The sequence below is a fragment of the Neptuniibacter pectenicola genome, assembly GCF_001597735.1.
In the GTDB taxonomy this organism is placed as follows: Bacteria; Pseudomonadota; Gammaproteobacteria; order Pseudomonadales; family Balneatricaceae; genus Neptuniibacter; species Neptuniibacter pectenicola.
Map to the genome: position 1 here is coordinate 1 of NZ_LUTS01000006.1, position 57,671 is coordinate 57,671.

The window sequence follows — 57,671 nt, forward strand, 5'->3', positions numbered from 1 at the left end:
GTCCTTTGGTTTAACTGGTGTGTGGTAACAACAGTTTACCAGTGGATCTCAGGCTTTTTCATTTACCATCCAAAACTGTGGGACAGCAGTGGCCCTAGGCGCCTTTTTTATTGCGGCTCCCGCAGTCATGTATAGGGTATAGGTATTAGCGTGTTTTTTGTTTGAGCCTAGGTTTTGGCCAGCGGAGTTGGGGAATTAAGCTGATAAAAGGCTGCTTTCCGCGAAAAATATGTAAGCGTCCATCATGTAGTTGACCAACACATTGCTCTAGAGGGTTCAGTAGTATGAGTTTAATCTCACTGAGGGTCGGTTCTGAACCGGCTTCTGCCGTTTGATCGAGCTCACTTCTCAGGTCTGAAAACTGTTGGTTACTGATCAATTGGTTAAGTGGCATAGCATCCCATATATCAGGTATGGCCATTAAGGGATCTAAGAGCCCTAAGCGGGTGGGGGTTGTGATGCAGCGTTCTCGGCTAAAATATTTTCTAACGCTGAGGTCTGTATGTGCTTTCAGTAATGAGTTATCGCGAACATTACTGCTAAAATCCATCTCTTCTAGGCCTAAAATAATCGCATTAAGATTCCACTTGCAGCCTTTTATCAGTTGCCATACGGGCTCTATACTCGTGCGTGAGCCTATGCTGTATTTCACTGCATCTTGCGACAAGGTATTTTTGGGCAGAAGCGTGATGATTAAAAAAGTGGATTGAAAATCGACCAAGCATTCAGGCGTGCCAACAAAACAGTAAGGCGTTTCACGGCGGCAGAAGGCCATCCATTCATCACGTGTGTTAAGTTGTTGAAGTACAGGGATAATCACTATTTACAGCCTAAACAAGGGTTGTTTGAGATACGGGTCAAGAGTAGTAGGCTAAAAATCCACATCAACTCGGTGTAAACTCCGTCTCATTGCCCCTAGAGGGAAATCAATGAGCTGTTATGATGGGTATAAAACCACAATCGTTTGTTACCTGCGAGTATAGCGAAAGCCAAGGATAAGAACCATGAAGTTGCTGAATCGCTCAGCGTTTGTTGTGCTCCCGAAAGAGCCATTTGCAAATTGGACAAACAGCCTCGATGTCGATGCGGATGGTTTGCATCAATGTTTATCTTTAGAAGAACAGAGGCGCGAAGGTACGGTATATTTGATCGAAGAGGTCAATTCCGAAGCGGATTTTAGTCAAGTGCTCCTGCAACAGTGGCTACACATCTTTCAGAATGAGCTGTCAGCATGGGATGAATTGGGGGATTATTGGCCCCATGAGTTAACTTATGAACTATTTAAGCAATGGTTTGATGTTTACCCTCAAATTATGACAATCGATTTAAGTGCACAACCGCTAATGATGGCAAATTTAGACGAACTTTAGGTAGTCGATCGTTTACGCTTTTTGGAGTATTAAGTAGATGGAAAAACCATTGAATCCTTATGGGTTGAACATGCACCCTATGCGAGAGTCGCTCTATAACGAGCTGCATTCTCGCCCTTTCCAGGTGATTCCAAGTCCCGCTCGCATTACCCATTTAGCGGTTATGTGTGATGCTGAAGAAAGCCAGCAACAGTTTGAGCACCTTAAAGAGTTATATCATCACTTTGGTGTCACCCCGCCCGTTGAGGATGAGCTTTGTTATCACTCTGATTTTGATAAATTACGTATGCGTCGTGAAAAACATATGGAGTTTACGACCTATACGTTTATCAATACCGATATTGAGCAAGGGGGAAACCCCTTTGAGGTTACGGGGTTAACACCGTTGCCCAAAGGTTGGCTGGAAAGTTTGCCGGGTACAGTGATGTCAGCTTTCCATCTATCGGTTGATGACGCTCGTCAAACCAATGAGCTAAACCTGCCCTTAGTAAAACGTTTTTTTGAAGGCATGCGCTTAGTCGGCAGTAGCCCACAAGATGGGGATGCGAGGGTGTGGACAACGTTTCAGACCCACGGGGATGGGTTTGGTCGTTTTCTTATCTACAATAAACAGATGAGTGATAGCCAGCTAGGGCGATTAGCACAACGCATTTTAGAAATCGAAGTGTATCGCTTAATGTGTTTGCTTTCGTTGCCTACCGCAAGGGAGATTAACCCTACACTTGGCGCGATGGATCAAAAACTGGCTGATGTGACCTACCATTTAGCCCATAGCAAAGATATTGATGAACAGGAGCTGTTATCCCGTTTAACTGATATGGCGGCGTGGGTTGAGGATTGTCGCGCGCGAGCAACCTTTAGGTTTAGTGCTACATATGCCTATCATGACCTTGTTATTAAGCGTTTAGAGGAACTGCGTGAAGATGAGGTCTCTGGCCATTTAACAATCACCGAATTTATGACACGACGGTTAACCCCAGCGGTTAAGACCTGTCGTGCAACAAGTAATCGTCTGGAAGATCTATCTCGTCGTATTGACCGCGTAGCCGAGATGATGAGAACGCGTGTTGAGCTTTCGATACAGTCGCAAAATCAAGAGCTGTTAGCCTCAATGGATCAGCGTTCAAAAGTGCAACTAATGATGCAGCATACGGTGGAAGGTTTATCGGTTGCGGCGATCAGCTACTACACTATAGGCCTGCTGAAATATTTATTAGAGGCACTTTATAATTCAGGTATCGAGCTAAATAAAGATCTCATTATGGGGATCTCTGTGCCCGTGGTTATTGGTTTGGTTGCATTTACCACGCGAAAAATACATAAACGTTTCTTGAAAATGGCGATAGACCAAGTCGCCAAAGCCGAGAGCGAAAAGAAGGTTCAAAAATGAGTACGGAAGCAATTATTAAAACTAAGTTAGAAGCGGGCCTGTCAATCGAGCACCTAACGATTGAAAACGAAAGTCATATGCACTCAGGCCCCGCCACCGATTCCCATTTTAAGGTCACGGTTGTATCGGAGGATTTTTCGGGTAAGCGCTTAGTTCAGCGTCATCAATTAATTTATGGCTTGCTCGCCGATGAGATGAAACATCCTATACACGCGTTATCGATGCACCTTTTTATTCAGCAAGAGTGGCAGGCCAAAGGGGAAACCGTTATGCCATCACCTAAGTGTTTAGGTGGCTCTAAAGGGGAGAACTGAGCTTTAAAATCGCTTTACTGGGTATGTAGTGGTTGGTTTAAATGCTTTGGTAGAGAGTCTTGATGCCTGTCAATGTTTTCACCTAGGTTGAGGAGGAAACTGAAAGCATAAAGTAACAGCCAAGGGGAATATAAATGCCTATTGAACACCATGCTTTAATTAATGATTTTCCAGAATACCGTGAACGTATTCATGACCTAAAGATGAAAGATGATCGCTTTGCTCGTCTTATGGATGAATACCATGAACTAACAAAGCATGTGGAGCATATGGAGTCAGAGATTGAAGCGGTAAGCACTCAAGTGGAAGAGGGTGCCAAAATTAAGCGCCTTAAGTTGAAAGATGAGCTCTATGCTATGTTGCAAGCTTAAGTCTTAGATCGGTAACGACGTGATAAAACTCGCCATTGTGCGAGTTTTTTTTGTTTATAGGAAATAGGTACAGCTCCGTTATACTGGCTAGATAAGATATAGGTGGATGATTGTGAATAAGTTGTATGACTGGCAGTACATTTTTAATGTGGCAATGGAGCATCGACGTGAACTGATTAAAGCCAATGTTATTGCTTTGTTTGCTGCGATGGCGTCGGTTCCCTTACCCTTATTTTTGCCGCTTTTAGTGGATGAGGTTTTATTAGATAAGCCGGGTTTTATCGTTAACATTCTCACGCCTCTTTTTCCTGAATCGTGGTTGGGGCCGGTACTATTTATTAGTGTTATTTTGCTGCTTACCCTGCTGCTGCGTTTTATTGCCCTACTGTTTAATGTTTGGCAAGCACGTCAGTTTACAATTATCTCCAAGGATGTAACGTACCGTATTCGAGTGGGGCTTTTAGAGCGGTTAAAACGTATCTCTATGGCTGAGTATGAGACCTTAGGGAGCGGTTCTGTCGCCTCTCACTTTATTACAGACTTGGACACTATCGATCGTTTTTTAGGGAGCTCGCTAAGCCGATTGCTGATCGCGATTTTATCTATCATCGGCACCGCTGCTATTTTATTGTGGATGCACTGGCAGTTGGCGCTGTTTATTCTGTTCTTGAACCCGGTGGTGATCTATTTCACGACCTCCATAGCGAAAAAAGTTAAGCACCTTAAAGGGCGTGAAAATAGGGCTTATGAGTTATTTCAGGCCGCACTCACAGATACATTAGATAATATTCAACAGATAAGGGCGGGTAATCGAGAGCAGCATTATTTATCTAGACTCATGAGTGATGCGAAAGTCGTGCGTGACCGCTCCAGTGCTTTTGAGTGGAAAAGTGATGCGGCCAACCGCTTAGGGTTTGCTATTTTTATGGTCGGGGTTGATCTGTTTAGAGCCCTATCGATGTTAATGGTCGTGTTTTCTGATCTATCGATCGGTGAAATGATGGCTGTGTTTGGTTACCTATGGTTCATGATGTCGCCGGTACAGGAGATATTAGGGATTCAATACAGCTTTTATAGTGCTCAGGCGGCGTTACAGCGGATTAATAATCTATTGGGGCTGGCACAGGAGCCTGACTATCCGTTGGTGACGAACCCTTTTGAGAACAAGCGAACGGTGTCTGTGAGTTTGCAAAACATCCATTTTAGCTATATGGCTGATCAGCCCGTGTTGAAAGGGGTGTCGCTTCATATTGAGGCGGGGCAGAAAATCGCTTTAGTGGGTGCCAGTGGCGGGGGTAAATCCACATTAGTTCAAGTACTGTTAGGTTTGTACCCTGCGGATCGTGGAGAGATCTATTTTGATGGGGTCTCGGTTAAGGAGGTCGGCTTAGCGTGTGTGCGAGATCATGTAGCCACGGTATTACAGCAGCCCGCCCTCTTTAATGGCACCATTCGCAGTAACTTGATGATGGGGCGCGATTTTAGTGAAGCGGAGTTATGGGATGCATTAGACGTGTCCCAGTTAAAAGGGTTTGTTCAATCGTTGACCCAAGGGTTAGATGAAAAAGTGGGGCGTCAAGGAATACGGCTCTCAGGAGGGCAGCGACAACGGCTTGCGGTTGCGCGTATGGTATTGAGTGATCCTCGTGTTGTTATTTTAGATGAAGCGACCTCTGCGTTAGATTCGGAAACAGAAACATCGTTACATCATGCGTTAGAAACATTCTTGCAAGGTAGAACAACTATCATTATTGCTCACAGGTTAAGTGCTGTGAAACAGGCGGACCATGTTTATGTATTTGAAGATGGAAAAATATGTGAACAAGGCCGGCATGATGAGTTAATAAACAATAATGGTTTATATGCACGGCTTTATGGAGAGTATCAATGAAGCTGTCTTAAGGTTGAGTCATGCGTAATCAGTTTGATTGGCGAGAAGGTAATAAAGTTGAATTATTAGTCGATGGGGAAAACTTTTTCCCGGTTATGTTGGCTGAGATTGAGAAAGCTCGCTATAGCGTGTTGTTAGAGTTTTATTTTGTTTCGTCGGGTGTGATTGCGAGTCAGTTTGTGCAATGCCTTAGCCGAGTGGCTCAGCGCGGGGTGATGGTTAAACTGATCATTGATGATTTTGGTTCATACCATTTCACAAGTGCAGATAGAGAGGCTTTGAAAGCAGAGGGGGTTGAGATCGTTGTTTACAACCCACTGCATCTAAGTAAGTTTACCCGTAACTTTGCCCGCGACCACCGCAAGCTCTTGATTGTTGATCAGCAGGTTGCATTCATCGGCGGTACAGGGTTAAGCGATGTATACTGGTTATCAGAGGACGAGGGCTGTCCTTGGCATGAGTTAATGGTACGCATTGAAGGCCCCGTTGTGATGGACTTAGTCACGGTGTTTAATGGCTTATGGCAGCGGTGTACCACCCATCTACTTTCGCCAGGTGGTAGCGTGGAACAAAAAGGTGGGGCTAAGGTCAGAGTATGTACAGTTCAAGGGTTATATCAACAGGATATAAAAGCGAGTTTTTTAGCCCGGGTGAACAGTTCTAATACGCGGGTGTGGTTAATGACCGCCTATTTTTTACCTTCGTTTTCTATGCGTTATGCCTTGCGACGGGCGGCTAAACGAGGCATTGATGTTAGGTTGATTATTGCGGGCCCTTATACTGATCAGCCTTGGGTCTTTCATGCCTCTAAAAAATATTACAGCCGCTTATTGAAGGCGGGTGTACGTATTTTTGAATATCAACCGAGATTTCTCCATGCGAAAATGTCGGTTGTGGATGAGTGGGCAAGCATAGGTTCATGTAATTTAGACCACTGGAATTTACGTTGGAATCTTGAGGCAAATGTTGAGCTGGAAGATGACCAATGTGTAGATCAGATGGCTCAGCTGTTTGATCAAGATTTGTCTCACTGCCAGGAAGTAACTTATGACATATGGTCAAAAAGACCCTGGTATCGTCGATTTAAAGAGACCTTATGGGCATGGATAAGCCATTTGGTGCTTAAAATAAGATAAAGAAGGAAGTGTAATTATGAATAAATTAACAATCGCAGCGGCTTTAGCGTGTTCACTCGCCCTAACGGGGTGTGTGAATAGTTTAAGTGGAAATACCTATTCTCGTAGTGAAGCGCGTCAGGTGCAGCAAGTACAGTATGGTATTGTGCAATCAGCAACCCCAGTGGTGATTGAAGGAACAAACACTATCGTAGGTGCGGGTACAGGTGCTGTTGTTGGTGGTGTTGTCGGCTCTAATGTCGGTGGCGGTAAAGGTAAAACATTAGCCACTGTCCTCGGTGCGGTTGCCGGTGGTTTAGCGGGTAAATCGGCTGAAGAAGCGTTAACGCAAACTCAAGGTCAAGAAGTAACTGTACGTTTAGATAGCGGTAATACAATCTCTGTTGTACAGGAAGTGGCCGACGGTCCGGTGTTTAGAGCGGGCGATCGAGTACGCGTATTAAACGGCAGTGGCGGTGCACGCGTTACCTATTAGTGGGCACGCTTATCGATACAACGCGTGAGCGCTGCACGATTGCGTTGTATCGATGCCTATCTGAACGATTAAATGGGCCTGTTTATTTGCCTATGACCTGTATTGCTATAAAATCCCATGCTTATTTTTTTATTAGGCTTCTTTCATCTATGCCCACTACACGTCAAGCGCATATAGGATTAACGGATCCTAAAAGTCCGGAAAATGTTGGCGCAATTATGCGGGCTGCCGGTTGCTATAATGCGGCATCCGTTAGCTATACGGGTAATCGATTTAATAAATCGCAGGAGCAGGGGAGACGTTTGCAAACCGACACGCGTAAGGCGGTAGAGCGGATTCCGTTGCAGCATGTTGAGTCACTTATGCAGGCAATGCCAGAGGGCGCGAGACCCGTTGCTATTGAATTGGTAGAGGGGGCGACCTCATTAATTGATTATCAACACCCCGAAAATGCGTTTTATATTTTTGGGCCTGAAGATCGCTCTATAGATAAAGAGGTCGTCGCTTGGTGTGAGGATGTGATCTATATACCCACTGTCGGGTGTCTGAATTTAGCCGCTACCGTGAATGTGGTGCTGTATGATCGGATTGCTAAGCTGGGGCCAAAGGCTGATGGCGATGCATTAATTCGTCGTTCGCGAGATCGAAACAACCAATTAAAGGTGTGATAAGGTTTACTGAATAAGGTGGTGAGCGGAATGTCACCACCTTGCGTGTTTATGTCGTTTACTTCTCAGGTGCGTGGAAGTGGAGGTAAAGGTCCACAAGTAGCTCAGGAATTTGCGAACACATTTCGGCACATAGGTTTTCATCATCACGGATCTTATTGATATCGTCTTCATCAAAAAGCTCAGATGCCACCATCATTGGTAGTAGCATTTGCGCGACATCATCATCCGCTTTATTAGCAAACCAATTATCCTCTTGTGTGAAAACACCTTCCATAAAGGCTTGCGACCACCAAGCTAAAGGTGCGATATCTTCATCGTCTTCAGGATCGAGTGAAAGCTCACAAGGTAGCTCAATCTCTCCATCGCTGTAGAAGTTTGCGCCGATGCTGGCATAAAAACGTTTGAGCAGAGACATAATCTCTTTTTGCTGTGCGTCTGATGCCCACTTCGGGGTTTCATCAAATACTAATTCAAGCCAGGTCTCTTCAGCCAGTGGTGTTGAGCTTATGTTTAACGCACAAAAGAGGCCATGAACACCAATGAGGTCAAGACAGTCCTCGGATACATGATCGGAGTATAGGAAATCATCCAATTGATCCAACTCAGCGTCGGACAAAGTATTAGCAGTGTTGAGAGACATGAAACTATTCCATAAAAGATAATGGACTTAATTTTAGCCTGCTAAGTAATAATTAGCAGCCTTTTTGTTTGCATGCGATCACCTAATTGAAGTGACAAGCTGTCTAGCTTTCTGGATAATCCGTGCATGATTTCTAGCGCCCTTCAGATCTTAAAAGACGTATTTGGTTACGAACAGTTCCGCGAGCCTCAAGCTGAGATAGTTGAGACCTTGGTTAATGGCAGCGATGCGCTGGTTATTATGCCTACCGGCGGCGGCAAATCCCTTTGTTATCAGCTTCCGGCACTTATTCGTCCCGGAACTGCGGTTGTTGTCTCGCCGTTAATTGCGTTGATGCAAGATCAAGTTACCGCACTTTCCCAGTGGGGGATTAGGGCTGGATGTTTAAACTCTAGCTTAGACTTTTCATTAATTAATGAAACGGAACATCAGTTAAGGGCTGGCGGTTTTGATCTTCTTTATATTGCGCCTGAACGTCTGTTACAACCGCGAACGTTGGCTTTATTGCAAGAGTGTCCTATTGCTCTGTTTGCGATTGATGAGGCGCACTGCGTCTCCCAATGGGGACATGACTTTAGACCTGAATATTTGCAACTCAGCCGCTTAGCTGAATTATTTGCTGGCGTGCCGCGTATCGCATTGACGGCAACGGCTGATGAACGAACGCAGCAAGAGATTGTTCACCGTTTGGCGCTACATGAACCTGCTGAGTTTATTCAAGGCTTTGACCGGCCCAATATCCGTTACCGGATCGGCCAAAAAGATAAAGCGAAGCAGCAACTACTTAAGTTTTTAAAAAATGAGCACCCTAAAGACTCAGGGATTGTGTACTGCCTGTCCCGTAAGCGGGTAGAAGAAACCGCCGCTTGGTTAAGTGAGCAAGGGTTTAACGCGCTGCCTTACCATGCAGGGTTGAGGGCCGATCTACGTAGCCATAATCAGCATCGGTTTTTGACCGAAGAAAATATTATTATGGTGGCGACGATTGCCTTTGGTATGGGCATTGATAAACCGAATGTTCGCTTTGTTGCTCACCTTGACCTACCAAAAAGTATCGAAGCTTATTATCAAGAAACCGGCCGCGCGGGGCGAGATGGCCTGCCCGCCGATGCTTGGATGGTATACGGCTTACAGGACGTCATGTTTCTGCGTCAAATGTTAGAGGGCTCGCAAGCCCCCGATGAACAGAAAACTGTAGAGCGGCAAAAACTGGAAGCGATGTTGGGATTGTGTGAAATAACCTCATGTCGTCGACAAGTCTTATTAAGTTATTTTGGTGAGAATGATCACGCCCCTTGTGGTAATTGTGACACCTGTTTAGAGCCGGTTCCTGTGTGGGATGGTACCGAGGCTGCTCGAAAAGCTATATCAGCCGTGTATCGATCCGGTCAGAGTTTTGGTGTTAATCATGTGGTTGATACACTGCTGGGCAAACCCAATGATAAAACTGAACGATTTCAACATCAGAGATTGTCGACCTGGGGTATTGGTAAAGATTTAGATAGAAACCAATGGCGTTCGGTTTTTCGCCAACTGGTGGCGCGTGGCTTTTTAGGTGTGAATGTCGATCAACATGGGGTTTTGCACTTAACGGATCGCTGTCGTCCTTTATTAAAAGGCGATGAACGCATACAACTACGTAAAGATCAGCGCCAACATACGCCTTACCGTAAAAACCAAGTGCCTCAGAGCAAGCTGGAAGCGGCGGACTATGCATTATGGAATGAGCTTAAAGCTACACGTAAACGTCTCTCTGATGAACAGGATGTTCCCCCTTACGTGATTTTCCATGACGCCACCTTAATGGAAATGGTGATGTATCGCCCACAAACCTCAGACCAGTTTAAGCGTTTAAACGGTGTGGGTGAGCGCAAGTTGGATCTATATGGTGCTGACTTTATAAGCGTGATAGAACAGCATGAAGGCCATGATAAGGATGAGGTTGCAACTCAGGCCCAAGAATCGGTATTACTGTATAAAAGCGGTATGACCATTGATCAAGTTGCGCGTCAGCAGCACTTATCGTCAAATGCTATTTATGCTCACTTAGCCCAGTCTATTCTTAAAGGTGAGTTGGCTGTACGTGAGGTGGTTGAACTACCTGACAATGAGTTTAAAAATATTGAACAGGTGATGCTGGAATGCCAGCAGACCTATGGCCAAGCATTAAAGCCAGTTCATGAGGCATTAGCCGGTGCTTATGAGATGGGCGTATTACGCTGTATCAAAGCGAGTATGGAGGCGTTGTGAGTGATGAGTTGAGCTTAACCGCCCTGTTTATAAGTGGTTTTATCTCAGCTACGTTACTGCCCGGTGGCTCCGAAGCGCTATTAGTGTGGCAACTGAATGAAAATATACACAGCGCAACCAGTTTGTGGATAGCGGTTACAGCGGGTAATGTATTAGGGGGTATTGTTACCTTTTTGATGGGGTGGGGGATTGCTTGTTATTACCCCTTACGGGTTTTTAATAAGCCCCGTCAGCAACAGGCTCAACGTTGGATACAAAAGTATGGTGCGCTTTCACTGCTTTTATCCTGGTTGCCCATTATTGGCGACCCCCTCTGTTTTATGGCTGGGTGGCTAAAAACACGTTTTATGTTAAGTGTACTTATGCTGACTTTAGGTAAAGGGATACGTTACTTGATTATTGTTGGGTTGATGTAAGCTTTACGTTAAATGACGGGGTCTTAAGCGATGTCGCAACGAACGCTCTGGGGGAAGTTGAGGTTAGCTGCGTTAATCACCGTACTGTTGGTGGTTGCATTAAATACTTGGTTATCTCAGGTTCGTTCTACCGATTGGGATACCCCTTTGTGGGTGATCATCTATCCGATTAATTCAGATCAACGTGCCGATACTCAGCGTTACCTCAACGGGTTAAAACCCCAACATTTTAGTGATATAGAGGCGTTTATTAACCGTGAAGCAAAACGCTACGGCGTCACTTTAGAGCGCCCGATCGAAGTCTATTTAGCGCCCCCCTTACTTTCAGACCCACCTAAACCGCCGGAAAAGGCGAGCATTCTGGATAGTGTTATCTGGAGCCTACGTCTGCGGTTCTGGGCTTGGCGCCATAATAGCTGGGAGGGCCCTGCTGCTGATATTCAAATCTATCTGCGTCTATTCTCGCCTGAAAACCGACAGGTGTTAGAACACTCTTTGGGTTTGCAAAAAGGGATGGTTGGGGTTGTGAACGGTTTTGCCAGTGAAACCTATCAAGGCCAAAATGATTTCGTTATTGTTCATGAGCTATTACATACCCTCGGGGCTACCGATAAATATGATCTGCATAACAATCAACCGATTTGGCCAGAAGGTTATGCAGACCCTGCCCAGTCGCCTTTACTACCTCAGCTTAGCGCCGAGGTAATGGGGGGGCGGATTCCTATTGAGAAGCACTTCTCTGTGATACCTCATAGTTTAAAAGAGGTGATTGTTGGCAGGGAAACTGCACGAGAGATAAATTGGATTCAGACCGCTTCTGCTCCTTGATGTGAGGGTTAATCTTCCATCCGCGCTTGTTCAAGTGCGTTAACAATATCGCCTTCAAGTTTAATCAGTAGAGGCTGAGCTGGGCTATCCGGTTTGATCTGACTAGGTCGTATAAACAGCAGTTCTGTTTTATTGTTTTTATGGAGTAGGGTGACAGAGAGTGGGCAGAGAGCCGCCATCTCTGGGTCTTTATTGATAATCTGATTGACATACCATGGGTTACAAAACACTAAGCTTTGAATCTCTTCATACCCATTTTGGTTATATTCATCGCCCCAGCGCTCTTTGAAGTAGGTGAGTGAATTACCAATATTAGGCTCAAAAATAACAAAGAAGCGATTGGCTTCGAGGGACTGACTCACCTTATCGTAGTTCTCTTCAAATGGACCTTCCATCACGATTTTTATGACAGGACTCGCCACGGTGATAGCGCTAAAGGCAATAAAAGTGAAGGAGACGCAGATAAATATGAGCTTTCTTGCCAAGGTGTTCATAATTTTTATGCCTTTTTAATACAAAGTCAGCGTTTAGGTATCTTTATTTATAGCAAGTATCTTCTAAAGTGTATCACTTAAAAGGTTGATGTATAATTCGCGACCATTAAATCATTTGATGCGCTTTCCAATCGAATTTAACTGAACTGAATAAGTTCCATGGCCGTGTTTGCAATGAATCTAAATAGCACCCCTGAAACAAATAATATCCCTTTTGATGAATCGGATGCGGGCGAGCAAAAAAAGCTAAAAATTCGTCAAAATAAGCTCCAAAAACGTCTTCGCCGTGAGATGGGTAAGGCGATTGAAGGTTTCAATATGATAGAGGACGGGGATAAAGTGATGGTTTGCCTCTCAGGAGGTAAAGACTCATATGCGATGCTTGATATATTGATGAACTTGCAGCGTAGTGCGCCTATTCATTTTGAGCTGGTGGCGGTTAATCTTGATCAGAAGCAGCCCGGTTTTCCAGAAGATATTCTGCCGGCTTATTTAGAAACGATCGGTGTGCCGTTTCACATTTTAGAGCGTGATACTTACTCTATTGTGAAAGAAGTGGTTCCTGAAGGAAAAACCACCTGTGCACTCTGTTCGCGCTTACGCCGTGGTTCGCTGTATGGGTTTGCTGAAGAGATTGGCGCGACTAAAATTGCTTTAGGGCACCACCGTGATGATATTTTAGAAACGCTCTTTCTTAATATGTTCTATGGTGGAAAACTGAAATCTATGCCACCTAAGCTTGTTTCTGACGATGGTAAAAATACAGTGATTCGGCCGTTAGCCTATGCCCGTGAGAAGGATATCGAAGCCTATGCGGAACTTAAAGGCTTTCCGATTATTCCTTGTAACCTGTGTGGCTCGCAGGAAAATCTCCAACGTCAGGTTATTAAAGAGATGCTACAAACGTGGGACAAAAACTTTCCCGGCCGCATCGAAACGATGTTTCGTTCTTTACAACATGTAGTGCCTTCGCATTTAGCGGATACTGAACTGTTTGACTTTAAAGGGCTACAGCAAGGTTACCCACACGGTATCGCACCGGGTGCTGAGAGCTCCACTTTCAAACCCGAGGCCACCGTAGCGCCTAATGACGCGGTACAAAGCTATAACCCGCAAAAGATTGACCTACTCTCCCTCTAATTCCCCAGCTGTGCGCCGTTTATGCGGCGCACGCGGTTTTTCAGATCGTTTGTCATGCATGTCCTAAATTGACGGATATTGGTCGTTGAGGACATTTCTTCATTAAGAGATACTGCTTACCTAGTGTTGGAGGTATCCCATGAAGATTGTTGCTGCGTTAGGTTACAACGATTGCCAAATTCTTGATTTAACAGGGCCATTGCAAGTTTTTGCGTCGGCTAATCAGGCGCTTGGTTATCAAGCATATCAATTGAAAATTATTGGTTTAGATACACAGCCTATCCAGACGAATTCAGGGATGCGTATCCTGCCGGATCTAGCGTTTTCAGACCTTAGAGAGGTGGATACGCTTTTATTATCCGGTGGACGCGGGGTGAAAGCACTGCTTCATAATAAGGCACTTATTGATTGGGTAAAACAGCGAGCAGAGAGTGTTGAGCGAATCGCATCGGTATGCAGTGGTGCGTTTTTACTAGCTGAGGCTGGATTACTCAAAGGTAAAAAAGCGGTCACCCATTGGAAATCTTGCGCGTTACTGGATAAAAACTATGAGGATATCGAGGTTGATAGTGATGCTATCTGGCTTAAGCAAGGACACCTTTATACCTCCGCAGGTGTCACATCAGGTATCGATTTAGCGCTAGCGCTTGTGGAAGAGGATTTTGGCCATGCGATCACAATGGATGTTGCGCGTGAACTGGTGGTTTTTGTTAAACGACCCGGGGGCCAAGCGCAGTTTAGTACGCAACTAAATGCTCAAAATGAGGCAACAGGTGTGGTTGCTAAAGCGCAGGCGTATATACAGAAAAATTTGGATAAGCCCTTAGGTTTAACGCCGTTGGCTGAGTTTTGTTGTGTGAGCGAACGTCATCTATTTCGGCTGTTTAGGCGCTGTTGTGACAGCTCGCCTGCAGCCTATATAGAAAACAGTCGCTTGAGCTTAGCACAGCAGTTAGTGTGTGAAGGGACACTTAATTTTCAGCAGGTTGCGGAACGTTGTGGTTTTGTCTCAGCTGATAATTTAAGGCGGGTTTTTTTAAGGCGTTTGGGGGTTAATCCCCGTGAGTATAAAGCTCGTTTTGGCAAATTATCATTGGGTCATAGCGTAGGGATAGGCGAATGAACAAGAATGTTTTTTTACTCTCAATGTGTCAGGCATTACTGACAACCGGTAATGTTTTACTGGTGTCTGTCGTTGCCTTAATTGGACAAAGCCTTACAGCCCATCCAAATTTAGCGACATTCCCTGTGGCGAGTCAGTTTTTAGGGTTAATGGCGGCAACGATTCCCGCCTCATTAATCATGAAGCGTGTGGGCCGGAAAAATGGTTTCTATCTGGGCAATTGTGTCGGGATTACTGGGGCGGCTGTGTGTATCTATGCCTTAAGTTCACACCTGTTCTATCTGTTTTCATTGGGCACTTTTTTATTAGGTATTGGGATCGGGTTTGGTACGTTGTATCGTTTTGCCGCGGTCGAAGTGTGTGCGGAAGGGCAAAAAAGTAAAGCTATTTCGTTTGTGATGGCTGGAGGGGTGTTAGCCGCCATTATGGGCCCGCAGCTGGCCGTCTATAGCCAAAAATACTTTGGAGAGCTTGAATTTGGTGGGGCCTTTGTTGGTTTATTAATATTGTATAGTTTAGCGTTAAGCATGCTTGCTGCGACGGATATACCCCGTGAGCCGGAGCAAACGGTGCATGCGGATCAGCGTCCATTAAAAGAGATTGCCCGACAGCCGGTATTTATTGTTGCGGTGATCGTCGCCATGGTGAGTTATGTGGTGATGAATCTATTGATGACCGCAACACCTTTAGCCATGGTGCGCTGCGGTTTTACCTTTCCCCAAGCGGCGCATGTGATTCAATGGCATGTGTTAGGTATGTTCGCCCCTTCATTTTTTACAGGGAGTTTACTTAACCGCTTTGGTATCTATCCTATAATGCATGTGGGCGCTGCCTTTATGTTGGCCTGCATAGCCATTAATCTCACGGGGGTCAGTGAGTGGCACTTTTGGACCGCGTTAGTTTGTCTTGGTATTGGTTGGAATTTTATGTTTATTAGCGCTACTCAGTTGTTTACTACGGTTTATAAGCCCGCTGAAAAGGCAAAATCCCAAGCGAGTAATGAGTTTATTGTGTTTGGTATGGTTGCCGTGACTGCACTCTCCGCTGGTTGGTTAGAAGCGTCCTTAGGCTGGCAGGCGATGAATTGGATTGTTTTACCTGTAGTGTTGTGGGCCATTGGGGTGATTTTTTATATTGGTCAACAGCGTGAAGTTATAGACGATGGAGGTTGAAATGGATGCTTCTCCACTTTTATTTACCCTATTAAGCTCATCCCCTGTCAATGTTCAGCTTCACGGGCCGCTGGCGTATGAAGGATTAGGGGTGGCTTCCCTACTGGATATGAACCCTTGTCGGTTGACGGCTGTCGGGCGTGAGGAGGTTGAGCAGTTGGAGACTATCGTCCAGAGGGACGCTGGTTTAGGGGTGAATAATGGGGCTCTCTGGTCTGCTACGCTTTATCCTAGTAAACCTGTTGAGGCGGTTGATGTTCAGCCGTTTGTGCGCCCGTTACGGGGTAATACCCATCTGTTTTCGATGGTGGGTGAGTTACCAGATATAGGTAATGCTGAGCGTTTTCCTGTGGGAGACCACTGGCCAATAAGCTGTACAGATCAGGAACGCGCATTCTGTTTGTTGCAGGAGCGTATGAGAAAGCTCTGGCAGAGAACCCGCCCTGATCATGAGATGCGTTTGGCGCTGGTGGCTGATTATGCGGGACGCTTAGAAACCTTAGGTGCGCATAACTTTATCTATTGGGATGGTGAGTTGATGTTTGCTTATACCTCATTAGAAGGGGGAATAGAGCCGCTTGCTTATCAAGTATTCTCAGGGGGTGAGGTTCACTTAGAGGGCGCGCTTCCTGTACGGATCAGCGCGGAAGAGGGTAGCGATATGGTTGTGATTGCGAGCCGTTCATTGTTGCCTGCGTCTACGCCGATTTCTGCTGGGTCAGTGGTGTGTTTTTCTGGTGGTCGCTATGTGGACTGCTGCGATCCTGTTATTTTGTGGAATACTTAAATACGCGACAGCGTCATGGCTAAGAATAAAGATTTTGTTGCGCCTGCGTAATAGGTCTAAGAGATAGGTTTTTGATCAATTGTTATAATATTTGATTGAGGTTAATGATTAACCTTGTCTTAATGGCGATAATGGATTTCAACTTATTGATGTTTTCTCGCGTTGTTGTAAAGGTTGTTAGCTTTTTTAATACCTTATTACGCTTGTATTAACGTTTACCTAAAATGTTTTGGTACAGGTGCTTTTCATTATTATGGATGCCAATGTTCGATCGATCGCTTGTTCTGCGGAATTAGTGACGGATGAAGAATCGTCGATAAAAACCTCTCTATTTGTAGAAGGAGGGGTGGATCCTTCGTTACTTGTTCAGGTGTTTGATCGCATCGCTTCACCTACCTTCGTTTTAGATAAAGACCATGTGGTGCTTCATTGGAATTCTGCTCTAGAGAAACTGAGTGGGCTGAGCCGTGAGGAGATGATTGGCACGTGTAATCATTGGAAGCCTTTCTACTCCTCCCCGCGCCCCTGTTTAGCTGACCTTATTTTGGATGGGGGATCTTATGAAGATGTTAAGCATTACTACCCCAATAAATCTAAGCGCTCAGAATTGATAGATGATGCGTATGAAGCTGAGGATTTTTTTCCTGAGTGCGGCAGCGATGGTGAATGGTTATATTTTACTGCTGCCGGGATCATGGACCCTGAGGGCAATTTAATTGGGGCGATTGAAAATTTAGAGAATGTTACCGCGCGGAAAATTGCCGAATTTGAACTACTTGAACGGGAACGTGTATATAAAGAGTTGAGTGTGACTGATAGTTTGACCGGGTTGCATAATACCCGTCATTTTTACGCGAGGCTTGAGGCCACACTGGAGGAAGCGCGGCGATACCACCATGAATTTACCTTGTGCTTTTTTGATCTTGATAATTTTAAAGCCTTAAATGATACCCATGGCCATTTGATGGGTGATAAAGTGTTGGAAACCTTCGGCGCATTGGTTAAATCATCGTTGCGTGCTTTAGATCGCGGCTACCGTTATGGTGGCGAGGAGTTTGCGATCTTATTGCCGTCTACAGATATTGAAGGCGCGATAAAAGTGGCTGATCGTATTCGAGAAAATTTATATAACTATCAATTTATCTTGCCTAATGAGGGTAAGTTAAATGTCAGTGTTAGCACGGGATTAACCGCGTATCTGATCGGGGACAGTGTTCAAAGTATCATGTCACGTGTTGATAGTGGATTGTATAAAGCTAAAAGCAAAGGTAAAAACTGCATTATAACGGTTTAACCTTTGCGATCTCTGTGTAATGATTCTCCCACTTATATGGAGGTGAAATGAAAAGTTATCTTTTTTCTACAGACAATGAACGTGGTGGCGTTATCTTGTGTGACATTGATACGTTACCCGATGCGGTAGACTATCTAAAACAGCGCTTTAAAGGGGTTGTTAGGGTCGAGCAAGGACGTGATTTCTGGTCGGAAAAAGAGGGCTTTGGTAGTTTGCCTGTACTTGAAACAGAAAATCCAACAGGGCCTCCAGCCTCGTCTTGACTGTTACCCCCTCCTAACCGTTGTTAGCGTTTCCTATTTGGTGTGCTATGAGGTGCTTTTTCTTTGCTGGCATTGTGCTGTACCTTATCGATTACCTCTAGCGGAGTGTTGAAGAGAGGGGTGTCCTCCTTGTGAGTAAAGTGTATGACGTCGATACACTGAATCTGACTATTTTTTATTTTATCCATGAAACACTCCAGTCAGCATAAACTATGCTTGGATTATATTGCTCAATACAGCTTAGCAGAGATTTTTCCTGACAAAGAAATGGGAGTTGAGTAAAGTACGGATTATTACTTTTCTTAACGATTATTAAATCAGGAAACGGATGTTTCAGGTTTACCACTCCAACTCATTGCTTGTGCTGAAAGACATACTTGTTGAGCTTATTCGACGTGACCCTCTTTCAGATCCTTTTAATGCAGAGCAGATTTTAGTTCAAAGCCCGGGCATGGCTCAGTGGTTAAAACTAGAACTGGCTGCTTCATCCGGTATTGCGGCGTCAATTGACTTTCCTTTACCCGCTTCTTTTTTGTGGCGTTGCTTTTCTGACGTGTTGGGTGATGTGCCCGCGCGCTCAGCCTTTAACAAAGAGGCGATGAGTTGGAAGCTCATGTTGCTGTTACCTGACCTGTTGGTGACCGATGAGTTTTCTGCGTTAAGGCGTTATTTAGAGGATGATGAATCCGGCTACCGGCTTTATCAGCTATGTAACAAAATAGCGGACATTTTTGACCAATACTTGGTTTATCGTCCCGACTGGATCGCGGACTGGGAGCAGGGCGGGGCTTTAGCGGCAGAACGCCACCCTTGGCAACCGATACTTTGGCGTGCTTTACAACATCATACACAGGCATTAGGCCAACCCCATTGGCACCGCGCAAATATGTTTAGTGCTTTTGTTGAGTCCATTCGTAAGCTGGGCGATAGCAATACACTGCCTAAACGCTTATTTGTATTTGGTATTTCTGCACTGCCTCAAAACTATGTGCAGGCCCTACAGGTACTGGGTGAGCGTATTGATGTGCATTTGATGGTCACTAACCCCTGTCGTTACTATTGGGGCGATATTGTTGATCAAAATCAGATTGCGCGAATGAACCGACGTTGGTTTAGTAAGCCCGAGCTTGATTACAGTGACTATGCTGAGGGTAACCCTTTATTGGCCTCTATGGGTAAATTGGGGCGTGATTACCTTTATCAGTTACAAGAGAGTTTAGGGGAGAATGTTGGGGATGAAATTGATGCTTTTGCTGACCTTGAACGCCATTGCTTATTAAACAGTATCCAGCAAGATATTCTTGATTTAGATAACCCTGCCCGGTTTCCAGACGATCCCTCGACGAGCGTCCATAAGCAGCTGATTTCAAGCGATGATCAATCACTCATGTTGCATAGTTGTCACAGTGCATTACGGGAGGTTGAGATCTTACATGATCAATTACTGGCGATGTTTGAGAGCAAACCCGATCTCAAACCCCGTGATGTCATCATTATGATGCCGGATGTCGCACAGTATGCGCCTTATATCGATGCTGTTTTTTCGAGTGCGCCATCAGATCGATATATTCCTTACTCCATATCTGACCGAAGTAACCGGCAAGAAAACCCTCTGTTATTGAGTTTTGAAAAGTTGATCAAGCTTGATAGCAGCCGTTTTACGGTGTCTGATGTACTTGAGTTATTAGAAGTCCCCGCAATTATGCGCCGTTTTGGTCTGGATGATTCAGGCTTTCAGCGTTTAAGGTATTGGGTCGATGAGGTCAATATCCGTTGGGGAATGGATTCAGAGCAGCGTAGCTTGTGGCAACTGCCCTTGTTTGAGCAAAACAGCTGGCGTTTTGGTTTACGTCGTATGCTTGCGGGCTACACTTTAGGCGAGGATGTTGATTATTGGCAGGGGGTCGCGCCTTATATTGAGATAGAGGGGCTAGAAGCCGAGTTATTAGGTAAATTAGCCGATTTTATTGACCTACTTGATGAAATTAAAACGCGTTTTAGTTCTGAACACCCGTTAGCTGAATGGATAGAGATTATCACGGGGTTACTGGATTCCATCTACTTAGCGGATGAACTTGACGAGCTTCCTCTCAATGGCATTCGGCAAACGCTACAGGGCCTGCAAGAGCAGCTAACTGACGCAAACTACCTACTGCCATTATCCGCCCCAGTGATCGCAGATTACTTGATCAACGGTATTAATCAGCAACGCTCATCTCAGCGATTTATGGTCGGTGCTGTGAACTTTTGTACGCTGATGCCGATGCGTTCGATTCCGTTCTCAGTGGTCTGCTTATTGGGTATGAACGATGCGGCGTACCCGCGCTCTATGCCACCGGTTGGTTTTGACTTAATGACCGATTCGCCACGACGGGGAGATAGGTCTCGTCGGGATGATGATCGCTATCTATTTTTAGAAGCGATGCTGTCGGCGCAGTCATGTTTGTATATCAGCTATGTTGGCCGCTCGATTAAGGATAATAACGAGAAGATTCCATCGGTCTTAGTCAGTGAATTACTCGATTATGTTGAGCAAAGTTATGTCTTAGAGGCCGATCAACACTTAGCCCATAGTGACTCGAGTAAAAAGCTGCGGGCACACCTTATTCAGCAGCACCCGATGGTCCCTTTTAGTGCGGACTATTTTTCACCTCACTCACCGCTCTTTAGCTATGCCAGTGCGTGGTTAAGCGCAGCCGGTACGGAAAGCAAAGTGGCACAGCCTTTCTATACCGACGGATTGGTGGCTGAAGCCCAAGAACAGATTGAACTTGATGCCCTCATTCGTTTTTTAAAGAACCCATGCCGTAGCTTTTTCAATCAGCGTTTAAAAGTCTTTTTTGCAACGCATGAGATCGACGCGCAGGATGAAGAACCGTTTGCGCTGGATGGCTTGCAAGGCTATTTGATTAAACAGCGTTATCTAGAAACGGCCTTGTCCGGCGGCGATCTTGATCAATTAGATAAAACGATACTGTCTGAAGGTGCGTTACCGGTTGCGATCACCGGTCAATTGATGTTGGCAAAAATTCGACGGGATTGTTCTGAGTTGGCGCAAAAGTTAGTGCCCCTGTGTGAAGGCGAACCACAGCGCTTAGAGGTAAATATAGCGTTTCCTAACCTGGTCTTACAAGGTTGGTTAGATCACTGTTACCCTGCTCACCTTTTACGCTATCGGCCTGCCGAGGTGAATGCACGTGATCGTTTAAGCAGTTGGGTTGAGCATCTGGCGTTATGCTTATCCTCGGACCAATGTCGCAATACGGTATACCGTGGACTTTCTGGCAAGGTTCATTACCGCGCGGTCGAGAAAGAGCAAGCGTATGGGTATTTAAAAACGCTGGTGGAGTTTTATCAGCAGGGGATGAATGCGCCTCAGGCATTCGATGCGAGCTGTGCCCGCGAGTACCTTAAGCAATCTCAAAAAGATCCAGACAAGGCGGAACAGCTGATCGAAACGCTGTTTTATGGGAACGCCTATAAAGCGGGCTTACAAGATGATCCCTACCTGCGACGGGCCTATCCCGATTATGCCCAATTCTCGGCGCAGTTTATTCCTTTAGCCGACGCTATTTATGCGCCGATGCTTGATTATATTGAGGAGGGTAAAGATGACTAATATTGTATCTTTAGACCCGTTTACGTTTCCTCTGCAAGGGCAGCAACTGATTGAAGCAAGTGCAGGTACCGGAAAAACCTATACCATCACGGCTTTGTACTTAAGGTTATTGCTGGGCCTCGGTAATATTAATGACAAGCCCTTAGGGCCCGATCAAATTTTGGTTGTGACGTTTACTGAGGCGGCAACAGAAGAGCTAAGGGATCGTATTCGTAGCCGAATTGTTGATGCACGGACTGCTTTTTTACAGCAGGATAGTGATATTTCGGATCCATTCTTCGTTACATTAAAGCAGCAGGCTGGCGATCATACCCAAGCGGTTAAGCTACTTGAACAAGCGGTTAGACAGATGGATGAAGCCGCAATTTTTACCATCCACGGTTTTTGCCAACGGATGCTTAAACAGCATGCCTTTGAAAGTGGAGCCCTGTTTGATAATGAACTGACAAAAGATGATCAAAGCCTGATTCGCAGTGCTGTATTAGATTTTTGGCGAAATACCATCTATCCACTCAATGGGCCATTAACGGAGCTGGTTTTATCTGAGGGCTGGAAAACCCCCGATAAACTTATGTCTGACCTGCAAGGGTTGTTGAACCACGCGGGGTTAATTATTGAACCGGATCTATCAGCAGTCGATTTACAACAGGCCCACGATGATCGTCTCGTCGCGTTAAATCAGTTTAAACAAGCGTGGTTGGCAAACAGTGATGACCTTCAGGGGTTAATTCAAGCGTCGGGTGTGAATAAGCGCAGTTATACCAAATCTAGTTTGCCCAAATGGTTAGCTCAAATTGATCAATATGCCGTATCGGAGGCGTTGGAGCCGGATAAAAAACTGCGAGAGGTTATGGCGCGCTTCACGCAAACACGGCTCCATGAAAAAACGGACAAGGGCGAAGTGCCTGTACATCCGTTGTTCGCCCAGCTAGAGACGTTACTCTCACAAAGTGTACCGGTTAGGGAGGTACTGCTCGGTCGTGCGTTAAAAGAGGTCAGTGAGCGCTTAACCCAGGCAAAGGCCCAGTATCAACTGCAAACCTTTGATGATTTGCTGACGGACCTGAGTGATGCGTTGAATTCAGATAAAGGCGATGCGCTCTCCGCTGCGATTAATCAGCAGTTTCCTGTTGCGATGATCGATGAATTTCAAGATACCGACCCGCTTCAGTACGGGATATTTTCCGCCTTATACGCGGACCAAGAAAATACCGCTCTGGTGATGATCGGTGATCCGAAACAGGCTATTTATGCGTTTCGTGGTGCTGATATTTTTACCTATATTCAAGCGCGCCGCTCGGTCAGTAAGACCTATACCTTAGATACAAACTGGCGCTCTACCGCGGCGATGGTGGAGGGTGTAAACACGTTGTTTGCATCTGCTGAATCTGCCTTTATCTATGATGATGACATTCCATTTTATCCGGTAAAAGCGGCGGATAAGGGCGCAAAGACACTAAGGATTCAGGCTAGCAAACCCGCAGCCCTCACGCTTTGGTGTCAGCAAGATGATACGCCTTTAAGTAAAGGTGAGTATTTAGCAACCTTTGCCCAAAGCACGGCCGCTGAGATCGACCGCCTCCTTAACAGTGACGCTTATATTGGCGATAAACCTGTGGAAGGGTCTGATATTGCTGTATTGGTACGCGACCGTTTTGAAGCAGAAGAGGTGCGTCGAGCACTGGCTGTCTATGAGCACCCCTCTGTCTATTTAAGTAATAAAGACTCCATTTTTAACTCGATTGAGGCTGTTGAGCTATCGTTAATCTTAGCGGCTGTTGAAACACCTCATAAAGAGCGAGCTTTAAAGGCCGCTTTGGCGACAGAACTCTTACAACTTGATATGGCTCAACTGGATGCATTGAACCATGATGAGAATTTGTGGGAACTCGTTGTTGCTGAATTTACCGAGTATCGCGAAGTCTGGTTGAAGCGCGGTGTGCTACCTATGCTAACGAAGTTATTACACAAACGTAACTTAGCCGCTGAAACCTTACAGCAAGTGTCGGGGGAGCGACGTTTAACCAATCTATTACATTTGGCTGAACTGCTGCAGCAGGCCAGTAGTCAGTTAGAGGGAACGCTTGGTTTATTACGTTGGTTTAATGAGCAGATTAGTAACCCGTCTGGTGTGAATGATGATCAGATCTTACGGCTTGAAAGTGAACGTAATTTAGTCACTATTGTGACGGTTCATAAATCAAAAGGTTTAGAGTATCCGATCGTGTTTCTACCTTTTGCATGCAGTTTTCGAGAGGCTAAAACAGCGCTCTATCATGATGAGTCGGGCCGCTCTGTACTGGATATAGCGATGGGGGAACAGGGGCTGGCTGAAGCGGAGAAGGAGCGCTTAGCCGAAGAGTTAAGGCTGCTGTATGTTGCGCTTACCCGTTCGGTATACCGTTGTTATGTAGGGGTGAGTCATCTTCGGCTTGGTAACAATAAAGCATCACGCTTAAAGGACAGCGCTTTAGGCTACCTTTTACTCCAAGCAGGTGCGTCGTTGGATGAGGCATTAGCGGATCTTCAGCAACGCTCCTCTGCGATCAACGTATGCGTTCCGCCAGATCATGGTGCTCAAAAAGATCTCTTTACCCTTGATGAAGAGGGGCCACAGCAAGTGTTGTCGGCGAGAACATTTAGCACCAAGATTGATCGGGAATGGCGGGTCAGCAGTTATTCTGCCCTGAGCCGTCATAGTACGACCTATATTCCTGACCTTCCTGGGTTGGACCTTGAAGTCGCGGATGAAAGCACCCAGGTTGCCGGCGTTGAGATCCCTGAAGGGCGAAATATATTCACGTTTCCCAAAGGGGCTAATGCCGGTACCTTTTTACATAGTGTGTTTGAAGAGATTAGTTTTCCGACGTTTAGCCATTCGCTAAACGCTACTATGCTGCCAGCTAGGGAGGATCTCTCTCTACAGGTGAGTGATCAATTGGTATTGGCGGGCTATGAGGTGGAGTGGCTTCCGGTGATTGAGAAACTCATCACCGATGTAGTCAACGCGCCCTTAAATAATGAGGGGTTAACGTTAGGCCAGATAACGGATGCTGATAGATTGGTCGAGATGGAGTTTATGCTCAGAGCAGACCATGTCACGGTGTCTGATTTAGAGGTGCTTATTCGACAGCATGACCCCCTCTCATCGAAGGCAAAGCCGCTCTCTTTTGAACCATTACGTGGAATGCTGAAAGGGTTTATTGATTTGATTTTCCGTGATGGTGAGCGTTATTACATTTTGGATTATAAATCGAACCACTTAGGTTATGAGGCGGCGTGTTACCACCAAGCATCCCTCAAGCAGGCGATGATTGAACACCGCTATGACCTGCAATATTTACTCTATTCGTTAGCGGTTCACCGTTTACTGAAACAGCGTATTCCTAACTATCAGTATGAGCAGCATTTTGGCGGTGTCTACTATCTGTTTTTGCGAGGCGTAGGTCCTTTAAATGAGGACAGTGGTATTTTTCACTGCCGCCCCACACAGACGTTGATTGAGGCGCTTAATGAGCTGTTTTTGGATGATAAGCAGGGCGGAGGGTTATTATGATGGATCAGTCAGTGGACCTCACCAATCATTACCTTGCTGAACTAAAACGCTGGGTTGGGTTAGGCTATATACGCGCTGTTGATTATCAACTTGCGCACTATTTGGCCGAGTGCGCCCCTAATGCCCCTGATCACATTCTATTATCGGCGCTTGTGAGTTATGAGCTTGCCACGGGTAATGTCTGTTTACCGTTGACGAAGCTAGCGTCTCCTCAGGGGTATTGGGCGGATGACATTGCGGCGCTGTTGAGGGGCGTTGAGTGGTCTTCTATTGAGTTAGATTCTGTCGTGCTGAGCTCCGGAGACAAGGTCACACCACTGGTATTAGATAAAGGACGTTTTTACCTTTATCGGTATTGGCAATATGAATGCGCGGTTGCTCAGGCGTTACTGCAACGGGCCGGCGGGTCTGTTGCAACGGATGAAGCGCTTTTAGATGCGGGATTAAATTGTTACTTTCCGGTAGGGGATAATGATGAAATTGATTGGCAGAAAGTCGCTGCGGCGGTTGCAGTTCAAAAACAATTAGCGGTTATTAGTGGCGGTCCAGGCACGGGTAAAACCACGACGGTTATCAAGTTTCTAGTACTGTATATTGAGCAGCAAAAAGCGAAAGGTGCCAGCTTCACGATTCAGTTGGCGGCACCTACAGGTAAAGCGGCGGCGCGTTTAGCAGAATCTATCGCTAACGCAAAACAGAAACTCAATATAGATCCTCAGCTCAAAGCGGATATACCCTCTGAAGCCAGCACCTTGCATCGTTTGTTAGGTGTGATACCGAATAGTATTCGTTTTCGTCATGATGCGGATAATCCGTTACATCTAGACCTGCTGGTCTTGGATGAAGCATCAATGGTCGATCTACCGATGATTTCTCGCTTACTGCGGGCTTTACCACCCCATGCTCGATTAGTGCTCTTAGGCGATCGTGATCAGCTTGCATCCGTTGAAGCGGGTAGTGTGCTGGGGGATATTTGTAGTTGGCCGCATCAACTTGACTATTCGCCTACGCAGGCCGCACAGTTAAATCGACTTTGCCGATTACCAACGCCTTTGTCTGAGGGCACGCTAGGCGGATTTGCTGATAGTTTGGCGATGCTCTATAAAAGTTATCGATTTGATGACCAGAGCGGCATCGGTTATTTAGCCCGGGCCGTTAATGCCGGAAGTGGGGCGGAGGTGAGAAAAGTCATTAATGCAGGGTATAAGGATCTCAATTATCAGTACCTGTCCCAAGACAGCTATGAAACGATGATCACAACGTGTGTTGATACCTACGCCCAGCTTTTTAATGGTTTGTTTGCCGGCGATGGCCCGTGTCAGCTATTACTGAGCATGACGCGTTTCCAGCTTTTATGCGCGCGCCGTGAAGGGGTGTACGGTGTTTCCGGCTTAAATGAACGTATCTATAAGGGCTTGCAGGCCAGAGGACTCATCAAGGATGAGGGTAGCTGGTATCCGGGTCGCCCCATTATGATTACGCGTAATGACCCAGCCCTTTCTCTGTTTAACGGCGACATAGGTATTGTGGCTTATGATGAGAGTGGGCGCTTGAAAGTGTGGTTTGAGCAGAGTGGTGAAATGAGATCGGTATTACCGAGCCGTTTACCTGAGCATGAAACCGTTTTTGCGATGACTGTGCATAAAAGTCAGGGATCAGAGTTTGAGCGGGTGGTGATGATTTTACCACCGACTGACAGTGCGTTATTGAGCCGAGAATTACTGTATACCGGCATTACTCGGGCAAAGAAAACGCTGGATATTATCGCCACTGAACCGGTACTTTTGTCGGCTACGGGCAGACGTACAGAGCGTGCAGGTGGGCTAGCACTTAGGTTATGGGGGTAAGGTAAGGGGGGAATAAATATCGCTCAGATCGATAAAATCTGAGCGTATATTGAAATGACGACATGCAGTAGAGTAGATTGCGTTATTAACGACCTCGACGGTGCTGTCTTTGTTGCGCTAATTCGTCGGTGCGGCTTTCTATACGAATAGGCTTAGCTTCACCCCTATGGTTTTGCCACAGTTGCAGCATGATGATGCCAGCCGCAAGGGTAAGAAGAATAGTAAATGTGATCATAACTCTCTCCTAAACTGGCATTGGGCCAGTAACAACGTTATTTCAGTATAACGTAAACGCGCTAACTTACATTAAAAACTAAACATTAAAAAAACCATAAATATAGACACGGTTAGTCGTCTAAATCACAGCCCCAAATCTGCTCTAAGTATAACGATAGCGAGGGGCTGTGTTCATCAATATTGCCCCTCTTATATAAGATATGGGGGCGATCTCTGATTTTTAAACGCCGGCGTTATTTAAAAACGCTTCAAGCTCAGTAAAACCACCGATATGTTCTTGACCACAAAAAACTTGCGGTACGGTTTCTACGGGTTTACCTACGGTTTTTTCTAAATCGGCTTTACTGATGTTTTCTTTATGGATATCAATATAGCGATAATCTAGGTTTTTAATCTCGCATAGCTCTTTTGCTCTCACGCAAAACCCACAACCTTCACGACCAAAAATAGTAATGCGCTGCATCTCGTAACCCTTCTCTTAATGTTTTGATAAAGCCTATTTCAACACGTCTATGGATGTGTGACTAATTAGATCTATTAATCTTCTTCATTGCTTTTTTAAATGGTGCATTTTTTTGACTGATTGGGCGTTCACTTAAAGATCAATATTGGTGCATCGTGCGAGAGTCGATCTGCTCGATGGCTTGAATGTGTGTAACCTTTTGCAGTGCAATAAGGGTTCTATTCGGTATGGTTATTGGGCTTTACCGCTTTGTCCCCATTGTCTGTGGATAACTCTGTCAACAACCCTTGGGAAAGCAACTTCAGGCCTTATAAAACGGCTTGACCAAACAGATTGGTTAAAAAATAACCAGCTATTCATCTCTTTGATTTATATGGAATATTCGAGTTTTTTAATGTAAAAAAATTAAGATTGCTAGGTTTTGGGGCATTCATATTTCTGTCATTAATCTTTAACCTATGTCAATGCTTTTTAGGTTAAAACATAAAAAAAGCCGAGTTAATTAGCTCGGCTGTTTTTATGGAAAAATAGGTGAGTTAAAACCACTCGTCTTTCCGTTTTCTACGTTTAGGGAAGTAAGGAAGGATAAGCCCAAGAATGACCCCGCCTAACGCAACCAGTCCTCCATGGGTAAACCAGCGCATGAGATTACTTTCATCACTGGTTTCTATCTTAAAGTTCAACTCTTTGATGGTTGCATTGAGTTTAGCCACTTCACTGGTTAGAAGCTGGTTTTTCTCGCGCATACCACCTGATTCACTTTGCAGTGTTTCTATCTTAGCCGCTTGCTCTGCGACAGTGATTTGACTTTTTTCAAGGCTGCTCTGCAGTTTAGGTAGGCGAACCGACATACTATCACCTGGGTCAACAGCCGTTGGCTCAACCCAGCCGATACGACCTTTAGACATACGTATTTGCACATACTTTGTCTTAGGGTCTCGCTTTAATATTTCAACAGCACTGCCGCTTGGAATACGTGTAATGATACGATATTGATTACTCGGACCATTATGAACGTAGATCATCGCATCATCAGCAATATGACCTTTTTCAGCATGGGCGGAGAAAGAAACGAAAAAAATAAGGGTTATAAGTAACTTTTTCATTGATACAGTTGTTTGGATACTAGAATTTGTCATATTGTACGGATTAAACTGGTTGCTTAACAGGTTGTTGTGTAAGTAAAGACGCAAAAACTTTCATAACTGGTTATGCAGCGAGATAAAATTGCGTATTACCAAGAAGCGAGACAGCCTCAGTATGCCTGTTTGGCTGTTGTTAAGATTCATTTTGTTTTAATTCGTTCACTTTATTTTTTAATAATCTTAAAAAATAGTGATTAATTCTTCAGGGGAACTAAATGGAAAATTTCTTTGATGCCTACGTCCTGCCATGGATTGTAGATATTATCATTGCGCTTGCTATCTTTTTTGTCGGTCGCTGGGTTGTTAAGCAGTTGATTAAACTGTTAGAACGCGTTTTGCGTAAGTCAAAAATTGATGACATGTTGATCAACTTCATCACATCGATTGCTAATGTTGTGCTATTACTCTTCGTAATTGTTGCGGCATTAAGTCATTTGGGTGTAGACACCACATCACTTATCGCACTTGTGGGTGCTGCAGGTTTAGCCATTGGCTTATCACTGCAGGATTCATTGAAGAACTTTGCGGCGGGTGTCATGTTGGTGATCTTTAAACCGTTTCGTGAAGGTGACTTTGTTGAAGCAGCTGGAGTATCAGCGGTTGTAGAGCATATTCAAATCTTCAATACGATGATGCGAACAGGCGATAACCGTGAGGTTATTGTTCCAAACGGTGCTATTTATAGTGGTGTCATTACTAACTTTTCTGCGCGTGATACGCGTCGAATCGATATGGTATTTGGTATTGGCTATGATGATGACCTCCGTAAGGCAAAAGAGATCTTAGCTGAAATTATTGCAGCAGATGATCGCATCTTAAAAGACCCTGCACCGGTTATTGCAGTATCTGAGCTGGCGGACAGTAGTGTTAACTTTGTCGTTCGTCCTTGGGTTAACTCTGCGGATTATTGGGCTGTGCTTTGGGGTACGACTGAAGCGGTTAAATTACGCTTTGATGAGGAAGGTATTAGTATTCCTTTCCCTCAGATGGATGTTCATCTACACAAGCAAGATAACGCTTAATTTTTCAAGTGTTGTTTATGTGATTAAAAAGAGCCTCATTGAGGCTCTTTTTTTTGAGATGAGACATGAACATTGCGCTTAAGGTTTAGTTGTTACTAGCCTTCTCGCTACCTTTTAATAGGTTAAGCTCTTTTGTTAATTGTAGGTTTTCCTGCTTTATCTTTTGTGACTCTAATCGGTACTTTGTAATCTCTTGGTAGCGCGTTTCTAATTTATCTTCGAGTTGCTCAATCGTGACCTTTTGACGGGCGACTTTATCTTCTAAATCATCAAGCTGTGTCTGCAACTCCTCGATTAAACCAAAACTGGTGGGGGCCGCTGCATAGTCACTCGCATCCTCTTTTTCTGTGGTTTGTAGTTCTGACACAATATGGCTATATAAGGCCTTTAAATCAGCTTCTTCACGTGGGTTATAGCGGATGGTGTTTTCTATAGCACTGTGGGCACTGGCGGCACCAATAGAGCCTGCTAGCACGTGCTCAACCATTCGATGGAACTCTACGAGTTCAATAATAGTAATCGTTTCTTTATGGAATACTTGCAAATCTTCTGCAATGGTCAGCACTTCGCCGCTTGCTTTATCGGCATCAATATAATTGGATAATAGGTTTTTAGCTTCTTCAATTTTGGCGTGTAACGGGATATAGGCGTCTAAACCTGTTGGGCGTGCTTTTCGTTTTTTCCTAGACGTCATCGAACTGATAAATTCGGTTCTGAGGTTTCGTTCGCTTTTGTTTGGGCTAAAAATAAGAGAGCCGATAATATAACAACTTATATTAATGACCATTGACCAAAAGACCGCATGGGTAATCGGCGCTAACCCTTCAAGGCCAAACAGGGCTTCAGGTTTGAGTGCGGCTATATGCCAAGGGCCGTCTATGAGCAGTGCTTCAGAGAACCATCCTTGTTTAATAAAGGTGGGTACTAATAGGCTATAGAACCAGACAATAAAACCCGATGTTAAGCCCAGCAAGGCGCCAAGGCTATTACCTTTTTTCCAGAAGATTCCACCAAATAGGGCCGGTGAAAATTGTAAAACTGCAGCAAAGGAGATCAGCCCAATTGCGACCAATATATAGGTATCGGTGAACTCGGTCGCAAAGAGCAAACTGCCGAATAGAATAAGGGCAACGACTAACCAGCGTAGTTGTAGCAAGTAGCTACGGATAAATTTTAGTTGTGGGATTCTTTCTAATATAGGTAGAACAAGGTGGTTAGATACCATGGTGGAGAGTGTCATGGTCGTAATAATGATCATCCCTGTTGCAGCCGAAAATCCACCGATAAATGCGAGTAGGGTGAGCCCACTGCTGCCGGATTGTTGGGGGAGCAGTAACACAAAAAAGTCTGCAGATTCTGATGGCATCCCCATGAGCAGCCCAGCGGCGGCAATAGGGACCACAAAGAGATTAATTAAGACCATATAAAGGGGAAGAACCCACATGGCGGTTTTTATATGCCGGTGGTTGGCATTCTCAACGACCGCAACATGGAACTGTCGAGGTAGGTTGTAAATGGCGGAGAAGCTCAAGATGAAGAGGGTAATCCACATTAATCCACTGTTTTCTGTAGCACTAAAGCTCGCAACATGGTCCAGATTAGCATCGTGTAGGCGGTTGATAATGTCGCCAAATCCATCAAATAAATAGTAGGTCGCAAAAATACCAATGCTGATAAAGGCGATGAGTTTAACGATGCACTCAGCCACTAAGGCGGCAATCATACCTTGATGACGCTCAGTTGGGTCGAGCTTTCGCACACCAAAGATAATAGTGAAAGCGATCATTAAGAGTGTGACAAGCCAGCCCACTAAGTCATGTTGTGCTCCACTGTTTGGGCTATTGGTGATGAGCTCGAATGAGTTAATTATCGCTTTCAGCTGTAATGAAATATACGGAACAATACCGATAAGGGCGATTAAGGTGACGGTGGCGGCGATCTTTTGAGAGCGGTTGTAACGGGTGGAAATAAAGTCGGCAATACTTGTGATTCGGAAGGTTTCTTTAACTTGAATCATTCGTTTAAGCGTAATCCACCAAAATAGAATCCCTATAATGGCTCCGCCGTAAACGCCTAAAAAGAGTAGGCCCGATGTGGCGGCAAAACCAACACTGCCATAAAACGTCCACGAGGTGTGATATACCGCCAATGATAGGGCGTAAACCCAAGGGCTGCTTGTCGCTGTCTTCGGTTTATTTTCTATCCGCTTTTCTACTATTTGAGCAATAGAAAAAAGTAGACCTATATACAGCGTGATATAAAGAATAACGGATAGTGGTGTAAACATAGTATCCAGCTCAATCCAACTCTGTGAGAGCGATTATAGTAAACCCTATAGGCCGCCGGCTAAAGAGCGTGATAATGAAATTTTAGACGCTTTTTGTGAAATTAAACAACAGGGACGGTTTTAGTTTAGGATGTAGGTTGGTCTTGCTTCTTTTCGGTTTTTTCAGTGTTAGGGTGCGCTTTGCAGTCGTGCTCAGGTACAGGGTCATAACCACCGTCGTTATAAGGGTGGCAGCGGCCGAGCCGTTTAAGCCCTAACCAGGTTCCTTTTATCGGCCCGTGACGTTGAATTGCCTCAATCATATAGCTTGAACAGGTAGGGTGGAAACGGCAGCGTGGCCCAATCACCGGGCTGATGAGGTAACGATATATATTAACTAAGCCGATTAATAAGGTGCTTAATAGCTTTTTTAGGAAATTAATCATCTGCTCATTTTAGTTGAATAGTGTCATTCAGGATAGGGGCGCAGAATCGACTAGCCATGTTTGCTCATGGTTTACTCGCTAAGTGTTGACGGAAGTCACAGCGCTTAGTTAGAAACTAAACGCTGTGTGTCTGTCTTTATAAATGTTCTTCTGCGTATTCAGCTAAGCGGGAGCGGAATATACCTTCAAGATGAATGTTGGCCGCACCTTCATAGTCTTTAAAGCGTTCGACTAAATAGGTTAAACCGGAGGTGAGCGGTGTTAAGTAGTTAGAATCGATCTGCGCTAAATTCCCCAAACAGATGATCTTGGAGCCTTTGCCGCAGCGCGTAACGATCGTTTTAAGTTGTGAGGGCGTTAAGTTTTGCGCCTCGTCTAGCAGCACAATCGCATCTTGAATGCTGCGTCCTCGAATAAAGTTAAGTGATTTGAATTGGATGTTGGCTTTCTCGATGGCATATTTTACGCTGCTTTGAGGGCGCTCATCGTTTTCATGCATCGCTTCAAGGTTATCTTGAATTGCACTTAACCATGGTGTCATTTTCTCCTCTTCGGTACCTGGAAGGAAGCCTATGTCCTCTGCGACCGGTGGTGTTGAGCGGGTAACAATAATCTTATTGTAACGGCGTTGCTCGATCACCATCTCTAATGCACAGGCGAGCGCCATCAGTGTTTTACCTGAACCTGCTGCACCATTAAGAATAACCAGGTCTAGATCAGGGTCTAATACCGCGTTCATGGCAAAGGCTTGGAAAATATTGATAGGTTCAATACCCCAGCAGTTTTGCTGCATCAGGCGGTCTACCCCTAAGTCACGCAGGGTGACTTGGCCATCTTTTACCGACGTAACCCGCGCCGCAAACTCTTCACTGTCGTCATATAGATACTCACAAGGGTAGGTATTAGGAAGTACCGTTTGGCTGACTTGGTGATAGGTGTGGGTGTCTTCTTGATAGCTGTTGACGTCTTCAACCTGTTCCCAGAAATTACCTTCAATATTACAGTGGCCTGCGGGTAATAGGTCGATATCAGAAACGAGTTGGTCTGTTCGATAATCTTCAACTTTTTTAAGGCCCGCCCCCAATGCTTTGAGGCGCATGTTGATATCTTTAGTGACTAGAATGGTTTCGCGGTGAGGGTTGGTTGCCTGCAAGTGTAGGGCGCAGTTAATAATCTGATTATCTTTGTTGGAGTTTTGCGGCAGAAAGCCTTGGCGAGCGGTGAGTTCATGGTCAGGGAAGATGCTTAATTGCCCTAACTTGTAGTCACTATTGGCGCTAGACAGCGGGATTATAATGTCGACCCCTTTAGTAATTTGGGCGGCATCTTCTGCTTGCGTTATGATGTCATCTATTGCGCGTATAGCAGCTCGAGCTTCTTGAGACACATTTTTCTTTCTATCCTTAATATCGTCTAACTCTTCTAAAACAGTCATCGGTATGGTGATGTCCTGCTCTTTAAATTCATATAGACACTTAGGGTCATGAAGTAAAACATTGGTGTCGAGAATATAGAGTTTAGAGGCGGTCATAGCCGGTTCCTTCTATAGCCGAGGGGAGTAGTGCAAACCAGAGGTCGATTCACGTCAGGGCGAGTGCGGCGAAGCCTAGGATTAGGTGCCACAGTTCTTCTTGTTATGCTGCAAACGTTATAGTCCGTTTGATCCACTAGGGTTTCTCAGTTGTAGGCTGATTGATTGGTTACTTTCATCGTCATTGATGAGGTTTACCTTGGTACTTTTCTTAGTAACCAACTCCACATAGTCTAGTAATACATATGTTGCTGTAGTATGACAAGAGGCAAATTGTTGTAAGGGGGTTAATATGGCGATCGAATCTATAGTGATATTGACTGGGGCAGGGATCTCAGCAGAGTCCGGTATAAGAACCTTTCGTGCCTCGGATGGAATGTGGGAAAACCATAATGTTGATGATGTGGCGACGCCAGAAGCGTTTGAACGAAATCCGCACTTAGTTCATCGTTTTTACAATGAGCGCCGTCAGCAATTGCTCTCACCAGAGATAGGCCCTAATTTAAGTCATTATGCGTTAGCTGAATTAGAAGAGGCGTTTCCGGGAAATGTTTTAGTGGTCACACAGAATATTGATGACCTGCATGAGAGAGCGGGCAGTAAAAACCTTTTGCATATGCATGGGGAGTTACTGAATGTACGCTGTAAAGAATCCGGTGTGATATATCCCGTGGAGGGTGACGCTCAGCCAGAAGATCTCTGTCCGTGCTGTGGCGCATCTGGGAACCTTAGACCCGATATTGTGTGGTTTGGTGAATTACCGATGCATATGCAGCAAATTTATAGTGCCCTAGAAGCCTGCGATCTTTTTGTTTCCATTGGTACCTCTGGGCATGTTTATCCCGCTGCAGGCTTTGTTGAAGTGGCAAACGCTTCAGGGGCGTTGACGGTTGAGCTTAATCTTGAACCGTCGCGGGTAGAATCCTCGTTTGATCAGCGGATTTATGGTCCCGCGAGTGAGGTAGTGCCTGAGTTCGTGAATGAGATTATTCGACAGTTTTAAAATAGCTAATTGATTTAAAATGACTTTTTGTGGATTTTTCGTTTCTGTTCTATAGTGAAATAGACCGATTTATGTAGTTGCGAGCTTACGGTTGGTTAGCATGTATAGCGTTGTCTGTTCCAGCCCTCTTCAGAAAATTATTTCAATTTTCATATAACCTTAACAGACAGAACCTAAGAATAAGATAAACACGCTGTGTTTAATGTTAATCGAGAAGCGCGTTGTTTTTATCGATTTAAGAGGTGGTCATTATGATGACAGAAAAGTACGTAACCACCAGGATTACACCGTTAGAGAGTTTAGATACCCTATCGCCTTATGAGATAGATAAACTTCAAGATGTGAGCCAAGGTGGGCTCTATCGTTTATTTCGCCAGTGTTGCTTGGCGGTTTTGAACAGCGGAAGTCAACTGGATAGCACTAAAATGGTGCTGGATAAGTTTAGTAACTTTGATATCAAAATTAGTCAGAAGCACCGTAGCGTTCAACTGGAACTACGGAATGCGCCAGCGGCTGCGTTTGTAAATGGCGAAATTATCACCGGTATTCGGGAGCAGTTGTTTTCCGTGTTGCGGGATCTGCTTTACGTGGGTACCGAGATGGAGACCTGTTGCCCCGGGGCGAGCGAATCAGAAACGATTACGAATATGGTGTTTCATATTTTGCGTCATGCAAATGCTATTCGGCCCCATATACAGCCCGATTTGGTTGTCTGCTGGGGCGGTCATTCCATCGACCGAGGTGAGTACGACTACACCAAAAAAGTAGGCTACGAAATGGGTCTACGTGGCTTGAATATCTGTACCGGCTGTGGTCCAGGAGCGATGAAGGGCCCCATGAAAGGTGCCACTATTTCCCATGCTAAACAGCGGATAAAAGATGGGCGCTATGTGGGGATCTCTGAGCCAGGCATTATTGCAGCGGAAAGCCCTAACCCCATAGTAAATGAGCTGATTATTATGCCTGATATTGAAAAGCGGCTAGAGGCATTTGTTCGCTTAGGGCATGGCATTGTTGTGTTTCCCGGAGGTGCAGGCACGGCAGAAGAGATTCTTTATATTTTAGGTATTTTGTTACATGAAAAAAATCATAATATTCCGTTTCCTTTAGTGTTTACAGGGCCCGAGGGTAGTGACGCGTACTTCAACACCATTGATGATTTTATTCGTGCGACATTAGGTGATGAGGCGACTAAACGTTACCAAATCATTGTTGACGATCCTCACTCTGTTGCAGAAGTGATGCGTGAGGGGCTAGAACAGGTAACGCGGTACCGTAAAGCAACCAGTGAATCGTTTCACTACAATTGGCAGTTATATATACCGGAGGCGTTCCAGCAACCGTTTGAGCCGACCCATGAAAATATGGCTGAGCTTAAATTAATGAAAGGCCAGCCCGATTTTGAGTTGGCGGCGCATTTACGCCGTGCATTATCGGGTATTGTGGCGGGGAATGTTAAAGAGCCAGGTATACGGGCGATTGAAGAAAACGGCCCGTTCGAAATTTGTGGTGAAAAAGCGATTATGCAGCCTCTTGACCACTTGCTTGAATCATTCGTTGCTCAGCGAAGAATGAAGATTAATTATCAAGAGTACCAACCTTGTTACCGCTTACAGCCCGATTCGCAATTGGCTGGAGCTTAAGTCAAAAGGTGAATACCGAGGACGATGGAAAGGAAAAAGCCGGATACTTATCCGGCTTTTGATTGTATAGAGGGGGTTAGCGGCCGCTCTTATGGTTTTTCAAAGAGTGCAGCAATGCCTTGCCCGCCGCCAATACACATTGTGGCTATGGCGTAACGCCCGCCTGAACGTTGAAGCTCATACAGTGCTTTGACAGTAATAATGGCCCCTGTTGCCCCGATTGGGTGGCCTAGGGATATGCCAGAACCATTTGGATTTACTTTATCTGCAGGTAAACCTAACTCTCGACATACAGCCAATGCTTGTGCAGCGAAGGCTTCGTTGACTTCCCATACATCGATATCGGATACCTTTAAATTAGCATCGGCGAGTAGTTTTTTAACGGCGGGGATTGGGCCTATACCCATATATTTAGGTTCAACGCCAGCAAATGCATAACCTACAAGTTTAGCCATAGGTTTTAGTCCTTTGGCTTTTGCAACATCCGCGGCCATGAGGGTGACTGCGGCGGCGGCATCGTTAAGACCTGATGCATTGCCTGCTGTGACAGAACCATCCCTTTTAAAGGCGGGGCGAAGCTTCTGCATATCGGCGAGAGTGCAGTTGTGACGTGTATGTTCGTCGGTATCGAAGGGGACGTTCTCGCGTTTAACTTTAACATTAATCGGAAGAATCTGGTCCTTAAAACGGCCAGCGTTAATGGCCGCCTCAGCTCTGTTATGGCTCAGAACCGCTAGTTCATCTTGATCTTCACGGCTGATCCCCCATTTTTCAGCAACATTTTCTGCTGTGATCCCCATATGGGTATCTTCAAAGGGGCATGTAAGTGCACCAACCATCGCATCTAAGATTTCACCGTCGCCCATACGTTGTCCAAAACGTGCGGACGGCATCCAATATTGAGCACGGCTCATGGATTCTGCGCCGCCAGCGACAGCGGCGTCGCATACGCCCAATTCGATCTGCTGGGATGCGGAGATAATAGCTTGTAATCCGCTGCCACATAAGCGGTTAAGGGTGAGCGAAGGTGTTTCATGGGAAAGGCCGCCATCGATTGCTGCGACACGGCCTAAATACATATCTCTACGTTCGGTATGAACTACGTTACCAAATATACTATGCCCTATATCTTCGGGCGCGAGCCCTGCACGTTTAACGGCTTCGGCCACACACTCTGCAGCCATTTGGCAGGGGGGAACGCCTTTTAAGCTTCCGCCGTAACTACCAATGGCTGTGCGTACCCCGCTAAGTATTACGATCTCTCTTTTACTCATGGTTATATGCCTTATTGATTTTTATTATTTAGGAGAAGGTTCCGTGTTTAATTATGAGATCACCGTCATCAAGAACCTTACTCATTTCACCATAGCACTGCCCTATGGTTAAAACATACATAACCCCCGCCATTGTTATACGACATTGGTTTTAAATGGGGCTTTTTTTAGACTGATGTATAAGGCTAAACCTCATGATTTTGAGATGAGTCGATAGAATGACCGCTGTTGAGGTTCCTGTTAGGCAGCGTGATTGACTGTTTTTAGTTGTGCGGTGATAAACAATTACGCCTTTTTGACCTGTATTTATCGGCTGAGGGTGTTCTTAGAGAGGGTGTTAAATCCGCCTTCTACTTGCCTCTTTAGTAGAAAACTTGGTTTACTGTTCTCGCAAGCGAGTAGGGTGCTGAGACTTGTTGCGTTTAGGTAACACTATCGCGGGTTACCCATTAAACAATTGATACCTGAAAAAGGAGTGAGAGATGCGTTGTCATGAAGTTGACTATGAAATTATAGGTGAAGCGCTTCAGGTTGTAGAGGTTGAGTTAGATCCCGGTGAAAAAGTGATTGCTGAAGCGGGCATGATGAATTACATGGAAGAGGACGTTACCTTCGAAACTAAAATGGGGGATGGCTCGGAGCCTGATCAAGGGTTGATGGGCAAGCTCTTCTCCGCAGGTAAACGAATGGTGATGGGTGAATCTGTGTTTATGACCCATTTTGGTAATGAGGGAACCGCTAAGCGCCGTGTTGCGTTTGCGGCACCTTACCCCGGTAGTATTGTACCGCTTAATTTAGCGGAGTATGGGGAGCGCATCACGTGCCAAAAAGATGCCTTTTTGTGTGCGGCGTTAGGTACCAAAGTTGAAATCGCGTTCTCGAAGAAAATTGGCGCTGGTTTTTTTGGTGGTGAAGGCTTTGTACTACAAAAACTTGAAGGCGATGGCATGGTCTTTGTTCAAGCGGGGGGGACGGTCGTCAAAAAAGAGCTCAATAATGGTGTACTGCGCGTTGATACGGGTTGTTTAGTTGGCTTTACTGATGGGATCGAATATGACATCGAGATGGTCAAAGGGTTGAAGTCTATGATCTTTGGCGGCGAAGGGTTGTGGTTGGCGACGTTAAAAGGAACCGGTTCTGTTTGGGTTCAAAGTTTACCGTTTTCTCGTTTAGCTGATCGGTTGATTGCCTCTGCGCCTGCATCGGGTGGGTCGGATAAAGGTGAAGGTTCTGTGTTAGGGGGTTTAGGCCGTATGCTTGATGGTCGCTAATTATTATGGTTATTTAGGGCAGTAGTTTAACGTTTTACCTGCGGTTAACTTAGCGATCTCTGATATAGGGGAGGTGATTAATCCCCTATAATGACTATGACAATAGTATGAAAATCGGTATATTTGTCTGCTTTGATTTTTATCGACAAGTTCTTTGAAATGAAGACCTATTGTTACAGGAATTATCTTGAGAAATAAGCTGGTTATAACGCTGACAACAGTTTATGGGTCACGCCAATATACGATAAGCCAAGTGGCCAAGTATCTTTTGTTGATTTTTATTATTCTTTCAGCGGCAAGTTTTTTTGTCTCTAATGCGCTGCTTGTTGTGAAAACTGACCACTTGGCTGATCTTGAGGAAGATCATCAAGAGCTCAGTGAAAGTTACGAAATGATGGTCGGCTCTCAGCAACTTTATATCGATGAATTAAAAAACCTAAGCATGTCATTGAGCTCCTTAAAAAGTGAGCGGGACAAGTTAGAGGAAGAGAACCTTCGAATGGGCGAGTTGAACTCCTCGTTGGATAACTCATTGTTTGGTTTAGAGAACCTCCTTGGCGTAGAGCATCAAACCAATATTGACCCGTTACGCGCTGAACAGCTAACGATAGAGGCGAATAAACGGTTATTCTTTCTACATAGTATTCCTAATGGTGTCCCTATACAGGCGATTCGTATTTCGGATAAATTTGGGCCACGGATACACCCCGTTAAAAAGACAAGGGTTGTACATCAGGGCATTGATTTTAAAGCCAACAGAGGTACGCCTGTTTACGCGACGGCTGATGGGATTGTTGAGTATGGCGGCTATAATAAGCGCAGTGGTTTTGGCAAACTGATTATATTGCAGCATAATTTTGGGTTTAAAACGTACTTTGCGCATCTGGATGCAATTAAAGTAAAAAGTGGAGAGTTTGTCAGTAAGGGACAACTGATAGGGAACAGTGGAAATACGGGAATGACAACGGGGCCGCATCTACACTATGAGATACGGCACTTGTTTACAGCGATCAATCCTGAACCCTTCCTCTCTTGGAACATAACAAATTTTGACTCTTTGTTTACAAAGGTTAAGGGCGTTAAATGGGCATCCTTAAAAGAAATGTATCCGCTAAATCAGCACAGTCAGCTATTACAATAATTGCTGAAGGTAATAAGTTTTGCGGTGATATGAGCATTATTGGCAAGATGCATATTGATGGTATCTTTGAAGGTAATGTTAGTTCATTAGATAATATTTCAATCGGCAAAACAGGCCATGTTCGCGGTTTAATTAAAGCGCGAGCGGTTGATGTGTGCGGGCTACTTGAAGGCGAAGTGATCTGCGATGATTTGCATATCGATTCTGGTGGACAGGTGCGTGCAACGGTTGAAAGTAAAAAGATGTCGATCCATCCCCAAGGGTGTTTTTTAGGTGAACGCCGCCTGAAAGAAGTGTCAGCATTAAACGATGATAAAAAGAAAATAGAGACCGGTATGGAGGCGATTGATTCGTTGCCAGATAAAGTGGTTTTAGATAGCAAGTCAGAGTCTTAACTTATTCTTTAATTGCTGCGTTTTGTGGATGATGGTGTATGTGTGAACTATTAGGTATGAGTGCCAACGTGCCTACGGACATCTGCTTTTCGTTTGCAGGTTTAATGCAACGAGGAGGCGGGACTGGGCCCCATAAAGATGGTTGGGGTATCGCTTTTTATGAAGGTAAAGGCGTACGCTGTTTTCATGACCCTAATCCGAGTGTCGACTCTAAAATTGCCAACTTAGTTAAAGAACACCCGATAAAAAGTCACGTGGTGATTAGCCATATTCGCCAAGCAAATGTGGGTGATATTTGCTTAGAAAATACTCACCCCTTCCAGCGTGAACTTTGGGGCTTTATATGGACCTTTGCCCATAACGGGCAGTTGGATAACGCGCTGTTTTCTCTGCCTTTATCCTATTATCACCCTGTAGGTAGCACCGATAGCGAGTATGCTTTTTGTTGGCTGCTTGGGCAACTAAGAACACGTTTTCCAGAGCAGCCGGATGACTTTAATGAGGTCTCAGCCTTTATTCATACCTGTTGTGAGACACTGCGTGGGTTGGGTGTTTTTAATATGTTGCTAACCGAATCGACACATCTGTTTGCGTTTTGTGGTAGCAAACTGTCTTGGATTACGCGTAAAGCGCCGTTTGGTGAAGCACGCTTAACCGACTGTGATGTTACGGTAGATTTTGTTCAGGAAACAAAGCCAGGCGATATTGTTACAGTGATAGCCACGGTTCCATTAACGACGAATGAAGCGTGGGTGGCGCTTAAACCGGGTGAGCTGGTAACCTTTGTGAAGGGGTTGCTGCAGTAGTTATCCCCTTAACCAGTCGAGGAGGTTTGTCGGTGGTCGAAAAGCAAGATTCGCTGCTAGATATCGAGCAAGAGATTAAAAGTTACCCTAACCTCACGGTGCTTTGGAATCGAGCTTGTAAAGAGTTTGCTTATAAGTCTGCTTTTTCGAATATGGGATCAACATTAACCTATGCTGAGCTTGATGAAACAGCGCAGCATCTTGCCGCCTATCTACAACATCATACTGATCTGGAACCGGGTGATCGCATCGCGATTCAGCTACCCAATGTTTTACAATATCCCGTCTGTATTTTGGCCGCATTACGTGCAGGCTTGGTGATCGTTAATACCAATCCGCTGTATACCGCGTCAGAAACGATCAAACAGTTTAATCATGCCGGTGTTAAGGCGGTGATTATTCTTGCCAATAACGCACACATGATTGAAGACGTTGTGCCGAAAACATCCGTGAAAACGGTGCTGATCACTGAATTGGCAGACCTTCATCCTTTTAGTCGCCGGTTGTTACTTAATTTTATCGCTAAATATATCCGTAAAATCGTGCCTAAATATAAAGTGCCGGGGGCCGTGCATTTTAGAGAGGCGTTGATTAGAGGTGCGCGATGTTCTTTGCTGCCGGTTGAGCAAACGCCAGAGGATCTGGCGGTTATACAGTATACCGTAGGCACGACAGGTAGACCTAAAGGGGCCGCGTTAACCCATAGGAACTTGATTGCTAATGTTATTCAGCTAAAGAGCCGGTTGCCGGATACGTTGAGGGTGGGTGAGGAGATCGCAATCGCACCGTTACCGGTGTACCACATCTACGGTTTTATGTTGAACTGCCTCGTTATGCCTCTGTTGGGCGCTCAGGTGGTCTTAATAACTAACCCTCGAGACACCAGTGGTTTTGTGAATGAGCTAGGGCGTTGGGATTTTACGGTTTTCTCGGGTATTAATACGTTATTTGTATCACTATGTCGGCACCCGTTGTTTGGGCAGTTAGATATGACCCGTTTGAAGTTGACCTTGTCGGGCGGTATGGCGCTTACTCGCTCGGTGAGTGATGAGTGGGAGGCGTTGACCGGTTGTCCAATTTATCAAGGCTATGGTTTAACAGAAGCATCGCCGGTGGTTGCTGTTAGTTATGTTAAAGGGGCTCAGTTTGGTTCTGTTGGTCAGCCGTTGCCCTTGACTGACGTGCGGATTGTTGGCGAGCAAGGCGAGGCCTTATGTGCGGGAGAGATTGGTGAACTCTATGTGCGAGGTCCGCAAGTGATGTCAGGTTATTGGCAAGATGATTCGGCTATTCCTGATGCGGATGGTTGGCTGGCGACGGGCGATATCGCTCGGATTGCGGATGATGATTCTTTACGTATCGTTGACCGTAAAAAAGACATCATTAATATTTCTGGGTTTCCTGTTTACCCCAATGAATTAGAAAATATCATATCGAGCCATGTTGATATCGTCGAATGTGCGGTGATCGGTTTGCCTGATGAGCAGTCTGGTGAGGTGATCAAGGTGTTTGTCGTTACTCAAAATCGGCGCCTCACGGTTAAGCAGGTGCGTGATTATTGCCGTGAACGATTAACCTCTTACAAGGTCCCGCGTTTGGTTGAGTTCAGAACCTATCTGCCTAAATCGCACGTGGGTAAAGTGTTAAGACGGACACTGCTTGATGAAGAGCTGGCAGGGCTGCAAAAGTATCGTAAACGGCTGTAATTCTCTTTCTGAAAACGTGATCATTGTGCGGGTTATGGTGCTTCACTGAGGCCGTCAGTGGTCGCGAACGCTGATTCGTTTTTCTAGGTGTAATATATGGTTAGGTTTAACGGTTGTGGAGTGTGCTAGAATTCTAGCAAAATTGTTTACATGTTAAGTATTTTTTAATGTATGCGTGAAACGGCGCTATTGAGGGTGTTGATAAGATGAAGGGTATGCGCGCGAGAAGGGAGATAGGTTTCTCTGAGTTTGTTGCATTAATGGCGTTTGTAACTTGTTTTGTTGCTATGTCTATAGACCTCATGTTGCCTGCCTTGTCTCAAATAGGCCAAGATTTAGAGGTGCTTAGGGATAATGACACTCAACTTATTATTACGACAATTTTTATTGGCGTGGCTATAGGTCATATATTTTATGGGCCTCTCGCTGATGTGGTAGGGCGAAAACCTGCTACGTATCTTGGTTTTGCTATCTTTATTTTAGGCACCTCTATTTCTCTTTTTTCATATAGCATGGATATGATGTTGTTGGGACGCTTCCTGCAAGGGCTGGGTGCTGCAGGCCCACGTATTGTTACCATTGCTATTGTGAGGGATAAAAGTGAGGGGCCTGAAATGGCACGTGTCATGTCGTTGATTATGACTGTTTTTGTCTTAGTGCCTGTCGTCGCGCCGATTATTGGTCAAGGTATTTTATGGCTATCTGGCTGGCGTATGATGTTTGTTTTTCTTCTTGTGGCGGCCTTAGCTATTTTACTTTGGTTTGGTTTACGCTTACCGGAAACTTTAACCGTCGAAAAACGAAGTAAGTTTTCCGTTAAAATTGTCATGAATAGTTTTAAAGAGGTTATCTCTAACCGTGTTGCGATGGCGTATGTTATTGCGTCGGGGTTGGGGTTTGGTGCATTTTTGGGTTTTTTGAACTCAGTTCAGCAGGTCTTACAGGATTTATATTACTTGGGTGCTAAGTTTCCGTTTTACTTTGCCGTGTTGGCAACGGGGATTGGGGTCGCTAGTTTTATTAATTCTAAATTGGTCATGCGGTTTGGTATGAAGACGTTGGTGTTGGGCACTCAGATGATAACGGTTATTATCTCGTTGTTAGCGCTGATCAGTACTTTTTGGCTAGGCGCTGTGCCACCACTATGGTGTGTAATGGTCTACTTTATGTTGGTCTTAATGGGCATAGGGCTATTGTTTGGGAACTTGAATGCTTTATCCATGGAGCCTTTTGGTCATATTGCTGGATTAGCGTCAGGTTTGATTGGTGGCGTTTCCACGTTAATCGCCGTGATTGCGGGGATGCTGGTGGGGCAAGCGTTTAATCAGACGCTAATACCTATTATGCTGGGGTTTATTCTGTTGCCCGGTTTGTCCTTTGCTATGACGTATTGGGCGAGTCGGCAGTAACGTTAATCTGTATTTTCGAACGCGAAGGGCTCAGTGGGATTGTGTAGGTGTTGTAGCTCTTCGTTAGTTAGTATTCTACTTTCTCCCGCATTTAAGCGATTATCCAACGTCAGTGCGCCTATTGAAACTCGATGGAGTTTTAATACCGGGTTCCTAAACCGTCCAAACATTCGCTTGATTTGATGGTAGCGGCCCTCTCTTAATGTCACCTCTGCTACATATTCCGAGAGTATTTTTAGGGTTACAGGCAAGGTTGTGATGCCTTCGTAAGCGAAGAACATGCCTTCAGCAAACGCATCTATATAGGCAGCGGTGAGCGGTTTGGCTAAAGTGACATGATAGACCTTGTTTACTTTATGCTCGGGTGCTGTTAATCGACGTGACCACGCCCCGTGGTTGGTGAGCAGTAATAAACCTGATGAGTTTAAATCCAGTCGCCCAGCAATGTGTAGGTCTTTCTGATGACTGTCTAATAAGTCGATAACCGTTTTGTGTTGATCATCTTTGGTTGCGCTTACCACCCCTACTGGTTTGTTCATCATCAGGTAGATGGGACGGTTGTTTTGGAGTAGTTGGCCATCACACAGGATATGGCTGAACTGGTCTACCACTTGATTGATTTGAGTGGCGGGTTGGCCATCGATCATTATTCTTTTTTGTGCAATAAGGAGTCTGACATCACGCCGGTTAATGCCCGTTTTAACAGCGATGAAACGATCCAAACGATTCTTTTTTGATTCCATTGTCTATAGGTCTCAGTGTAGGTCGAACCGTTTGGTTCACGCTGTCGTTGAATGCGTTGCTTGTGATGTACGGTATGTATCAAGCAGAGCTGCTAAGGTGCAGGCTTTTGTTGTAACTGGGTGTAATGTTAAGGCTCTATTATAGATAGCTCTTTAATGAGTACCATTAATTGTTCCAGCTTTTGTTCGCCATAGCGATCAGTAAATGTTTTATATCTGGCTTCGACCACAGGGCTTAATTGTTGGATCAGTGTCTGGGCTTTGTTGGTCAGGCTGATGAGGTTTCGGCGTTGATCATCAGCCGATTTTTGGCATTTGATATAGTCTTGTTGTTTGAGTCGTTTGAGGATGCCGGTCAGGCTGGGAGATAATAAACAGCAGCTATCTGCGAGCTCTTTTGATTCCATCTCTTTGTATTCGTAGAGCGCCCGTAGCACTCGCCATTGTTGCTCTGTTAACGCGTATTCATTTAATAATGGGCGAAAAAAGAGCATGCTGGCTTCACGCGCTTTGAGGAGTTGAAGTGGGAGTGAGTCTTCAAATTTACGCATGAGTTGTTCTCGTTGATTCTAGTCGGGCTATATTCTTGCGGCTTAGAAAAAAATGTTCAAGTTAATAACCATTAATGTTGTGGTATTTTTAATAAATACGGGGGTATATGCGGCGCTCCTTTCTCTGTTATGGCTATTAGGTGAGGGTTTTGCGTGCCATGCCGTGTGATTCATGTTGGCTGCATATCAGTTGTTGGTGGACTAACCGTCATAAGGTAGAATGCAGCACTTTAATTCTGCCTTGGATGTAAGTGTTTTGACCCTCTCTATTGACCAGCTTTCAGCTCGTCTATCTGATTGTCGTATTGCCGACCGTTACCGTTTAAAGCGTCGCTTAGATCGTGCGCGGCGGGATAATGCTAATCAAGATACGTTGCTTGAGCTTTCTGATGCGTTTGATTCGTCCTGCCAAAAGGTTGCTTTTAAACAAGGTTTAAATCACCAGATACGCTACCCAGATCTACCGATTAGCGCACGTAGAGAGGAGATCGCTGACGCTATTTTGGCGAATCAGGTTGTCGTCCTTGCGGGGGAAACCGGGTCAGGTAAAACAACTCAGTTACCTAAGATATGCCTTGAATTAGGCTTAGGCTGTAAGGGGCTTATTGGTCATACACAGCCCCGGCGTTTGGCGGCGAGAACGGTTGCTAATCGTATTGCTGAAGAGCTTGATACGACACTGGGTGAGCGCGTGGGGTATCAGGTGCGTTTTCATGACCAAGTCAGCGATCAAACGCAAGTTAAGTTAATGACCGACGGTATCTTACTGGCAGAAACAAAACATGACCGCTTTCTTGAGCAATATGAAGTACTGATTATTGATGAGGCCCATGAACGAAGCTTAAATATCGATTTTTTATTGGGTTACATCAAACGAATTTTACCTAAACGTCCAGATCTTAAGTTGATCATAACGTCTGCGACAATCGACCTTGAACGATTTTCTAAGCATTTTAATGATGCGCCGGTTATCGAAGTTTCGGGTCGTACCTATCCGGTTGATATTCTTTATCGCCCTTTACATGATTACTCTGCTGATGATGAAAAAACGGTTGATATGCAGCAAGGGGTTCTGGCAGCGGTTGAGGAACTTTTTCACCTTGAACGACAGCAAGGAAAGGGGCCGCAAGGGGATATTTTAATCTTCCTTCCTGGTGAGAGAGATATCCGAGAAACCGCAGACCTATTACGTAAGGCTAACCTGAAACATGTGGATGTATTGCCTTTATATGCGCGATTGTCACTTGCTGAACAGAATAGGGTATTTCAACAGGGAAAAGGGGCGACGGGCACACGTTTAGTGTTATCAACCAACGTCGCTGAAACATCGCTGACGGTTCCAGGGATAAAGTATGTTATTGATACGGGCTTAGCGCGTATTAGTCGTTATAGTTATCGCTCCAAGGTTCAGCGCCTACCTATTGAGGCGATATCTCAGGCCAGTGCCAACCAGCGGGCGGGACGTTGTGGCCGTGTTTCCGATGGTGTCTGTATCCGTCTTTACTCTGAAGAGGATTTTATTGGGCGGTCTGAATTTACCGATGCTGAGATTCGGCGTACAAACTTAGCCGCTGTTATTTTGCAGATGTTATCACTTAAATTAGGTGATATTGCTGAATTTCCGTTCGTTGATCCACCGGATAGCCGTTTCATTAACGATGGTTTTAAGTTGCTGCAGGAACTGGGAGCAGTGAACTCAAAACGTCAGATAACAACCATTGGTTGGCAGTTGGCTAAACTCCCTATTGATCCGCGTTTAGGTCGTATGGTGATTGAGTCAGCACGCAATAATTGCTTACGTGAAATGTTAGTGATCGTGAGTGCGTTGGGTATACAGGATCCGAGAGAGCGGCCACAAGATAAGCGGCAGGCCAGTGACGAAAAACACCGACTGTACGCCCATGAAGAGTCCGACTTCCTAACTTTTGTTAACTTGTGGAATCTGTATGAGACACAGCGCCAAGTCTTAACTCAGAATCAGTTACGTAAATATTGTAATAAAAATTTCCTCTCTTATATGCGTATGCGGGAGTGGCGTGATACCCATCGGCAATTACATATTATTTGTAAGGAGCTGAAGGCAAAAGATCATACCTTTGTTGAGCGGGAGGAAGATGCCTCTTACGAGTCAGTGCACCGTGCGCTACTGGCGGGTTTGCTGAGTCATATGGGGTTTAAGCAGGAGAATAAAGAGTACTTAGGGGCGCGTAATCGGCGTTTTTTCCTGTTTCCAGGGTCGGTGGTTTATAAAAAAGCACCTAAATGGGTCATGGCGGCGGAGATGGTTGAAACCAGTCAACTTTACGCACGTTGTATCGCCAAGATAGACCCCGCTTGGGCAGAAAAGTTAGCGCCTAATTTGATTAAGCGGAATTATAGTGAGCCTCACTGGGAGAAGAAGAGAGCGGAGGTTGTTGCAACTGAGCAGGTCACGCTTTACGGCATGGTTATCGTACCTAAGAGAAAAGTAAGTTATGGCGCTATTGATGGGGTGGTTTCCCATGAGTTGTTTATTCGTGAAGCCTTGGTTGAGGGCGAGCTAAACAGTGCGGCCCGGTTTATTAAAAAGAACCGTGCATTACTTAAAGGTATTGAAAAACTTGAGGCTAAATCCCGTAGAAAAGACCTCTTAGTTGATGAAGAGCAGCTATACGAATTCTATCGTCTACGGCTTAAAAGTTTATCGGGCGAACATATAGTCAATGGTGCCGGCTTTGAAAAGTGGCGTAAAACCGTTGAACGGGATGACCCTGAATGTTTAGTGATGCAAGAAGAGGATATTCTGCAACGTTCCGCTGACCATGTGTCTGAGCGAGCCTACCCTGATTACCTCAACTGGGAGGGCGCACGGCTTAAACTGTTTTATCACTTTTCGCCCGGTGCTAATGATGATGGGGTCACATTGCAGGTCCCTCTTCCTTTATTAACCTCATTGCCATTGCAGCAGATCGAGTGGTTAGTCCCCGGTATGCTAGCCGATAAATGTACTGCAATTTTAAAAGGCCTACCCAAGCAGCAGCGTAAACACTTTGTTCCGGTGCCAAATTATGTGGATGCCTTTATACAAGCCGTCGAATTTGGCGTGGGTAATCTTTATGAAGTGTTTGCGCATCATTTACTTAGAATGACCGGTGTCCGTATACAGGAGCGAGAGTTGCGAGCTGCCGTGCTGGTTGATCATCTTCAGATGAACCTGCGTTTGGTTGATGAGAAGGGACGGTTACTGGATGAATCGAGGGATTGGGAACAGCTAAATAGTAAATACGCTTCGCAAATAAGCCAACGTTTAACTGAACGATCAGATAAAAGTGCAGATGATAGTTGGGGGCGAGTTGGGTTAACACGCTGGGACTTTGGTGTGCTAGAAGCTGCTTGTAACGTGCATAAATATGCAGGTGTTGAAATTGAAGCTTATCCCGCGCTTGTGGATATGGGCGAGAGTGTAACGCTGTGTTTAAAACCGCACCAAGCGGAAGCAACGCAAGCCAGTGTTGAGGGTATTGTCCGATTAGCGTCTCTTAATATGAAAGAGCAGATCCGTTTTGCAAGGAAAGCGATAAATAATGAGAAGCTGACCGGGGCTATTTTACGCAGCTCTGGGTTATTAACGAAGCAAACCTGCGATGACGATATTATTTGGCATAGCATTAGACAGTTATTGAAGGTGGATGAGGCCTTAATACGTAATGCCGAACAGTTTGATGATGCGGTGGCGCGATGTAAGGCTGAACTCGTACCAGCATGTGAAGCGTTATTGGTTTTGGTTGGGCATTTGTTTGGTAGTTATCATCAAATTCAAAAGCAACTAAAAGGCAAAGTGCAGCTTAATGAAGTGCCTGTCTTGAACGATATTAAGCAGCAACTTGCTGGGTTGCTCTGCCCTCGGTTTATTAAAACGGTTCCCCATGGCGCGCTTGTGCATTACCCGCGGTATCTAAAGGCGATCGAATTACGCTTAGAAAAGTTTAGGCGAAATTTAAGACAGGAGTGCTTGTTAAGCGATCAGCTGGAAAAAATGTATAGTCAGTACCAGGCGCGTTATAAGCGAAATGTAGATCAAGGTATCTATGACCCAGAACTCGATCTGTATCGGTGGTTAATTGAAGAGTATCGGGTTTCATTATTTGCCCAGCAGCTAGGAACGCAAAACACTGTTTCTGAAAAGCGGCTTAAGCAGCAGTGGAGCAAGGTGATCCCTTGATGTAGGTCAAGAAACAAAGGGAGTACTACTTTTGTCGGGCCTATATCAAGGTGTATTCTGTAGTCAAAGGTTGCACATACTCTGGTGGTATGATGTAATGCGCGAAATTTATTTATAACCAGTAGCTTAACGCATTGTTATAAGAGCATTTATTTACTCGTTAAGCGCTGATTGTTAGAATAGAAAGGGCAAGAATTAAAGATTCTAACGACCTTGCCGATTAAAAATTTAGAAGAAAACTCATTCATTAGTTTGAAAAAGTTTTCTTTTGTAGTATTTTCATAGAGTAAGTGCGCCTAGAGTGCACTGCGATAAGAAAAAATTAAAAGTTCACTACTAGTATGTTGAATATATTGAAGGGGAAATGTTGATGAAAAAGTCACTGATTGCACTAGCTGTAGCTGGCGCTATGACTGCACCAATGATCGCACAGGCTGATGCTACTCTATACGGTTCTTTCCGTATTGGTCTTCAGCAAGAGTCTGATGTAAATGGCGTTGATGGCACAGATCGTGAGTTAGATGTTGCCGATCAATCTAGCCGAGTTGGTATTAAAGGCGATGTTGATCTAGGTCTTGATGGCACTAAAGGTTTGTTCCACTGGGAAGCTAACGTTTCTACAGCGGATTCAAACAGCTATGGTGCTACAACTGGCAGCGGTAAGTCCATGTTCGGTGAGCGTCTAGCTTACATCGGTGCTAAAGGCGATTGGGGTAAGGCTCTTATCGGTCGTCAATACCACCCGCATTATCTATTGATTCAAGCTCCAACAAACGTATTCAATCCAAGCTCTGGTGATTACGGTGAGCGTTTTAACCTAGGTAACACTTACCATAAGCGTACTGATAATTCTATCGCTTACTACTCTCCTAGCATGAACGGATTTACTTTCATTGCTGGTGCAGTTGTTGGTTCTTCAGGTGATGACAGTGATAATGCCTTCGACGAAACAGTTGACGGTTATAATATCGCAGGTGTTTACACTGCAAACAACTTCACAGTAGCTGCTTCTTACGGCGATGTTGAAAGTTCTGACGCTCCAGCAGGCGATGACAGCAAAGAAGTTTGGGGTCTATCTGCTAAGTACACTATGGATGCTTTAGAGTTGATGGCTAAGTACGAAGAAGCTGATACTGAAGTAGCTGGTGCTAACACTGCTGAAGAAAGTGTTTGGGAACTTGCTGCTCGTTACACTGTAGGTGATACTTCTTTCTACGGTCGTTACTCTGATTACGAAGATGATGTTGCTGGTGGTTTGGATCTTGACCAGTTTGGTCTTGGTATTCAGCAGAAACTAGGTAACGGTCGCGTTTTCCTAGAGCACGTTAACAACGATGGTGATGACACTCAAGCTGGTGATCGCACTGTTGCTGGTTACCGTCTAGACTTCTAAGTCAACATTTCCTAACGGAAATTTAGAAAAGGCTTCCTTCGGGAAGCCTTTTTTCGTTATAAGTAATCACTACTTTTGTGCTGTTTTTGAAAATAAAGGCTTTTCTTATTTTTCATATCTACTTAACTCAGCTAAAATAGGGCTTCAATATCGTGAGCCACTTTAAGGGAAACTGGATGAAAGCCAAATTACGTAGTTTGTTGGTTGCTGGCGCAGTATCAGTCATGTTAACTCAGCCGGCTGTTGCTGCAGACGTTGACGTCGATCCATGGGAAGGTTTTAACCGAGCTATGTTTAGCTTTAACGACGGTTTGGATACCTATGCACTAAAACCCGTTTCCCAAGGTTATAAAGCGGTGATGCCCGATATTGCAGAAACTGGCGTTAATAACTTTTTCGAAAATTTGGCTGATGTGGGTACATTGTTAAATAACTTGCTGCAAGGGAAGTTTAGCAATGCGACGGAAGATTTTGCGCGTATCGCGTTTAACTCTACGTTTGGTTTAGCTGGCTTGATCGATGTTGCTACACCGATGGGTATAGAGAAGCACGACGAAGATTTTGGCCAGACGTTTGGGTATTGGGGTGTTGATAGCGGCCCTTATTTGGTCTTGCCTTTCTTTGGTCCAGCCACTGTACGTGATGGTATTGGAATGGTGCCTGACTTCCTTGTTGATCCCGTGCGTCAACTGGATGATAACGGCGCACGTAATGCTTTATATGTTACACGTATTATTGATGGACGTGCCCAGCTGCTTGAAGCTGAAAAGCTTATCTCAGGCGATAAGTATACGTTTATTCGTGATGCTTACCTTCAGAAGCGAGCCTTCTCCATCGTAGATGGTGATGGCGAAAATTATGATGAAAGTAATTTCTAGTGTTAATCATAACCCCAGTCTTTAGTTGTAAGCTGGGGTTTTTGAATGCTTACGCAATGTTACTAATAAATCTTCATTGTATGTTAAGGCGACTGCATTTAACCTGTTGTTTCATGAATCTTTGCCTACCTAGCAAGGCTTGGTTATGAAATACACCTATCAAACAATTTTATTAGTAGGCCATGTTGCGGAAGCGATAGATTCAATTGTTGCCGCCTGCAGTCAGACCGAACTGCGCCCGGTAAAAGTATCGACGGCTTATAATTGCGAATATGCCAAAGAGTTACTCAATGAGCATGATTTCTCCTTAGTCATTGCCGGTTTAAGTAAGACGTTTACGGTCGATGATATTGCCTCCCTTACTGAACTTCATTCCCCCAAACCTATCCTTGTTTTGTTGCCGGAAGCTGATTGTGATCAGGTTTTATTGGCGTTGAGAAAAGGTGCGAATGATGTTTTTATTCAAAGCGAAATTACCGATACTAATAAGGAATTTTCTAACTCAATCTCTAAGTTACTACTGTTGGCTGACCTTATTGAGAAAAAACTCCATTACCGGAATGAGTTAGAAAAGAGCCTGAGTGAGCTGCAAATTGATCAACAAGCAGCACTGCAGATACAGCAGAATATGTTGCCTGATAAAGAGTTAAACGTAGGTGGTTTGTTAGCACGTTACTTGTTAATTCCTTCGTTGTATTTAAGCGGTGACTTTGTTGACGTTGTCTCTATTGATGCGGATAAAACAATGTTTTATCTTGCGGATGTATCAGGGCATGGTGCGTCTTCAGCACTCGTGACTGTGCTTTTGAAGAATATGACGAACCGGCTTGTGAGGAATTATAACCGCTCTTCAAGTTTTGATATTTTATCTCCTGTAAGTACCTTATACCGGATTAACTCAGAGTTATTAGATACCGGGCTAGGTAAACACTTAAGTATTTTTGTGGGTCTGTTTGATAACAGTGATGCGAGTTTGACCTATGCTGTAGGGGGGCATCATCCAATGCCTATTTTAACGGATAAGACGGGAACGCGTTTTCTTGAGGGTAGGGGAATGCCAGTGGGGCTATTTCCCGAACCTTTGTTTGATGAAAGAAAGTTACAGTTATTGGATGAATTTGAAATTACTTTGTTCTCTGACGGCATTTTAGAGATGCTAACGGAGGAATCGATGAGTGCTAAAGAGCAGAAGCTTATTGATGTTGTGATTGCGACGGAAGGTGCCGGCCCGGATATGATTAAGGAAGCGTTGCTTCCGGGTCTTATTAAGGACGCCCCTGACGATATCGCAATCATGACTGTTTGCAGGCAGTAGATAATGCAAGAAGGTTCAATCTATTCAGCGTTTGTGGACGGTAACTTTGTTTTGAAGTTTGTGGGAGACGTGCGTTTAACGCTCTGTACCTCATTGGACTGCCATATAAATGAAGCCCTAGCCAAGGCATCTGTGACGAATATATTAATAGACCTTACCCAAGCGGAAGGCATTGATAGTACTTCATTAGGGCTGATTGCAAAGTTATCAATTAAAGCCGGTGATGCTAATCTCGGTAAGCCTACTCTCGTCTCTACTAACCCTGATATCACCAGTATTTTGTATACGATGGGGTTTGATCATATTTTTATACTGCTTGAAGAGCTGCCTACCAGTATTAAAGACTTAAAAGAGCTTCCCTTTGTTCAGGAATCTGTGGATGAAATGAAAGAGCGTATTATTTCTGCTCATCATATTCTAATGGGATTAAATGACTCTAACCGTGAAGCGTTTAAAGATTTAGTGTCAACCTTAGAATCCGTTAAGGATAAATAAGGTTGTTTATCCACTCTTTTTGTTATTAGCCTGAGTGCTTGTACATTAAAAAGCTACTCAGTTGAGCTGCGTGTCTTTTTCTTCTCTATGCAGTTATCCCTGCCCGTGGCGTACCTCGTTTTTACCTTCAGCGTATTTGGTTAAAGGCCTAAATATGGGGTGGTAATGTTATCAACAAGATCTGTGGATAAGTTTGTTAGTATTATTTGGTTAAAACCCTGCAGCCCTGATAGATGTTATGGGTTCAGCATATTGCTTGAAAAAGAGACAGTGTTAAAAAACCTTAGTTTTCAGTAGGTTGCTTATTGTTTTTTAGCTATCAAATATTTTATTTTTATAAATAGTCAATAGACTATAGGCAAATAAATGCTGATCAATTTGCCTGAATATTCCTTTTAAATCTTGATACTTTTGTTCTGTCGCCGCCTGTTCTTTAGTCTCTTTCTCTTGTTTTTGTAGTTGTTTCTGTTTCAGGCTTCTTTATAGTCAGTTATGAAATACATCATCATTACAGGAAAATGAATGTCTAACCAATCTTCTTATACTGCATTTCTGTATTGGCTTTTGTTAGCAGGACTCATTGTATTTTTCCTTTTCTTGAGTTGGGACCTTGGTATGCTGAGGGTGCTCTTCGAACAAGACATTACGCGAATTAGTGTGCTTATTTTTGTTGTGTTCACACTGGTTTCTGTTCACTGTGGATATCGGAGTTGGTTCGTTGCTTCCCAAGCGACCATGCTATCTCAGCTCAAGGTAATGAGGCAGGACGATCCTACCTTTTTATTTGATCATTTCCCTAGAGGCCGCTCCCTCGTTCAAAATTTTTTAAGTCAGCTCGTTCAAAAACCGTCTGAGTCCGATACTAGCTTATCTACTGAAGTGTTGGCTGAGTCGCTACGGGGGGCTCACCAAGTCGGTTGGTTTATGGCCGGACTGGTTATTAAGTTGGGGTTGCTGGGGACGGTGGTGGGCTTTGTGTTGATGCTGAGCTCTATATCCGGACTAGATCAGCTTGATATCTCGGATATTAAAGCGCTGATGCAGCAGATGACACAGGGGATGGGGGTCGCCATGAATACAACTATGGTTGGCTTGATCGCCAGTATGTTGTTAGGTATTCAGTTGCTCCTAGTAGACCGTTGTGCCGATAGGGTGCTGTTAGAGGCGATTGATTACAGTTTGTTAGTAGGTTTGGCTGTATCGGAAGATCGAGGTAAAGACGGTGTCTCTCTTTCAGCGCAAAAATAGTTTCGATATAGATCCATTTACCGACCTGCTTTTTAATGTGTTATTAACGTTTACGTTTCTTTTTCTTATCGCTTTGCTGTTGTTAAACCCACCAGCTAAGTCGGGCATTATTGATCCAAAAGCGGAGTTCATTGTTACCGTTAGTTGGCCGGATGGTGACCCAAACGACATCGATGTTTGGGCAACAGGTCCTGAAGGTGCAAAGGTTTGGTATAAAAAAACACAGGATGGATTGATGCATCTTGATCGTGATGATCGAGGTTTAGCGAATGATACACAAACGGTTAATGGTCGCGAGATTATTAACCCTCTTAACCAAGAGGTATTAACGATTAGAGGTCGTCCACCCGGGGAGTTTATCGTTAATGTCCATTATTTTAAGAGTGAGACGAAAAAAGAGATTCCTGTAACCGTGTACTTAGCTGAAGTGAATCCAGTGATGAAGGTGCTTAATTACCATACGACCGTTTTATCCGAAGAAGGTGAAGAGGTCACAGCCGTCCGGTTTACAATTACACCGGCAGGCGAAGTGATAAATATTAATAGGTTGCAAAAAAGTTTAGTAAAGGCGATATCAAAATGAATGAAGTACTGCTTAGTCTAACGTTAGCCTATGTTTTTTTTACGGCATTGCTGCTGCTTGCTTTGGTATATAGCCGTATCCCGTGGCTTTTTAAAGGGGGATTAATTATTATCGCGGTTGGCTTTTATGGGTTGAGTTATCAGGGTTGGAAGGAGACTCAAGGTTGGTCGACCACGACCCCCTTACCCGAGCGATTTTTACTCCACTATGCTGTGATTGAGGAGCCTGATGAGGCAAAAGGAGTCAATGGCAGTATTTATATGTGGCTGACTTCAATAGGGAATTACCAGTTAGCTGAAGCGCCTAGGGCATATAGAGTAGATTACGATTTGGGGCTGCATGATAAGTTAGAAACAGCACTCCGAGAGGTCCATAATGGGAATCTACAGCTAGGTGAGATTAACCTTAATGCCGTTGTCCAAGAGAGTGTTAAAAAGCAGAATAGGACAGGGCAGAAGTATGAAGGGTTGGAGTTTGTTGAGCTTCCAGATCCATCGTTACCGGAGAAGTAAAATGAAGCGACTCTCTCTACTTTGTTTGTCGGTTTTTCTTATCGGTTGCCAAGCTGATATTGCTGAAAATGATTATTTTCCGCTTCATAAAGGGGTGAAATGGCACTATAACGTTTTTGCGGATTTAACAGATACAACGCAAACGCGACAATTTAGTATGACCAACTTAGGGCCTGTTGCGTTAGATGGCGATTATAAAGACGCGCCAGTCAGTGCGCGTTTAACCAGTGATGGAACCGCCTATTATATCCTGCAAAATGAGCAGGGTAGTTACCGGATTGCAAAACGGACGGTCGTGGAAACTCAGCCTAGATTTGATCTGAAAGCGATAAAAATTCTGCCTGATACAGAGGATCTAACTATTGGCCGTAGTTGGATTGCTGAAACGCGCTCTTATGCTTTACATGGACTGCGTTCAGCATTGCCGGATCCGAGTCAAAAAGCCTTTAATCTTACTTATGAGATTGTTGCGTTAGATAGTCGTGTTGATGTACCCGCAGGGCGATTTGAAAATTGTATCAAAGTCGAGGCTCAAGGGGTTATCAGCTTGTATGCCGATCCACGTTTAGGTTATCAAGATATCGTTGTTACACAGACGGAGTGGTACGCGCCTGGTGTTGGACTGGTTAAGCTTGTTCGAAATGAACCGATGGATTTAGAAATCTACAAAGGGGGCAGTATTACCTTTGAATTGGCGCAGTTTGAGCCTTAATGGCCGTTAATATCTTTTAATGTATCGAGTACCCAGAGTAGGCTCTCCTCCTGTGCTTGTTTAAGCGAGGCGGTTAGGTTCGGGTCATTAAGTTCATCCCATTCACCAGCCATATAATGTTTTACATCGTTCAGTAGTTGGCCTAATAGACCTGACTGTTCGAGTAACGCGGTAGAGACCTCACTTGAGACCGGCAGTTGTTCCATGATGTCGCTGAGTTCAAGATTTAACATGG

The 57,671-nt window shown here is 44.7% G+C and carries 51 protein-coding genes (1 of these 51 running past the window's edge); 38 read left to right on the plus strand and 13 right to left on the minus strand.

What is annotated here, in order from left to right; all coding sequences use genetic code 11:
- Positions 1 to 145 precede the first annotated feature (145 nt).
- Positions 146 to 820 (minus strand): hypothetical protein, encoded by a 675-nt coding sequence (locus A3773_RS09130; RefSeq protein ID WP_067985262.1) that lies wholly within the window; start codon positions 818 to 820, stop codon positions 146 to 148.
- A gap of 184 nt (positions 821 to 1,004) precedes the next feature.
- On the opposite strand from A3773_RS09130, the gene A3773_RS09135 reads away from it, so the two are divergent.
- From A3773_RS09135 to A3773_RS09170, 8 genes are all read left to right on the plus strand, one after another.
- Complete coding sequence (locus A3773_RS09135; protein ID WP_067985264.1) at positions 1,005 to 1,370, plus strand: hypothetical protein; 366 nt, start codon at positions 1,005 to 1,007, stop codon at positions 1,368 to 1,370.
- 37 nt (positions 1,371 to 1,407) lie between these two features.
- Positions 1,408 to 2,760 carry a DUF3422 family protein gene (locus A3773_RS09140; protein WP_067985266.1) on the plus strand — a complete coding sequence of 451 codons (1,353 nt, stop codon included), beginning with the start codon at positions 1,408 to 1,410 and terminating at the stop codon, positions 2,758 to 2,760.
- Entirely contained in the window at positions 2,757 to 3,074 is a 318-nt protein-coding gene (locus A3773_RS09145; RefSeq protein WP_067985268.1) for a BolA family protein, read from the plus strand. The genes A3773_RS09140 and A3773_RS09145 overlap by 4 nt, the downstream gene beginning before the upstream one ends.
- A gap of 134 nt (positions 3,075 to 3,208) precedes the next feature.
- Positions 3,209 to 3,445, plus strand: a complete 237-nt coding sequence (locus A3773_RS09150; RefSeq protein WP_067985270.1) for an HP1242/YdcH family protein — start codon at positions 3,209 to 3,211, stop codon at positions 3,443 to 3,445.
- A gap of 106 nt (positions 3,446 to 3,551) precedes the next feature.
- Complete coding sequence (locus tag A3773_RS09155) at positions 3,552 to 5,336, plus strand: ABC transporter ATP-binding protein (protein WP_067985272.1); 1,785 nt, start codon at positions 3,552 to 3,554, stop codon at positions 5,334 to 5,336.
- A gap of 20 nt (positions 5,337 to 5,356) precedes the next feature.
- Positions 5,357 to 6,472 (plus strand): phospholipase D-like domain-containing protein, encoded by a 1,116-nt coding sequence (locus A3773_RS09160; RefSeq protein WP_067985274.1) that lies wholly within the window; start codon positions 5,357 to 5,359, stop codon positions 6,470 to 6,472.
- A 16-nt stretch (positions 6,473 to 6,488) separates the two neighbouring features.
- The gene (locus A3773_RS09165; RefSeq protein ID WP_067985276.1) at positions 6,489 to 6,947 is read left to right on the plus strand and encodes an outer membrane lipoprotein; all 459 of its coding nucleotides are present in this window, start codon (positions 6,489 to 6,491) and stop codon (positions 6,945 to 6,947) included.
- 149 nt (positions 6,948 to 7,096) lie between these two features.
- Entirely contained in the window at positions 7,097 to 7,615 is a 519-nt protein-coding gene (locus A3773_RS09170) for an RNA methyltransferase (protein WP_067985278.1), read from the plus strand.
- A 58-nt stretch (positions 7,616 to 7,673) separates the two neighbouring features.
- Here A3773_RS09170 and A3773_RS09175 read toward each other — a convergent pair whose 3' ends face one another.
- The gene (locus A3773_RS09175) at positions 7,674 to 8,258 is read right to left on the minus strand and encodes a YecA/YgfB family protein (RefSeq protein WP_067985280.1); all 585 of its coding nucleotides are present in this window, start codon (positions 8,256 to 8,258) and stop codon (positions 7,674 to 7,676) included.
- Between the two features lie 126 nt (positions 8,259 to 8,384).
- Here A3773_RS09175 and recQ point away from each other — a divergent pair, with 126 nt between their 5' ends.
- Genes recQ through A3773_RS09190 form a run of 3 tightly spaced genes read left to right on the plus strand, consistent with a single transcriptional unit; the run spans position 8,385 to position 11,752 of the window.
- On the plus strand, positions 8,385 to 10,508 hold the full coding sequence (recQ, locus tag A3773_RS09180) for a DNA helicase RecQ (RefSeq protein ID WP_067985282.1): 2,124 nt from the start codon (positions 8,385 to 8,387) through the stop codon (positions 10,506 to 10,508).
- Positions 10,505 to 10,924, plus strand: a complete 420-nt coding sequence (locus tag A3773_RS09185) for a YqaA family protein (RefSeq protein WP_067985284.1) — start codon at positions 10,505 to 10,507, stop codon at positions 10,922 to 10,924. The genes recQ and A3773_RS09185 overlap by 4 nt, the downstream gene beginning before the upstream one ends.
- A 30-nt stretch (positions 10,925 to 10,954) precedes the next feature.
- Positions 10,955 to 11,752, plus strand: a complete 798-nt coding sequence (locus A3773_RS09190; protein ID WP_067985286.1) for a hypothetical protein — start codon at positions 10,955 to 10,957, stop codon at positions 11,750 to 11,752.
- A gap of 8 nt (positions 11,753 to 11,760) precedes the next feature.
- Here A3773_RS09190 and A3773_RS09195 read toward each other — a convergent pair whose 3' ends face one another.
- Positions 11,761 to 12,246, minus strand: coding sequence for a DUF302 domain-containing protein (locus A3773_RS09195; protein ID WP_067985288.1), 486 nt, complete (start codon positions 12,244 to 12,246; stop codon positions 11,761 to 11,763).
- A 174-nt stretch (positions 12,247 to 12,420) separates the two neighbouring features.
- On the opposite strand from A3773_RS09195, the gene ttcA reads away from it, so the two are divergent.
- From ttcA to recD, 9 genes are all read left to right on the plus strand, one after another.
- Positions 12,421 to 13,386 (plus strand): tRNA 2-thiocytidine(32) synthetase TtcA, encoded by a 966-nt coding sequence (gene ttcA / locus A3773_RS09200; protein ID WP_082800599.1) that lies wholly within the window; start codon positions 12,421 to 12,423, stop codon positions 13,384 to 13,386.
- A gap of 139 nt (positions 13,387 to 13,525) precedes the next feature.
- On the plus strand, positions 13,526 to 14,509 hold the full coding sequence (locus A3773_RS09205; RefSeq protein ID WP_067985290.1) for a GlxA family transcriptional regulator: 984 nt from the start codon (positions 13,526 to 13,528) through the stop codon (positions 14,507 to 14,509).
- On the plus strand, positions 14,506 to 15,681 hold the full coding sequence (locus A3773_RS09210) for an MFS transporter (protein WP_067985293.1): 1,176 nt from the start codon (positions 14,506 to 14,508) through the stop codon (positions 15,679 to 15,681). Before A3773_RS09205 ends, A3773_RS09210 begins: the two co-directional genes overlap by 4 nt.
- 1 nt (position 15,682) lies before the next feature.
- The gene (locus A3773_RS09215) at positions 15,683 to 16,468 is read left to right on the plus strand and encodes a class II glutamine amidotransferase (RefSeq protein ID WP_067985296.1); all 786 of its coding nucleotides are present in this window, start codon (positions 15,683 to 15,685) and stop codon (positions 16,466 to 16,468) included.
- A 253-nt stretch (positions 16,469 to 16,721) separates the two neighbouring features.
- Entirely contained in the window at positions 16,722 to 17,762 is a 1,041-nt protein-coding gene (locus A3773_RS18550) for a sensor domain-containing diguanylate cyclase (RefSeq protein ID WP_067985298.1), read from the plus strand.
- Positions 17,763 to 17,809: 47 nt separating this feature from the next.
- The gene (locus A3773_RS09225; protein ID WP_067985300.1) at positions 17,810 to 18,025 is read left to right on the plus strand and encodes a hypothetical protein; all 216 of its coding nucleotides are present in this window, start codon (positions 17,810 to 17,812) and stop codon (positions 18,023 to 18,025) included.
- Between the two features lie 328 nt (positions 18,026 to 18,353).
- The gene (gene recC / locus A3773_RS09230; RefSeq protein WP_067985302.1) at positions 18,354 to 21,644 is read left to right on the plus strand and encodes an exodeoxyribonuclease V subunit gamma; all 3,291 of its coding nucleotides are present in this window, start codon (positions 18,354 to 18,356) and stop codon (positions 21,642 to 21,644) included.
- Positions 21,637 to 25,200: an exodeoxyribonuclease V subunit beta gene (gene recB, locus A3773_RS09235; protein ID WP_067985304.1), complete on the plus strand. Its 3,564-nt coding sequence runs from the start codon at positions 21,637 to 21,639 to the stop codon at positions 25,198 to 25,200. The genes recC and recB overlap by 8 nt, the downstream gene beginning before the upstream one ends.
- The gene (recD, locus tag A3773_RS09240) at positions 25,197 to 27,047 is read left to right on the plus strand and encodes an exodeoxyribonuclease V subunit alpha (protein ID WP_197462755.1); all 1,851 of its coding nucleotides are present in this window, start codon (positions 25,197 to 25,199) and stop codon (positions 27,045 to 27,047) included. Before recB ends, recD begins: the two co-directional genes overlap by 4 nt.
- An 85-nt stretch (positions 27,048 to 27,132) precedes the next feature.
- Here the strand turns inward: recD and A3773_RS17815 are convergent, their stop codons facing one another.
- The 3 genes from A3773_RS17815 to A3773_RS09250 all read right to left on the minus strand — a co-directional run bounded on the left by A3773_RS17815 (position 27,133) and on the right by A3773_RS09250 (position 28,853).
- Positions 27,133 to 27,282 carry a hypothetical protein gene (locus A3773_RS17815; RefSeq protein ID WP_156473488.1) on the minus strand — a complete coding sequence of 50 codons (150 nt, stop codon included), beginning with the start codon at positions 27,280 to 27,282 and terminating at the stop codon, positions 27,133 to 27,135.
- Between the two features lie 222 nt (positions 27,283 to 27,504).
- Positions 27,505 to 27,747: a GrxA family glutaredoxin gene (locus tag A3773_RS09245; protein WP_067985308.1), complete on the minus strand. Its 243-nt coding sequence runs from the start codon at positions 27,745 to 27,747 to the stop codon at positions 27,505 to 27,507.
- Positions 27,748 to 28,283: 536 nt separating this feature from the next.
- Positions 28,284 to 28,853, minus strand: coding sequence for a TIGR04211 family SH3 domain-containing protein (locus tag A3773_RS09250; RefSeq protein ID WP_067985642.1), 570 nt, complete (start codon positions 28,851 to 28,853; stop codon positions 28,284 to 28,286).
- Positions 28,854 to 29,107: 254 nt separating this feature from the next.
- Between A3773_RS09250 and A3773_RS09255 the strand changes: the two genes are divergently transcribed.
- The gene (locus A3773_RS09255; protein ID WP_067985310.1) at positions 29,108 to 29,914 is read left to right on the plus strand and encodes a mechanosensitive ion channel family protein; all 807 of its coding nucleotides are present in this window, start codon (positions 29,108 to 29,110) and stop codon (positions 29,912 to 29,914) included.
- Positions 29,915 to 29,999: 85 nt separating this feature from the next.
- On the opposite strand, the gene A3773_RS09260 is transcribed toward A3773_RS09255, so the two are convergent.
- From A3773_RS09260 to A3773_RS09270, 3 genes are all read right to left on the minus strand, one after another.
- Entirely contained in the window at positions 30,000 to 32,201 is a 2,202-nt protein-coding gene (locus tag A3773_RS09260; RefSeq protein WP_067985312.1) for a sodium:solute symporter family protein, read from the minus strand.
- Positions 32,202 to 32,326: 125 nt separating this feature from the next.
- Complete coding sequence (gene yidD, locus A3773_RS09265) at positions 32,327 to 32,626, minus strand: membrane protein insertion efficiency factor YidD (protein WP_067985315.1); 300 nt, start codon at positions 32,624 to 32,626, stop codon at positions 32,327 to 32,329.
- Positions 32,627 to 32,762: 136 nt separating this feature from the next.
- Positions 32,763 to 34,157 carry a PhoH family protein gene (locus A3773_RS09270; RefSeq protein ID WP_067985316.1) on the minus strand — a complete coding sequence of 465 codons (1,395 nt, stop codon included), beginning with the start codon at positions 34,155 to 34,157 and terminating at the stop codon, positions 32,763 to 32,765.
- A 292-nt stretch (positions 34,158 to 34,449) separates the two neighbouring features.
- Between A3773_RS09270 and cobB the strand changes: the two genes are divergently transcribed.
- Entirely contained in the window at positions 34,450 to 35,160 is a 711-nt protein-coding gene (gene cobB / locus A3773_RS09275; protein WP_067985318.1) for a Sir2 family NAD+-dependent deacetylase, read from the plus strand.
- A 251-nt stretch (positions 35,161 to 35,411) separates the two neighbouring features.
- The gene (gene ppnN / locus A3773_RS09280; RefSeq protein WP_067985320.1) at positions 35,412 to 36,803 is read left to right on the plus strand and encodes a nucleotide 5'-monophosphate nucleosidase PpnN; all 1,392 of its coding nucleotides are present in this window, start codon (positions 35,412 to 35,414) and stop codon (positions 36,801 to 36,803) included.
- Positions 36,804 to 36,892: 89 nt separating this feature from the next.
- Here the strand turns inward: ppnN and A3773_RS09285 are convergent, their stop codons facing one another.
- Positions 36,893 to 38,077: an acetyl-CoA C-acyltransferase family protein gene (locus A3773_RS09285; RefSeq protein ID WP_156473489.1), complete on the minus strand. Its 1,185-nt coding sequence runs from the start codon at positions 38,075 to 38,077 to the stop codon at positions 36,893 to 36,895.
- A gap of 482 nt (positions 38,078 to 38,559) precedes the next feature.
- Between A3773_RS09285 and A3773_RS09290 the strand changes: the two genes are divergently transcribed.
- The 6 genes from A3773_RS09290 to A3773_RS09315 all read left to right on the plus strand — a co-directional run bounded on the left by A3773_RS09290 (position 38,560) and on the right by A3773_RS09315 (position 44,805).
- Entirely contained in the window at positions 38,560 to 39,348 is a 789-nt protein-coding gene (locus A3773_RS09290) for a TIGR00266 family protein (RefSeq protein ID WP_067985323.1), read from the plus strand.
- A gap of 187 nt (positions 39,349 to 39,535) precedes the next feature.
- Positions 39,536 to 40,489 (plus strand): M23 family metallopeptidase, encoded by a 954-nt coding sequence (locus A3773_RS09295; protein ID WP_067985325.1) that lies wholly within the window; start codon positions 39,536 to 39,538, stop codon positions 40,487 to 40,489.
- A 29-nt stretch (positions 40,490 to 40,518) separates the two neighbouring features.
- The gene (locus tag A3773_RS09300) at positions 40,519 to 40,884 is read left to right on the plus strand and encodes a bactofilin family protein (protein WP_067985643.1); all 366 of its coding nucleotides are present in this window, start codon (positions 40,519 to 40,521) and stop codon (positions 40,882 to 40,884) included.
- Positions 40,885 to 40,922: 38 nt separating this feature from the next.
- Positions 40,923 to 41,690, plus strand: a complete 768-nt coding sequence (locus tag A3773_RS09305) for a class II glutamine amidotransferase (RefSeq protein ID WP_067985327.1) — start codon at positions 40,923 to 40,925, stop codon at positions 41,688 to 41,690.
- A gap of 32 nt (positions 41,691 to 41,722) precedes the next feature.
- The gene (locus A3773_RS09310; RefSeq protein WP_231902178.1) at positions 41,723 to 43,396 is read left to right on the plus strand and encodes an AMP-binding protein; all 1,674 of its coding nucleotides are present in this window, start codon (positions 41,723 to 41,725) and stop codon (positions 43,394 to 43,396) included.
- A gap of 206 nt (positions 43,397 to 43,602) precedes the next feature.
- A complete protein-coding gene (locus tag A3773_RS09315; RefSeq protein ID WP_067985331.1) occupies positions 43,603 to 44,805 on the plus strand; it encodes a multidrug effflux MFS transporter in 1,203 nt (400 codons plus the stop codon).
- Positions 44,806 to 44,807: 2 nt separating this feature from the next.
- On the opposite strand, the gene A3773_RS09320 is transcribed toward A3773_RS09315, so the two are convergent.
- Together A3773_RS09320 and hpaR are read right to left on the minus strand one after the other, a co-directional pair.
- A complete protein-coding gene (locus tag A3773_RS09320) occupies positions 44,808 to 45,548 on the minus strand; it encodes a pseudouridine synthase (RefSeq protein ID WP_067985332.1) in 741 nt (246 codons plus the stop codon).
- 128 nt (positions 45,549 to 45,676) lie between these two features.
- Positions 45,677 to 46,099: a homoprotocatechuate degradation operon regulator HpaR gene (hpaR, locus tag A3773_RS09325; RefSeq protein WP_067985334.1), complete on the minus strand. Its 423-nt coding sequence runs from the start codon at positions 46,097 to 46,099 to the stop codon at positions 45,677 to 45,679.
- Positions 46,100 to 46,319: 220 nt separating this feature from the next.
- Here hpaR and hrpA point away from each other — a divergent pair, with 220 nt between their 5' ends.
- From hrpA to A3773_RS09370, 9 genes are all read left to right on the plus strand, one after another.
- Positions 46,320 to 50,300 carry an ATP-dependent RNA helicase HrpA gene (gene hrpA / locus A3773_RS09330; protein WP_067985336.1) on the plus strand — a complete coding sequence of 1,327 codons (3,981 nt, stop codon included), beginning with the start codon at positions 46,320 to 46,322 and terminating at the stop codon, positions 50,298 to 50,300.
- Positions 50,301 to 50,670: 370 nt separating this feature from the next.
- A complete protein-coding gene (locus tag A3773_RS09335) occupies positions 50,671 to 51,693 on the plus strand; it encodes a porin (RefSeq protein WP_067985338.1) in 1,023 nt (340 codons plus the stop codon).
- 176 nt (positions 51,694 to 51,869) lie between these two features.
- Positions 51,870 to 52,571, plus strand: coding sequence for an MlaA family lipoprotein (locus A3773_RS09340; RefSeq protein ID WP_067985340.1), 702 nt, complete (start codon positions 51,870 to 51,872; stop codon positions 52,569 to 52,571).
- A gap of 145 nt (positions 52,572 to 52,716) precedes the next feature.
- On the plus strand, positions 52,717 to 53,886 hold the full coding sequence (locus tag A3773_RS09345) for a PP2C family protein-serine/threonine phosphatase (RefSeq protein WP_067985342.1): 1,170 nt from the start codon (positions 52,717 to 52,719) through the stop codon (positions 53,884 to 53,886).
- A 3-nt stretch (positions 53,887 to 53,889) separates the two neighbouring features.
- Positions 53,890 to 54,381, plus strand: a complete 492-nt coding sequence (locus tag A3773_RS09350) for an STAS domain-containing protein (protein ID WP_067985343.1) — start codon at positions 53,890 to 53,892, stop codon at positions 54,379 to 54,381.
- Between the two features lie 522 nt (positions 54,382 to 54,903).
- Positions 54,904 to 55,629, plus strand: coding sequence for a MotA/TolQ/ExbB proton channel family protein (locus A3773_RS09355; RefSeq protein WP_067985346.1), 726 nt, complete (start codon positions 54,904 to 54,906; stop codon positions 55,627 to 55,629).
- Positions 55,604 to 56,212 carry a DUF2135 domain-containing protein gene (locus A3773_RS09360; RefSeq protein ID WP_067985347.1) on the plus strand — a complete coding sequence of 203 codons (609 nt, stop codon included), beginning with the start codon at positions 55,604 to 55,606 and terminating at the stop codon, positions 56,210 to 56,212. Before A3773_RS09355 ends, A3773_RS09360 begins: the two co-directional genes overlap by 26 nt.
- Entirely contained in the window at positions 56,209 to 56,724 is a 516-nt protein-coding gene (locus A3773_RS09365) for a hypothetical protein (protein ID WP_067985349.1), read from the plus strand. Before A3773_RS09360 ends, A3773_RS09365 begins: the two co-directional genes overlap by 4 nt.
- 1 nt (position 56,725) lies before the next feature.
- On the plus strand, positions 56,726 to 57,436 hold the full coding sequence (locus A3773_RS09370) for a hypothetical protein (RefSeq protein ID WP_067985351.1): 711 nt from the start codon (positions 56,726 to 56,728) through the stop codon (positions 57,434 to 57,436).
- Here A3773_RS09370 and A3773_RS09375 read toward each other — a convergent pair.
- Positions 57,433 to 57,671, minus strand: partial view of an EAL and HDOD domain-containing protein gene (locus A3773_RS09375; RefSeq protein WP_075109538.1) — the final stretch only. The gene runs 973 nt beyond the window's last position; 239 of the gene's 1,212 nt are visible here — the last part of the coding sequence; its start codon lies beyond the right edge, outside the window — the gene reads right to left on this strand; it ends in the stop codon at positions 57,433 to 57,435. The two genes, A3773_RS09370 and A3773_RS09375, sit on opposite strands and share 4 nt — an antisense overlap.

Excerpts from the sequence above, each read along its gene's own strand:
- A3773_RS09135 (WP_067985264.1), top strand. The coding sequence starts at position 1,005 with ATGAAGTTGCTGAATCGCTCAGCGTTTGTTGTGCTCCCGAAAGAGCCA.
- A3773_RS09140 (WP_067985266.1), top strand. The coding sequence starts at position 1,408 with ATGGAAAAACCATTGAATCCTTATGGGTTGAACATGCACCCTATGCGA.
- A3773_RS09145 (WP_067985268.1), top strand. The coding sequence starts at position 2,757 with ATGAGTACGGAAGCAATTATTAAAACTAAGTTAGAAGCGGGCCTGTCA.
- A3773_RS09150 (WP_067985270.1), top strand. The coding sequence starts at position 3,209 with ATGCCTATTGAACACCATGCTTTAATTAATGATTTTCCAGAATACCGT.
- A3773_RS09155 (WP_067985272.1), top strand. The coding sequence starts at position 3,552 with ATGATTGTGAATAAGTTGTATGACTGGCAGTACATTTTTAATGTGGCA.
- A3773_RS09160 (WP_067985274.1), top strand. The coding sequence starts at position 5,357 with ATGCGTAATCAGTTTGATTGGCGAGAAGGTAATAAAGTTGAATTATTA.
- A3773_RS09165 (WP_067985276.1), top strand. The coding sequence starts at position 6,489 with ATGAATAAATTAACAATCGCAGCGGCTTTAGCGTGTTCACTCGCCCTA.
- A3773_RS09170 (WP_067985278.1), top strand. The coding sequence starts at position 7,097 with ATGCCCACTACACGTCAAGCGCATATAGGATTAACGGATCCTAAAAGT.
- A3773_RS09175 (WP_067985280.1), bottom strand. The coding sequence starts at position 8,258 with ATGTCTCTCAACACTGCTAATACTTTGTCCGACGCTGAGTTGGATCAA.
- recQ (WP_067985282.1), top strand. The coding sequence starts at position 8,385 with ATGATTTCTAGCGCCCTTCAGATCTTAAAAGACGTATTTGGTTACGAA.
- A3773_RS09190 (WP_067985286.1), top strand. The coding sequence starts at position 10,955 with ATGTCGCAACGAACGCTCTGGGGGAAGTTGAGGTTAGCTGCGTTAATC.
- A3773_RS09195 (WP_067985288.1), bottom strand. The coding sequence starts at position 12,246 with ATGAACACCTTGGCAAGAAAGCTCATATTTATCTGCGTCTCCTTCACT.
- ttcA (WP_082800599.1), top strand. The coding sequence starts at position 12,421 with ATGAATCTAAATAGCACCCCTGAAACAAATAATATCCCTTTTGATGAA.
- A3773_RS09205 (WP_067985290.1), top strand. The coding sequence starts at position 13,526 with ATGAAGATTGTTGCTGCGTTAGGTTACAACGATTGCCAAATTCTTGAT.
- A3773_RS09210 (WP_067985293.1), top strand. The coding sequence starts at position 14,506 with ATGAACAAGAATGTTTTTTTACTCTCAATGTGTCAGGCATTACTGACA.
- A3773_RS09215 (WP_067985296.1), top strand. The coding sequence starts at position 15,683 with ATGGATGCTTCTCCACTTTTATTTACCCTATTAAGCTCATCCCCTGTC.
- A3773_RS18550 (WP_067985298.1), top strand. The coding sequence starts at position 16,722 with ATGGATGCCAATGTTCGATCGATCGCTTGTTCTGCGGAATTAGTGACG.
- A3773_RS09225 (WP_067985300.1), top strand. The coding sequence starts at position 17,810 with ATGAAAAGTTATCTTTTTTCTACAGACAATGAACGTGGTGGCGTTATC.
- recC (WP_067985302.1), top strand. The coding sequence starts at position 18,354 with ATGTTTCAGGTTTACCACTCCAACTCATTGCTTGTGCTGAAAGACATA.
- recB (WP_067985304.1), top strand. The coding sequence starts at position 21,637 with ATGACTAATATTGTATCTTTAGACCCGTTTACGTTTCCTCTGCAAGGG.
- recD (WP_197462755.1), top strand. The coding sequence starts at position 25,197 with ATGATGGATCAGTCAGTGGACCTCACCAATCATTACCTTGCTGAACTA.
- A3773_RS17815 (WP_156473488.1), bottom strand. The coding sequence starts at position 27,282 with ATGATCACATTTACTATTCTTCTTACCCTTGCGGCTGGCATCATCATG.
- A3773_RS09245 (WP_067985308.1), bottom strand. The coding sequence starts at position 27,747 with ATGCAGCGCATTACTATTTTTGGTCGTGAAGGTTGTGGGTTTTGCGTG.
- A3773_RS09250 (WP_067985642.1), bottom strand. The coding sequence starts at position 28,853 with ATGAAAAAGTTACTTATAACCCTTATTTTTTTCGTTTCTTTCTCCGCC.
- A3773_RS09255 (WP_067985310.1), top strand. The coding sequence starts at position 29,108 with ATGGAAAATTTCTTTGATGCCTACGTCCTGCCATGGATTGTAGATATT.
- A3773_RS09260 (WP_067985312.1), bottom strand. The coding sequence starts at position 32,201 with ATGTTTACACCACTATCCGTTATTCTTTATATCACGCTGTATATAGGT.
- yidD (WP_067985315.1), bottom strand. The coding sequence starts at position 32,626 with ATGATTAATTTCCTAAAAAAGCTATTAAGCACCTTATTAATCGGCTTA.
- A3773_RS09270 (WP_067985316.1), bottom strand. The coding sequence starts at position 34,157 with ATGACCGCCTCTAAACTCTATATTCTCGACACCAATGTTTTACTTCAT.
- cobB (WP_067985318.1), top strand. The coding sequence starts at position 34,450 with ATGGCGATCGAATCTATAGTGATATTGACTGGGGCAGGGATCTCAGCA.
- ppnN (WP_067985320.1), top strand. The coding sequence starts at position 35,412 with ATGATGACAGAAAAGTACGTAACCACCAGGATTACACCGTTAGAGAGT.
- A3773_RS09285 (WP_156473489.1), bottom strand. The coding sequence starts at position 38,077 with ATGAGTAAAAGAGAGATCGTAATACTTAGCGGGGTACGCACAGCCATT.
- A3773_RS09290 (WP_067985323.1), top strand. The coding sequence starts at position 38,560 with ATGCGTTGTCATGAAGTTGACTATGAAATTATAGGTGAAGCGCTTCAG.
- A3773_RS09300 (WP_067985643.1), top strand. The coding sequence starts at position 40,519 with ATGAGCATTATTGGCAAGATGCATATTGATGGTATCTTTGAAGGTAAT.
- A3773_RS09305 (WP_067985327.1), top strand. The coding sequence starts at position 40,923 with ATGTGTGAACTATTAGGTATGAGTGCCAACGTGCCTACGGACATCTGC.
- A3773_RS09315 (WP_067985331.1), top strand. The coding sequence starts at position 43,603 with ATGAAGGGTATGCGCGCGAGAAGGGAGATAGGTTTCTCTGAGTTTGTT.
- A3773_RS09320 (WP_067985332.1), bottom strand. The coding sequence starts at position 45,548 with ATGGAATCAAAAAAGAATCGTTTGGATCGTTTCATCGCTGTTAAAACG.
- hpaR (WP_067985334.1), bottom strand. The coding sequence starts at position 46,099 with ATGCGTAAATTTGAAGACTCACTCCCACTTCAACTCCTCAAAGCGCGT.
- hrpA (WP_067985336.1), top strand. The coding sequence starts at position 46,320 with ATGCAGCACTTTAATTCTGCCTTGGATGTAAGTGTTTTGACCCTCTCT.
- A3773_RS09335 (WP_067985338.1), top strand. The coding sequence starts at position 50,671 with ATGAAAAAGTCACTGATTGCACTAGCTGTAGCTGGCGCTATGACTGCA.
- A3773_RS09340 (WP_067985340.1), top strand. The coding sequence starts at position 51,870 with ATGAAAGCCAAATTACGTAGTTTGTTGGTTGCTGGCGCAGTATCAGTC.
- A3773_RS09345 (WP_067985342.1), top strand. The coding sequence starts at position 52,717 with ATGAAATACACCTATCAAACAATTTTATTAGTAGGCCATGTTGCGGAA.
- A3773_RS09350 (WP_067985343.1), top strand. The coding sequence starts at position 53,890 with ATGCAAGAAGGTTCAATCTATTCAGCGTTTGTGGACGGTAACTTTGTT.
- A3773_RS09355 (WP_067985346.1), top strand. The coding sequence starts at position 54,904 with ATGTCTAACCAATCTTCTTATACTGCATTTCTGTATTGGCTTTTGTTA.
- A3773_RS09365 (WP_067985349.1), top strand. The coding sequence starts at position 56,209 with ATGAATGAAGTACTGCTTAGTCTAACGTTAGCCTATGTTTTTTTTACG.
- A3773_RS09370 (WP_067985351.1), top strand. The coding sequence starts at position 56,726 with ATGAAGCGACTCTCTCTACTTTGTTTGTCGGTTTTTCTTATCGGTTGC.